The sequence below is a fragment of the Streptomyces sp. NPDC002884 genome (assembly GCF_040295245.1).
Classification (GTDB): Bacteria; Actinomycetota; Actinomycetes; order Streptomycetales; family Streptomycetaceae; genus Streptomyces.
In genome coordinates this window covers 1-57671 of the sequence record NZ_JBEOVB010000017.1, presented here as the reverse complement: position 1 = coordinate 57671, position 57671 = coordinate 1, and the positions used below count along the sequence as shown (strand labels likewise).

The 57671-nt window shown below is 71.1% G+C and carries 44 protein-coding genes, 2 tRNA genes and 2 pseudogenes; 18 read left to right on the top strand and 30 right to left on the bottom strand.

The annotated features are described in order from the left end of the window. Positions 1–52 precede the first annotated feature (52 nt). The 11 genes from ABT070_RS28835 to bldG form a co-directional block, all read right to left on the bottom strand. Positions 53–126 (bottom strand) — tRNA-Thr (locus ABT070_RS28835). A gap of 107 nt (positions 127–233) precedes the next feature. Continuing rightward, the gene (locus ABT070_RS28830; RefSeq protein ID WP_351764793.1) at positions 234–1811 is read right to left on the bottom strand and encodes an alpha/beta hydrolase; all 1578 of its coding nucleotides are present in this window, start codon (positions 1809–1811) and stop codon (positions 234–236) included. Between the two features lie 167 nt (positions 1812–1978). Continuing rightward, on the bottom strand, positions 1979–3184 hold the full coding sequence (locus ABT070_RS28825; RefSeq protein WP_351764792.1) for a DNA polymerase III subunit delta': 1206 nt from the start codon (positions 3182–3184) through the stop codon (positions 1979–1981). A 151-nt stretch (positions 3185–3335) separates the two neighbouring features. Further along, complete coding sequence (gene tmk / locus ABT070_RS28820) at positions 3336–6626, bottom strand: dTMP kinase (RefSeq protein ID WP_351764791.1); 3291 nt, start codon at positions 6624–6626, stop codon at positions 3336–3338. Between the two features lie 105 nt (positions 6627–6731). Next, entirely contained in the window at positions 6732–9572 is a 2841-nt protein-coding gene (topA, locus tag ABT070_RS28815; protein WP_351764790.1) for a type I DNA topoisomerase, read from the bottom strand. Positions 9573–9910: 338 nt separating this feature from the next. Beyond that, entirely contained in the window at positions 9911–10108 is a 198-nt protein-coding gene (locus tag ABT070_RS28810) for a hypothetical protein (RefSeq protein WP_351764789.1), read from the bottom strand. Between the two features lie 512 nt (positions 10109–10620). Then, complete coding sequence (locus tag ABT070_RS28805; RefSeq protein ID WP_451101641.1) at positions 10621–12162, bottom strand: DUF7059 domain-containing protein; 1542 nt, start codon at positions 12160–12162, stop codon at positions 10621–10623. Positions 12163–12218: 56 nt separating this feature from the next. Further along, the gene (locus ABT070_RS28800; protein ID WP_351764787.1) at positions 12219–12821 is read right to left on the bottom strand and encodes a small secreted protein; all 603 of its coding nucleotides are present in this window, start codon (positions 12819–12821) and stop codon (positions 12219–12221) included. Between the two features lie 204 nt (positions 12822–13025). Continuing rightward, positions 13026–15431, bottom strand: coding sequence for a sodium-translocating pyrophosphatase (locus ABT070_RS28795; protein WP_351764786.1), 2406 nt, complete (start codon positions 15429–15431; stop codon positions 13026–13028). Positions 15432–15752: 321 nt separating this feature from the next. Beyond that, positions 15753–16187 carry an ATP-binding protein gene (locus ABT070_RS28790; RefSeq protein WP_351764785.1) on the bottom strand — a complete coding sequence of 145 codons (435 nt, stop codon included), beginning with the start codon at positions 16185–16187 and terminating at the stop codon, positions 15753–15755. Positions 16188–16297: 110 nt separating this feature from the next. Then, complete coding sequence (gene bldG, locus ABT070_RS28785) at positions 16298–16639, bottom strand: anti-sigma factor antagonist BldG (RefSeq protein WP_009189842.1); 342 nt, start codon at positions 16637–16639, stop codon at positions 16298–16300. A gap of 81 nt (positions 16640–16720) precedes the next feature. On the opposite strand from bldG, the gene ABT070_RS28780 reads away from it, so the two are divergent. Beyond that, positions 16721–19186, top strand: coding sequence for a DEAD/DEAH box helicase (locus ABT070_RS28780; protein ID WP_351764784.1), 2466 nt, complete (start codon positions 16721–16723; stop codon positions 19184–19186). On the opposite strand, the gene ABT070_RS46290 is transcribed toward ABT070_RS28780, so the two are convergent. From ABT070_RS46290 to ssd, 7 genes and pseudogenes are all read right to left on the bottom strand, one after another. Then, positions 19177–19794 carry an Rv3654c family TadE-like protein gene (locus ABT070_RS46290; protein WP_502990185.1) on the bottom strand — a complete coding sequence of 206 codons (618 nt, stop codon included), beginning with the start codon at positions 19792–19794 and terminating at the stop codon, positions 19177–19179. The genes ABT070_RS28780 and ABT070_RS46290 overlap by 10 nt on opposite strands. Before the next feature lie 329 nt (positions 19795–20123). Continuing rightward, positions 20124–20516 (bottom strand): annotated as a pseudogene (locus ABT070_RS28770) (TadE family type IV pilus minor pilin); the annotation flags it as partial. Next, positions 20503–20712, bottom strand: a complete 210-nt coding sequence (locus tag ABT070_RS28765) for a DUF4244 domain-containing protein (RefSeq protein ID WP_307164619.1) — start codon at positions 20710–20712, stop codon at positions 20503–20505. The gene ABT070_RS28765 and the pseudogene ABT070_RS28770, both read right to left, overlap by 14 nt. Before the next feature lie 151 nt (positions 20713–20863). Continuing rightward, positions 20864–21643, bottom strand: coding sequence for a type II secretion system F family protein (locus ABT070_RS28760; protein WP_351764783.1), 780 nt, complete (start codon positions 21641–21643; stop codon positions 20864–20866). A 59-nt stretch (positions 21644–21702) separates the two neighbouring features. Continuing rightward, the gene (locus tag ABT070_RS28755) at positions 21703–22563 is read right to left on the bottom strand and encodes a type II secretion system F family protein (RefSeq protein WP_351764782.1); all 861 of its coding nucleotides are present in this window, start codon (positions 22561–22563) and stop codon (positions 21703–21705) included. Then, complete coding sequence (locus ABT070_RS28750; RefSeq protein ID WP_351764781.1) at positions 22556–23764, bottom strand: TadA family conjugal transfer-associated ATPase; 1209 nt, start codon at positions 23762–23764, stop codon at positions 22556–22558. Before ABT070_RS28750 ends, ABT070_RS28755 begins: the two co-directional genes overlap by 8 nt. Next, a complete protein-coding gene (gene ssd, locus ABT070_RS28745; RefSeq protein WP_351764780.1) occupies positions 23761–24873 on the bottom strand; it encodes a septum site-determining protein Ssd in 1113 nt (370 codons plus the stop codon). The genes ABT070_RS28750 and ssd overlap by 4 nt, the downstream gene beginning before the upstream one ends. A 572-nt stretch (positions 24874–25445) precedes the next feature. On the opposite strand from ssd, the gene ABT070_RS28740 reads away from it, so the two are divergent. Then, positions 25446–26279 carry an HAD family hydrolase gene (locus ABT070_RS28740; protein WP_351764779.1) on the top strand — a complete coding sequence of 278 codons (834 nt, stop codon included), beginning with the start codon at positions 25446–25448 and terminating at the stop codon, positions 26277–26279. A 416-nt stretch (positions 26280–26695) separates the two neighbouring features. Here ABT070_RS28740 and ABT070_RS28735 read toward each other — a convergent pair whose 3' ends face one another. Then, positions 26696–27520: a Fic family protein gene (locus tag ABT070_RS28735; protein ID WP_351764778.1), complete on the bottom strand. Its 825-nt coding sequence runs from the start codon at positions 27518–27520 to the stop codon at positions 26696–26698. Between the two features lie 101 nt (positions 27521–27621). Between ABT070_RS28735 and ABT070_RS28730 the strand changes: the two genes are divergently transcribed. After that, complete coding sequence (locus ABT070_RS28730; protein ID WP_351764777.1) at positions 27622–28602, top strand: ATP-binding protein; 981 nt, start codon at positions 27622–27624, stop codon at positions 28600–28602. A gap of 97 nt (positions 28603–28699) precedes the next feature. Here ABT070_RS28730 and ABT070_RS28725 read toward each other — a convergent pair whose 3' ends face one another. After that, positions 28700–29980: a polysaccharide deacetylase family protein gene (locus ABT070_RS28725; protein WP_351764776.1), complete on the bottom strand. Its 1281-nt coding sequence runs from the start codon at positions 29978–29980 to the stop codon at positions 28700–28702. Between the two features lie 336 nt (positions 29981–30316). Here ABT070_RS28725 and ABT070_RS28720 point away from each other — a divergent pair, with 336 nt between their 5' ends. The 6 genes from ABT070_RS28720 to ABT070_RS28695 all read left to right on the top strand — a co-directional run bounded on the left by ABT070_RS28720 (position 30317) and on the right by ABT070_RS28695 (position 38741). Beyond that, positions 30317–33049 (top strand): bifunctional SulP family inorganic anion transporter/carbonic anhydrase, encoded by a 2733-nt coding sequence (locus ABT070_RS28720; RefSeq protein WP_351764775.1) that lies wholly within the window; start codon positions 30317–30319, stop codon positions 33047–33049. Between the two features lie 272 nt (positions 33050–33321). Further along, positions 33322–35280 (top strand): acetate--CoA ligase, encoded by a 1959-nt coding sequence (gene acs, locus ABT070_RS28715; protein WP_351764774.1) that lies wholly within the window; start codon positions 33322–33324, stop codon positions 35278–35280. 170 nt (positions 35281–35450) lie between these two features. Next, a complete protein-coding gene (nhaA, locus tag ABT070_RS28710) occupies positions 35451–36896 on the top strand; it encodes a Na+/H+ antiporter NhaA (protein WP_451101650.1) in 1446 nt (481 codons plus the stop codon). A 99-nt stretch (positions 36897–36995) separates the two neighbouring features. After that, on the top strand, positions 36996–37484 hold the full coding sequence (locus ABT070_RS28705) for a phage holin family protein (protein ID WP_351764773.1): 489 nt from the start codon (positions 36996–36998) through the stop codon (positions 37482–37484). Next, positions 37481–38431, top strand: a complete 951-nt coding sequence (locus ABT070_RS28700) for an alpha/beta fold hydrolase (protein ID WP_351764772.1) — start codon at positions 37481–37483, stop codon at positions 38429–38431. Before ABT070_RS28705 ends, ABT070_RS28700 begins: the two co-directional genes overlap by 4 nt. 127 nt (positions 38432–38558) lie before the next feature. Next, on the top strand, positions 38559–38741 hold the full coding sequence (locus tag ABT070_RS28695; protein ID WP_351764771.1) for a hypothetical protein: 183 nt from the start codon (positions 38559–38561) through the stop codon (positions 38739–38741). A gap of 84 nt (positions 38742–38825) precedes the next feature. Here the strand turns inward: ABT070_RS28695 and ABT070_RS28690 are convergent, their stop codons facing one another. The 3 genes from ABT070_RS28690 to nth all read right to left on the bottom strand — a co-directional run bounded on the left by ABT070_RS28690 (position 38826) and on the right by nth (position 42090). After that, on the bottom strand, positions 38826–40025 hold the full coding sequence (locus tag ABT070_RS28690) for a MarP family serine protease (protein WP_351764770.1): 1200 nt from the start codon (positions 40023–40025) through the stop codon (positions 38826–38828). Positions 40026–40145: 120 nt separating this feature from the next. After that, a complete protein-coding gene (locus tag ABT070_RS28685) occupies positions 40146–40841 on the bottom strand; it encodes an NUDIX hydrolase (protein ID WP_351764769.1) in 696 nt (231 codons plus the stop codon). A 298-nt stretch (positions 40842–41139) separates the two neighbouring features. Beyond that, positions 41140–42090 (bottom strand): endonuclease III, encoded by a 951-nt coding sequence (nth, locus tag ABT070_RS28680; RefSeq protein ID WP_451101653.1) that lies wholly within the window; start codon positions 42088–42090, stop codon positions 41140–41142. Positions 42091–42363: 273 nt separating this feature from the next. Between nth and ABT070_RS28675 the strand changes: the two genes are divergently transcribed. Beyond that, positions 42364–43038, top strand: a complete 675-nt coding sequence (locus ABT070_RS28675; RefSeq protein ID WP_020129286.1) for a Crp/Fnr family transcriptional regulator — start codon at positions 42364–42366, stop codon at positions 43036–43038. A gap of 294 nt (positions 43039–43332) precedes the next feature. Beyond that, positions 43333–44220 carry a nucleotidyltransferase domain-containing protein gene (locus ABT070_RS28670; RefSeq protein WP_351764767.1) on the top strand — a complete coding sequence of 296 codons (888 nt, stop codon included), beginning with the start codon at positions 43333–43335 and terminating at the stop codon, positions 44218–44220. On the opposite strand, the gene ABT070_RS28665 is transcribed toward ABT070_RS28670, so the two are convergent. The 4 genes from ABT070_RS28665 to sp36 form a co-directional block, all read right to left on the bottom strand. After that, positions 44217–45059, bottom strand: coding sequence for an MBL fold metallo-hydrolase (locus ABT070_RS28665; protein WP_351764766.1), 843 nt, complete (start codon positions 45057–45059; stop codon positions 44217–44219). The two genes, ABT070_RS28670 and ABT070_RS28665, sit on opposite strands and share 4 nt — an antisense overlap. A gap of 166 nt (positions 45060–45225) precedes the next feature. After that, positions 45226–46131, bottom strand: a complete 906-nt coding sequence (locus tag ABT070_RS28660) for an NUDIX hydrolase (RefSeq protein WP_351764765.1) — start codon at positions 46129–46131, stop codon at positions 45226–45228. 199 nt (positions 46132–46330) lie between these two features. Continuing rightward, positions 46331–46795, bottom strand: a complete 465-nt coding sequence (locus ABT070_RS28655; protein WP_351764764.1) for a RidA family protein — start codon at positions 46793–46795, stop codon at positions 46331–46333. Then, positions 46792–46950: a Sp36 family protein gene (gene sp36 / locus ABT070_RS28650; RefSeq protein ID WP_073492664.1), complete on the bottom strand. Its 159-nt coding sequence runs from the start codon at positions 46948–46950 to the stop codon at positions 46792–46794. The genes ABT070_RS28655 and sp36 overlap by 4 nt, the downstream gene beginning before the upstream one ends. A gap of 120 nt (positions 46951–47070) precedes the next feature. Between sp36 and bagA the strand changes: the two genes are divergently transcribed. Together bagA and bagB are read left to right on the top strand one after the other, a co-directional pair. Then, a complete protein-coding gene (bagA, locus tag ABT070_RS28645; RefSeq protein WP_351764763.1) occupies positions 47071–48048 on the top strand; it encodes an ATPase BagA in 978 nt (325 codons plus the stop codon). Then, positions 48045–49463 carry an ATPase BagB gene (gene bagB / locus ABT070_RS28640; RefSeq protein ID WP_351764762.1) on the top strand — a complete coding sequence of 473 codons (1419 nt, stop codon included), beginning with the start codon at positions 48045–48047 and terminating at the stop codon, positions 49461–49463. Before bagA ends, bagB begins: the two co-directional genes overlap by 4 nt. A 14-nt stretch (positions 49464–49477) precedes the next feature. Here bagB and wblA read toward each other — a convergent pair whose 3' ends face one another. Then, positions 49478–49816 carry a transcriptional regulator WblA gene (wblA, locus tag ABT070_RS28635; RefSeq protein ID WP_020129278.1) on the bottom strand — a complete coding sequence of 113 codons (339 nt, stop codon included), beginning with the start codon at positions 49814–49816 and terminating at the stop codon, positions 49478–49480. A 407-nt stretch (positions 49817–50223) separates the two neighbouring features. Here wblA and ABT070_RS28630 point away from each other — a divergent pair, with 407 nt between their 5' ends. Further along, complete coding sequence (locus tag ABT070_RS28630; protein ID WP_351764761.1) at positions 50224–52500, top strand: transglycosylase domain-containing protein; 2277 nt, start codon at positions 50224–50226, stop codon at positions 52498–52500. A gap of 422 nt (positions 52501–52922) precedes the next feature. Here ABT070_RS28630 and ABT070_RS28625 read toward each other — a convergent pair whose 3' ends face one another. Then, the gene (locus ABT070_RS28625; protein ID WP_351764760.1) at positions 52923–53387 is read right to left on the bottom strand and encodes a GatB/YqeY domain-containing protein; all 465 of its coding nucleotides are present in this window, start codon (positions 53385–53387) and stop codon (positions 52923–52925) included. 94 nt (positions 53388–53481) lie between these two features. On the opposite strand from ABT070_RS28625, the gene ABT070_RS28620 reads away from it, so the two are divergent. From ABT070_RS28620 to ABT070_RS28610, 3 genes are all read left to right on the top strand, one after another. Next, the gene (locus ABT070_RS28620; protein WP_351764759.1) at positions 53482–54408 is read left to right on the top strand and encodes a metallophosphoesterase; all 927 of its coding nucleotides are present in this window, start codon (positions 53482–53484) and stop codon (positions 54406–54408) included. Between the two features lie 233 nt (positions 54409–54641). Further along, positions 54642–55427, top strand: a complete 786-nt coding sequence (locus tag ABT070_RS28615) for a Pr6Pr family membrane protein (RefSeq protein WP_351764758.1) — start codon at positions 54642–54644, stop codon at positions 55425–55427. A gap of 42 nt (positions 55428–55469) precedes the next feature. Continuing rightward, positions 55470–55543: transfer RNA gene (locus tag ABT070_RS28610), tRNA-Pro, on the top strand. A 122-nt stretch (positions 55544–55665) separates the two neighbouring features. On the opposite strand, the pseudogene ABT070_RS28605 reads toward ABT070_RS28610, so the two are convergent. Next, a pseudogene (locus ABT070_RS28605) lies at positions 55666–56595 on the bottom strand (LacI family DNA-binding transcriptional regulator); the annotation flags it as partial. A 121-nt stretch (positions 56596–56716) separates the two neighbouring features. Here ABT070_RS28605 and ABT070_RS28600 point away from each other — a divergent pair. Continuing rightward, positions 56717–57671: IS256 family transposase (locus ABT070_RS28600; RefSeq protein WP_351764878.1), on the top strand; the 955-nt coding region annotated here is incomplete at its 3' end.

Below are 57671 nucleotides of genomic sequence, written 5' to 3'. Positions count from 1 at the left end.
ATCAAAAGCAAAAGCCCCAGGTCACGGCGAGTGAGTCCTGAGGCTTCGGCAGAGCCGCCTTCGGGATTCGAACCCGAGACCTACGCATTACGAGTGCGTTGCTCTGGCCATCTGAGCTAAGGCGGCGCGCTGTCCACACCATGGTGCGATCAGCAACGTCGGTAAGTCTACACAGTTTCCAGGGGTGCTCCGAACAGGCCCCGGGAGGGCTCGTCCCGGGGCCGCACCGGCCGCTACTTGCAGCGCTTGCCGTCCGCCGGAGGGGTTCCGTGGAGCAGGTAGGTGTCGATCGCGGAGTCGATGCAGGCGCTGCCGCGGCCGTAGGCGGTGTGGCCGTCGCCCTCGTAGGTGAGGAGGCGGGCCGAGGTGAGCTGGTGGGCCAGGGACCGGGCCCAACGGTACGGGGTCGCCGGGTCGCGGGTGGTGCCGACGACGACGATCGGGGCGGCGCCCTTCGCCTCGATGAGGTGCGGCTCGCCCGTGGGCCTCACCGGCCAGTAGGCGCAGTTCAAGGAGGCCCAGGCGAGCCCCTCGCCGAAGACCGGGGACGCCTTCTCGAAGGACGGCAGCGCCTTCTCGACCTGGCCGGGAGTGGAGAAGGCCGCGGGGAGGTCGAGGCAGTTCACCGCCGCGTTGGCGGCCATCAGATTGGCGTAGCGGCCGTCGGCGTCCCGCTCGTAGTAGCTGTCGGAGAGGGCGAGCAGGCCCGCGCCGTCCTTGTCCTTGATCGCCGAGTTCAGCGCCTCGCGCAGCTGCTCCCAGGTGCTCTCGTCGTACATCGCCGCGATCACGCCGGTGGTGGCGAGGGCCTCGCCGAGCTTGCGGCCGTCCGGGTCGCCGGTGGGGATCGGGTGCGCGTCGAGCTTGCGGAAGAAGGCCTTGAGGTTCTCGCCGACCTTGGCGGGAGCCGTGCCCTTGCCGCCGAGCGGGCAGTCGGGCCGCGTGACACAGTCCTTCGCGAACGACTGGAACGCCGTCTCGAAGCCCGCCGTCTGGTCCAGGTTGAGGCGGCGGGCGGGCAGCGACGGGTCCATCGCGCCGTCCAGGACGAGCCGGCCCACCCGGTTCGGGAAGAGCCCCGCGTAGGTCGCGCCGAGGAACGTCCCGTACGACGCCCCCACGTACGTGAGCTTCCCGTCGCCCAGCACCGCGCGCAGGATGTCCATGTCACGAGCCGCCTCCACGGTGGAGACGTGCCGCAGCAGCCGTGCCGAGCGCGCGCCGCAGCCCTCCGCGAACTCCTTGTACGCGTCGACGAGTTCGCCGGTCTCCCGCTGGTCGTCGGGGGTGGTGTCCGTCTGGGTGTAGGTGTCCATCGCGCGCCCGTCGAGGCACTCCACGGGCTCACTGCGGGCCACGCCCCGCGGGTCGACGGCGACCATGTCGTAGCGGGCCCGGACCCCGGCGGGGTAGCCGATGCCGGCGTACTGCTGGAGGTAGCCGACCGCCGAGCCGCCCGGTCCGCCCGGGTTCACCAGCAGCGAGCCGAGCCGCTTGCCCGGGCCCGTCGCCTTCTTGCGGGCGACCGCGAGCCGGACGTCGCCCGCGCCCGGGTCCGCGTAGTCGAGCGGTGCTCTCAGGGTCGCGCACTCGAAGCCGGGCACACCGCAGCCGCGCCAGCTCAGCTTCTGCCCGTAGTACGGCGCGAGCGCCGACGGCGTGGCCCGCGGCAGTGCGACGAGCGCCGCCACCGCCGTGGACCCTGCGGAGCTCGTCGTCCCCGCGGCGGAACAGCCGGAGACGAGCAGCGCGGCGAGCGAGAGGAGCGTGACGCCGGTTCGGGACCTGCGGAGAGAGCGCCTGATGTGCATCCAGCGAGCGTAACTCTGCGCAATGGCACGAACGCCGTACGTACACGAAGGGACACGGACGAGTGACGCCGTCAACCCAAGATCGACGACGCGTACCGATGCCGGGCCGGGCCGACCCGCTCGCCGAGCGCCGGGCGCCGGCACGGACGCCGGGCACGGACGGCGGGTCAGCCCGCTCTGAGCGCCATGGTCATCGCCTCCACCGCGAGCAGTGGAGCCACATTCCGGTCGAGGGCCTGTCTGCACCCGGCGATGGCCTCGATACGGCGCAGGGTCGACTCCGGGCTGCTGCCGCGGGCGAGCCGCTCCAGGGCGTCCTCGGCGTCCACGTTGGCGATCGCGATGCGGGAGCCGAGCTGGAGGGCGAGGACGTCGCGGTAGAAGGCGGTCAGGTCGGTGAGCGCGAGGTCGAGGCTGTCGCGCTGCGTGCGCGTCCTGCGGCGCTTCTGCTTGTCCTCCAGGTCCTTCATCACGCCCGCCGTACCGCGCGGCATCCGGCCGCCCTGGACCGCGCCCAGCGCCGCCTTCAGTTCCTCGGTCTCCTTGCCGTCCATCTCCTCCGCGAGCTGCTTGGCGTCCTCGGTCGCCGCGTCGACCAGCTCCTGGGCAGCCCGGAGGCAGCCGCCGACGTCGTCGACCCGCAGGGGCAGCTTCAGCACGGACGCGCGGCGCTCCCGCGCGGCGGGGTCGGTGGCCAGTCGGCGGGCCCGGTCGACGTGCCCCTGGGTGGCCCGGGCGGCGGCCGCGGCGACGGCCGGCTCGATGCCCTCGCGCCGGACGAGCATGTCGGCGACGGCGTCGACGGAGGGCGTGCGCAGGTTCAGGTGCCGGCAGCGGGAGCGGATGGTGGGCAGCACGTCCTCCAGCGAGGGCGCGCAGAGCAGCCAGACCGTCCGGGGGGCGGGCTCCTCGACGGCCTTCAGCACGGCGTTGGCCGACTTCTCGTTCAGCCGCTCGGCGTCCTCGACGAGGATGATCTGCCAGCGGCCCGTGGCGGGCGAGGTGTACGACTTACGGACCGTGTCGCGCATGTCCTCGGCGAGGATCTGCGAACCGACGGCGGCGACGGTGTTGACGTCGGCGTGGGTGCCGATGAGCGCCGTATGACAGCCGTCGCAGAACCCGCAGCCCGGAACACCGCCGAGCGCCCGGTCCGGGCTCACGCACTGGAGGGCGGCGGCGAAGGCCCGCGCCACCTGGCCGCGACCGGCACCGGGCGGGCCGGTGATCAGCCAGGCGTGCGTCATCTTCGACGTCTCGGGCGGCGGAGCGGCGGAGCCGGCCGCGGTGACGAGCGCGTCGGCGTCCCGAGCGGCAGCGGCGAGCTGCTCGCTCACCTTCTCCTGCCCGACGAGGTCGTCCCACACGGTCATGCCTCACGCCGCCCTTTCGTCACGTTTCGCGTTGCGGCTTCCATTGTGCGGGGAGCCACTGACAATCGAGTCACGGGTGAGGTCGACGTCCCGCCGGCGAACGGCGGCGGGACGCCCGGCAGCGGCGATACGCCCGGTGGCGCCGGAACGCTCAGCGGCGCCGGCCCCGCCCGCGGTCCTCGCCGTTGCCTTCCTCGTCCCGGCGCGGGCCCAGCAGTTCGTCCGCCAGCGTGGGCAGATCGTCCAGCGGGGTCTCCTCGGCCCAGTCCGACCGGGGGCGCTGCCGGGGCGCGCCCTCCTCGTCGACCTGCGGCAGCTCACGTGTCCGGTCGTCGGCCCCGTCCGGCCGAGCCCCGTCCCGCTCGCCCCGTTCGTCGCGGAAGTAGCCCGGCGGCACCCGGTCCGAGGGGCCCTGGTCGCGCACGGGAGGCAGCACGGCCGTCTCGTCGGCAGAGTTCCCCTCGCGGACCGGAGGCAGTACGGCCGTCTTCTCCTCGGCGCTCTCGTCGCGCACCGGCGGCAGTACCGCGGTCTCGTCCGCGGCCCCCGGCGGAATCGAGGGCTGCGGCAGCTCGGCCGTCACCTCGGCGTCGGCCCCGCCCGCGGAACCCGCGGGCTTCCCGGAGCCGGACGCGTTCCCGGTCGGCCGGGAGGGCTGCGCGGGCTCCTTGTCCGTCCGGATCGGCGGCAGCACCGCCGTCTCGTCCACCGGCCCGCCCGACGCGTTCGTCGGAGTCACCACCGGCGTCGGCACGGTCACGGCCTCCGGCGGGACCGCCGGAGCCGCCGGAGCGGCGGTCGAGGTGGGGCGCGCCGGCTTCGGTCCGACCTGCGCCGCCGCGGTGGCCTGCTCCGCTGCGCGCCGGGCCTGCTCGGCCCGCAGCAGCGCCTCCTCGGCCTTCCGCTGCTTCTCCAGACGCCGGGCCTCGGCCTCGGCACGCAGCCGCGCCTCCTCCTCGGCCTGCCGACGGCGCCGCTCGTCCTCCGCCTTGCGGCGGGCCTCCTCCTCGGCGCGGGCCTTCTCCTCCGCGAGGAGCCTGACCCGCTCCTCCTCGGCACGCCTGCGTGCTTCCTCGGCGCGCAGCCGCGCCTCCTCGGCCTGCCGTTCGGCCTCGCGCCGCTGCGCCTCCTCCAGCTCGCGCCGCTTGCGCTCCTCCTCCTCGGCGCGCAGCTTGGCGAGCTGCTCCTGGCGCTCGCGCTCCAGGCGCTCCTCCTCGGCCTTGCGCGCGGCCTCTTCCTCGGCCTTGCGGCGGGCCTCCTCCTCGGCCTTCCTGCGCGCCTCCTCCTGGGCCTTGATCTCGGCCTCGGACAGGGGCAGCAGCTGGTCGAGCCGGTGCCGGACGGCGGCCGTGACGGCCTCGGGCTCCTGGGCCGCGTCGACCACCAGGTAGCGGCCCGGGTCGGCGGCGGCCAGCGTGAGGAAGCCGGAGCGCACGCGCGTGTGGAACTCGGCCGGCTCCGACTCCAGCCGGTCCGGTGCCTCCGTGAACCGCTCGCGGGCGGCCTCCGGGGACACGTCCAGCAGGACCGTCAGATGCGGGACCAGGCCGTTCGTCGCCCAGCGCGAGATCCGCGCGATCTCGGTCGGGGACAGGTCGCGGCCCGCGCCCTGGTAGGCCACGGACGAGTCGATGTACCGGTCGGTGATGACCACCGCGCCGCGCTCCAGGGCGGGCCGGACGACCGTGTCGACGTGCTCCGCGCGGTCCGCCGCGTACAGCAGGGCCTCCGCGCGGTGCGAGAGCCCGGCGCTGGAGACGTCCAGCAGGATCGAACGCAGCCGCTTGCCCACGGGCGTGGCCCCCGGCTCACGGGTGAGGACGACCTCGTGGCCCTTGGCCCTGATCCACTCGGCGAGCGCCTCGGCCTGCGTGGACTTGCCGGCGCCGTCGCCGCCCTCCAGGGCGATGAAGAATCCCGTCCCGACCGATGTCTGCACCGGGTCGTCGCCGCCGAGCAGCGCGTCCCGCAGGTCCTGCCGCAGGGGTACGCCGGCACGGTCGTCGACCTTGGCCAGCACCAGTGCGGCCACCGGCAGGAGCAGCGCGCCGACCAGGATCAGCGTGAACGCCGCCCCGCCGTGCGCGAACACGAACTTGCCGTTCTCCAGCCGGTGCGGTCCGATGAGCGCCGCCACCAGCGGGGCGATCACCACGCCCAGCGCCACCACGACCCGTACGAGGGCGTGCAGGTGCTCCGTCGTCCGCGCCCGGCGGTTCTCCTCGGTCTCCTGGTCGAGCAGGGCGTGCCCGGTGTTGGCGGCGACGCCCGCGCCGACGCCGGCCAGGGCCAGGATCAGCAGCACGCTGGTGACGTCCGGGACCAGCCCGGCGGCCAGCAGCGCCGCGCCGGTGAAGGCGATGGCCAGCGCGAGCAGCCGGCGCCGCGACAGCGCCGCCAGCACCTTCGGCGCCGTACGGATGCCGACGACGACCCCGCCGGTCAGCGCGAGCACGAACAGCCCGTACATGACCGGACCGCCGCCCAGGTCCTTGGCGTGCAGTACGGCGACGGCGACGGCGGCGGAGACCGCCCCGGCGACGGCCGCGCAGGCGAGGAGCAGCAACGGGATCGCGCCGGTGCGGCCCGCGTCGACGCCGGTGGCGGTCCTGGGCCGGCGCAGCCCCTCGAGCGGCGACCGCGCGCGCGGGGTGCGCAGTCCGGGCAGCTCCAGGAAGGTCACGATGGACAGGGAGCCGGCGAAGAGTCCCCCGGCGACGTACGAGGCGAGGGCCGCCTGGTGCTGGCCGAACCAGTCGATCCCGGCGCCCAGAAGATTGTTGAACAACGCCGCGACGACCAGCGTGGCCGCGCCCAGCGGGATCGTGACGAAGCTCGTGCGCAGCGACAGCCGGCGCAGGGCGTCCATGTGGTCCGGCAGCGGCCGTACGGTCGCGCCCTCCAGCGGCGGGGCGGGCAGCAGGGCCGGGGACGCGCTCTCGCGGGCCACCGTCCAGAACCGCTCGGCCACCCCGGTCACGAACGCCGTGACGAGCAGCAGAGCGAGCGCGTCGTCCGGCGTCCAGTCGATCCACAGCGGCGCGACGATCAGCAGCGCGGCGCGCACACCGTCCGCGCCGACCATGGTCCAGCGGCGGTCGAGCGGGCCGTCCGGCGAGGTCAGTGAGGTCAGTGGGCCGAGGAGGACGGCGCCGAAGAGGAGGGTGGCCAGAATGCGCACCGCGAAGACGGTCGCCACCGCGAAGGCCACACCGCGGTAGCCGCCCCCGAAGGAGCCCTCCACGATGGCCACCTGGAGGACGAGGAGAACGAACACAAGGAGTGCGAGGGCGTCTCCCACCCCGCTCACCAGCTGTGCGCTCCAGAGCCGCTTGAGCTGCGGCTCGCGCAACAGCGCGCGCACAGCGCGCTCGCGGGAGTCCGCCACCAGGGCGTCGTCCGGTGCCGGGTGGTGGGCCGTTGGCTGCTCGGCTCGCGTCATGCTTTCAGCCTATCGGCCGCGACTGACACCCTGTCGCCCCCGTCCGCACGTACGACCGCCCCGACACCAAAGTGATGCCGGGGCGTTGGTTTAGCCGGTCGTGGATCAGTCCTCGGACGAGGCCGGGGAAGCCGTCGCCTTCTTCGCGACCGTCTTCTTCGTCGTCGTCTTCGCCGCCGTGGTCTTGGCCGTCGTCTTCGCGGCGGTCTTCTTGGCGGCCGTCTTCTTGGCCGGGGCCGTCTTCTTCGCCGTCGCCTTCTTCGCGGGCGCCTTCTTGGCCGTCTTCTTGGCCGGCGCCTTGGCGCGCTTCTCGGCGAGCAGCTCGAAGCCGCGCTCCGGGGTGATCTCCTCGACGCTGTCGCCGGAGCGCAGGGTCGCGTTGGTCTCCCCGTCGGTGACGTACGGCCCGAAGCGACCGTCCTTGACGACGACCGGCTGTCCGCTGACCGGGTCCGCGCCCAGCTCCTTCAGCGGCGGCTTGGCGGCGGCCCGGCCACGCTGCTTGGGCTGGGAGTAGATCTCCAGCGCCTCTTCGAGGGTGATCGTGAAGAGCTGGTCCTCGGTCTGGAGCGACCGGGAGTCCGTGCCCTTCTTCAGGTACGGGCCGTAACGGCCGTTCTGCGCGGTGATCTCCACGCCCTCCGCGTCGGCGCCGACGACCCGCGGCAGCGACATCAGCTTGAGGGCGTCCGCCAGCGTCACCGTGTCCAGCGACATCGACTTGAACAGCGAGGCCGTACGCGGCTTCACGGCGTTCTTGCCGGTCTTCGGGGTGCCCTCGGGGAGCACCTCGGTGACGTACGGGCCGTAGCGGCCGTCCCGGGCGATGATCTGGTGGCCGCTCTCCGGGTCGGCACCGAGCTCGAAGTCGCCGCTCGGCTTGGCGAGCAGCTCCTCGGAGAGTTCGACGGACAGCTCGTCCGGGGCCAGGTCCTCGGGCACGTCCGCCCGCTGGTGGCCCTCGGAGTCCTTCTCGCCGCGCTCGATGTAGGGGCCGTAGCGCCCGACCCGCAGCACGATGTCGTTGCCCACCGGGAACGACGACACCTCGCGCGCGTCGATCGCGCCCAGGTCGGTCACCAGCTCCTTGAGGCCGCCGAGGTGGTCACCGTCGCCGTTGCCGGCCTCGGCCGCACCGCCGTGACCCACGCCTTCGCCGAAGTAGAACCGCTTCAGCCACGGCACGGCCTGCGCCTCACCGCGGGCGATGCGGTCGAGGTCGTCCTCCATCCTCGCGGTGAAGTCGTAGTCGACCAGCCGGCCGAAGTGCTTCTCCAGGAGGTTGACCACGGCGAAGGACAGGAAGGACGGCACGAGTGCCGTGCCCTTCTTGAAGACGTAGCCGCGGTCGAGGATCGTGCCGATGATCGACGCGTACGTCGAGGGGCGGCCGATCTCGCGCTCTTCGAGCTCCTTGACCAGGCTGGCCTCGGTGTAGCGGGCCGGGGGCTTGGTGGCGTGCCCGTCGACCGTGATCTCCTCGGCGGTCAGCGCGTCGCCCTCGCCGACCTGGGGCAGCCGGCGCTCGCGGTCGTCCAGCTCGGCGTTCGGGTCGTCGGCGCCTTCGACGTACGCCTTCAGGAAGCCGTGGAAGGTGATCGTCTTGCCGGAGGCGCTGAACTCGACGTCCCGGCCGTCGGCGGCGTTGCCACCGATCTTCACCGTGACGCTGTTGCCGACCGCGTCCTTCATCTGGGAGGCGACCGTCCGCTTCCAGATCAGCTCGTAGAGCTTGAACTGGTCGCCGGTCAGGCCCGTCTCGGCGGGCGTGCGGAAACGATCACCCGAGGGGCGGATCGCCTCGTGCGCCTCCTGCGCGTTCTTGACCTTGCCGGCGTACGTGCGCGGCTGGGGCGGCAGGTAGTCGGCGCCGTACAGCTGCGTGACCTGGGCGCGGGCGGCCTTGATCGCCGTCTCGCTCAGCGTCGTGGAGTCCGTACGCATGTACGTGATGTAGCCGTTCTCGTACAGCTTCTGCGCGACCTGCATGGTGGCCTTGGCGCCGAAACCGAGCTTGCGGCTGGCCTCCTGCTGCAGCGTCGTCGTACGGAACGGGGCGTACGGCGAGCGGCGGTAGGGCTTCGACTCGACGGACCGGACGGCGAACCGCGTGTTCTCCAGGGCGACGGCCAGGGAGCGGGCGTTCGTCTCGTCGAGGTGGAGGATGTTCGCGCTCTTGAGCTGTCCCAGGGAGTCGAAGTCGCGGCCCTGCGCGACCCGCCTGCCGTCGACGGTCTGGAGGCGGGCGACCAGCGACGACGGGTCCGACGCATCCCCCGCGCGGCCGGTCGAGAAGGTGCCCGTCAGGTCCCAGTACTCGGCAGAACGAAACGCGATGCGCTCGCGTTCCCGCTCCACGACGAGCCGGGTGGCGACGGACTGGACACGGCCGGCCGACAGGCGCGGCATGACCTTCTTCCACAGGACCGGCGAGACCTCGTAGCCGTAGAGACGGTCGAGGATGCGGCGGGTCTCCTGGGCGTCGACGAGCTTCTGGTTGAGCTGGCGCGGGTTGGCGACGGCGGCCCGGATCGCGTCCTTGGTGATCTCGTGGAAGACCATCCGCTTGACCGGGATCTTCGGCTTGAGGACCTCCTGGAGGTGCCAGGCGATCGCCTCGCCCTCGCGGTCCTCATCGGTGGCGAGGAAGAGCTCGTCGGATTCCTTGAGGAGCTCCTTGAGCTTCTTGACCTGCGCCCGCTTGTCGGCGTTGACCACATAGATCGGCTGGAAGTCGTGTTCGACGTCCACACCGAGGCGGCGGACCTCGCCCGTGTACTGGTCCGGCACCTCCGCGGCACCGTTGGGAAGGTCACGGATGTGCCCGACGCTGGCCTCGACGATATAGCCGGGGCCGAGGTACCCCTTGATCGTCTTCGCCTTGGCGGGCGACTCGACGATCACGAGTCGGCGGCCGCCCTTTGCGGTCTCGCTGGTCGGGGACAACTTCGCTCTTCTCTCCGGTCGACGCTGGGGCCTCCCCAGGCCTTGCTCCCGGGGTCGGGTCATGGTGACGCTGCGGAGTGTGACGGTACATCCCGCCCCCGTGTCAAACGGGAAAAGCCCGCAACGGCCACTCGAACGGTAACCCGACTACCGCCATTCCTGCCGCCCGGAGTGCCGACCGGCCCTTTTCCGTACGACCGGAACGCGTCTTCCCCTTTACCGGCGCGTCCACGGCGCGACCACGTTCACGCGGTTCGAACGGGGGTCCGGCGAGATCCGCGAAGGCGGCCTCGGCGTCGGCCTCGTAGGCGGTCCCGCGGGTCGTCCCGGAGGCGGCTTCAGAGCCGGGCGAAGCACCACACCCCGACGCCCAGCGCGACGACGGAGGCCACGGTCGCCAGAGTCGCCGATGCGACGGGGCTCACACCGTGGGCCACGGGTTCACGGTTCCGCACCCGGACCGCGGTCCACATCAACAGAGCGCCCCCGAACAGGGCGAACACCGTTCCCGTGAAGATCGTCGGCCCGCTCTCCATGATCGTCCCCGCCCCTTTTGCTCGGCCCGCGTCTGCCCCGGCCACGGGAGGCTGTCACGCGCGGGCGGCGCCCCGGCGAACCCGAGGTGAACGCCGGGGCTACGAGTGGGGGCGGACGACCGGGTGAGCCGTCGGCCGGGGTGCCGTCGGGACCGGCCCGCGGACCACCGGGGCACGGCCCCCGAGCCGGCCCCGGGCGCGGTGGAGCACGCCGCACCGGGTGCGGGCCTTTCCGGCCGACTTCGCCGTCGCCCGCGTTGTCGATCGGCTCACACTGCATACGATCTTGGCGAATCGGCGGCGAGCGCGAAGAAGACATGGAGAAGAGGGAGAGCGGGGAGGACGGACCGGAACGGGCCGGAGCAAGCCGGAGCGGGCCGCGCTCCAGGAAACGTTCCGGAAGATGTTCCGGAAGATCTCCCGGGGGCGCTCCGGATGCCGTCCGGCCGGTCTTCCCGACGGTGTCCGGCAGCCCCCTCCGAGGATCCGGGTCCTTCCGGACCCGGATCGGTTCACTCCGCCGGTTCGAGGAAACCCTGCTCCACCAGAAGACGGATCTGGGCCGGAGTGCGGTCCCGCAGCAACACCGGATCCTCGCCGACCAGTTGGGCGATGGCGTCGAGAATGCGGCCGGCGCTCAGCGAGCCGTCGCACACGCCCGCGAAGCCCGCGCCGACCGTGTCCACCTTGGTGGCCCGGCGCATGCCGCGGTGCTGGCGCAGCACGACGTGCTCCGGATCCTCGGCGCCGGGCAGCCCGACCTGCTCCTGGACGACCTCAGTGACCAGCCGGAATCGCCCGGCGAGCAGGGCCGCGTCGTCATGGGCACGCAGATAGTCCAGCCGTCCGAAGTGCGCCAGGACGGCGTCGCCCAGCGGCTGTTCCACCGGGTGCGGCCACTCCTCCACCGTGATCACGGGCTCCGCGGCCGTCGTCCTGCGCAGCGTGATCCAGCCGAAGCCGACGGCCTTCACCTTGCGTGCCTCGAACTCGTCCAGCCATGTGTCGTAGTGCGCCTGGTACTGGGCCTGGTCGCCCCGGTGGTCACCGGCGTCCCTCAGCCAGAGCTCCGCGTACTGCGTGACGTCCTGCACCTCGCGCTGGACGATCCACGCGTCGCACCCGCGCGGCACCCACGACCTGAGCCTGTCCTGCCAGTTCTCCCCTTCCACGTGCTGCCAGTTGGCGAGGAACTGCGCGAACCCGCCCTCGCTCAGCCGTTCCCCCGCCCCCTGAACGAGCGAGCGGCACAGATCGTCCCCGCCCATCCCGCCGTCCCGGTAGGTCAGCCGGGCGCCCGGTGAGATCACGAACGGCGGATTCGACACGATCAGGGCGTACGTCTCGTCGTCCCGGACCGGTTCGAACAGCGAGCCCTCGCGCAGGTCCGCCGCCGGAGCCCCGGACAGCGCGAGCGTGAGCGCGGTGATGTGCAGCGCGCGCGGGTTGAGGTCGGTCGCCGTCACGCGCGTGGCGTGCTGGGCGGCGTGCAGCGCCTGGATGCCGGAGCCGGTGCCGAGGTCGAGAGCGGCGGAGACGGGCGTGCGCACGGTGATACCGGCGAGGGTCGTCGACGCGCCGCCGACACCGAGGACGACGGCCGTGTCCGCCTGCCGGCCTTCGCTCCCGCTGCCGCCCGCGCCGCCGACGGCGCACCCGAGGTCGGAGATGATGAACCAGTCCTCGCCGCCCGGCCCGCCGTACGGCCGTACGTCCACGGTGGCGGCGATCTCGTCCTCCCCCGTGGGGACCAGCCAGCCGCTCTCCACGCACGCCTGCACGGGCAGGAACTCCTCCAGGCGCGCCTGCGGCACCGGCTGCTGGAGCAGGAAGAGGCGGACGAGTGTCTCCAGCGGCGTGTCCCCGCGGGTCGCGCGCAGCGCGGGCACGATCTCGCTGCGGGCCAGGGCCGCGTAGGCGGGCGCGCCGAGCAGCTCGAGGAGGCCGTCCGCGGTGAAGGAGGCCGCGAGCAGCGCCTCGCGCAGCCGGGCGGCCACGTCGGGACGGTCGACGGAGGGCAGGGGGAAGAGGGTGGCGTTACTCACGCCCCCCATTGTCTCCCGTCACCACTCGGGGCGCGTTCCCCCGGATCGCCGCCGGCCGCGCGGCCTCAGCCGGTCGTCGCGCGGGCCGAGGCGGAGGTGGCCACCTTCTTGCAGCTGGCCTGGTTGGCCATGGCGTTCTTCACGTCGCCCTGCTCGAGGTTCTTCAGCGCGGTGTTGCCGCTCTTGCTGAGCTCGCCGAGGTCGGTGGCGATGTTCTGGAGACCGTCGGCGAACTTCGCCTGGTCCTTCGTGTCCAGCGCGTCGACCTGCTTCTTCAGGCCCGCGTAGGAGGTCGAGAGAGTGGTGAGCGCCGAGACGGCGTCCTTCTGCTTCTTCTCGCCGTCGTCGACGCCGGGCGGTGTCCCGGCCTTCTGAACGGCCTGGGCGAGCGCGCCGTAGGCGTCGGACATGTCCTGGAAGGCCTGCGAGTCGGTCTTCTGGACGTTCGCCGGGGCGTTGTTGTCCGTGGCGGCCTGCTTGATCGCGGCGTTGGCCGCGTCGACCTTCGCGTCCTGGGCAGGCAGCGCGTCGCAGACCTGCTTGGCCCAGGCGTCGAGCTCCTTGTTGCCGTCGTCGTCACTGCTGCATCCGGACAGCGCCAGTACCAGTACCGCACCGCCGGACACCACGGCCGCGAGCTTCTTGTTCACCGGGTTGGTCCCTTCCATGGCTCTCGGCCCCGGAACATACACGGCAACCGGGCGAGAACCCCAGAACGAATGTCCGCTATGCAGGTAATTACAGCCATTTGCACCAGGAGAGAGAAGGCTCACGGCTCGGACACATACTCAACACAACGGGCGGGCGACGCGACAACGCGCGTCGCCCGCCCGCCCTTTGAGCTGGGCACCCGTGGGCCGGTGCGGGCTGGTCTACGAAATCACCGCCGGATCGGCGGACTTGGCCGAGGAATCGGCGTTGTCTTCGTCACCCACGGCGATCCCGCGCCGCTTGGAGACGTACACCGCGACCACGATGACCGAGAGCGCCAGGACGGCGATCAGGATCCGCATGCCGATGCTCTTGTCCTCCCCGTAGCTGAACTTGATCACGGCGGGCGCGATGAGCAGCGCCACCAGGTTCATGACCTTCAGCAGCGGGTTGATCGCCGGACCCGCGGTGTCCTTGAACGGGTCGCCGACCGTGTCCCCGATCACCGTGGCCGCATGGGCCTCGCTGCCCTTGCCGCCGTGGTGGCCGTCCTCGACGAGTTTCTTGGCGTTGTCCCACGCGCCGCCGGAGTTGGCGAGGAAGACGGCCATCAGCGTGCCGGAGCCGATCGCGCCCGCGAGGAACGCGCCGAGTGCTCCGACCCCGAGGGTGAACCCGATGAAGATGGGCGCCAGCACGGCGAGCAGCCCGGGGGTGGCCAGCTCGCGCAGGGCGTCCCGGGTACAGATGTCGACGACCTTGCCGTACTCCGGCTCCTCGGTGTAGTCCATGATCCCGGGGTGCTCGCGGAACTGCCGCCGCACCTCGAACACCACGGAACCCGCCGACCGGGACACCGCGTTGATCGCCAGCCCCGAGAAGAGGAAGACGACCGCCGCGCCCGCGATGAGACCGACGAGGTTGTTGGGCTGCGAGATGTCCATCATCAAACTCATCGGCGCGCCTGCCCCGGAGAGCTTCTCCCCGACGTCCTGCGCACCCGTCGTGATGGCGTCCCGGTACGACCCGAAGAGCGCCGACGCCGCCAGGACGGCGGTGGCGATGGCGATGCCCTTGGTGATGGCCTTGGTCGTGTTGCCGACGGCGTCGAGGTTGGTGAGCACCTGCGCGCCCGCGCCCTGGACGTCACCGGACATCTCGGCGATGCCCTGCGCGTTGTCGGAGACCGGCCCGAAGGTGTCCATGGCGACGATCACGCCGACCGTGGTGAGCAGACCGGTGCCGGCCAGCGCCACCGCGAACAGCGCCAGCATGATCGACGTACCGCCGAGCAGGAACGCCCCGTACACACCCAGGCCGATCAACAAGGCGGTGTAGACAGCCGATTCGAGACCGACGGAGATACCGGCGAGGACGACGGTGGCGGGACCCGTCAGCGACGACTTGCCGATGTCGCGCACGGGTCGGCGACTGGTCTCGGTGAAGTAGCCCGTCAACTGCTGGATGACCGCGGCCAGGAGGATGCCGATCGCCACCGCGACGAGCGCGAGGACGCGCGGGTCGCCGCTCTTGCCCTGGATCGCCGCGTCGGTGACGCCGTCGAGGTCGGCGTACTTGCCGGGGAGATAGAGGAAGACGGCCACCGCGACCAGCACGAGCGAGATCGCCGCGGAGATGAAGAAGCCCCGGTTGATCGCGGTCATGCCGCTGCGGTCGGTGCGACGCGGGGCGACCGCGAAGATGCCGACCATGGCCGTGAGCACGCCGATGGCGGGAACGAGCAGCGGGAAGGCGAGTCCGGCGTCGCCGAAGGCCGCCTTGCCGAGGATCAGCGCGGCGACCAGGGTCACGGCGTACGACTCGAACAGGTCGGCCGCCATGCCCGCGCAGTCGCCGACGTTGTCGCCCACGTTGTCGGCGATGGTCGCGGCATTGCGCGGATCGTCCTCCGGGATGCCCTGCTCGACCTTGCCGACCAGGTCGGCGCCGACGTCGGCGGCCTTGGTGAAGATGCCGCCGCCCACCCTCATGAACATGGCGATGAGGGCCGCGCCGAGTCCGAATCCCTCCAGCACCTTCGGCGCGTCGGCCGCGTACACCAGCACCACGCAGGCGGCGCCGAGCAGACCCAGCCCCACCGTGAACATGCCGACGACGCCGCCCGTGCGAAATGCGATCTTCATTGCCTTGTGCGAAACGGCGGTGAGATCCTTTTCCGGCTCGCCTTCCGCCGGAGTCGCTTCCCGGGCCGCCGCGGCGACACGAACATTGGTGCGCACGGCCAGCCACATGCCGATATAACCGGTGGCCGCGGAGAATCCGGCACCGATCAAGAAGAAGATCGATCTTCCGGCGCGCTGTTTCCAGTCGTCCGCGGGCAGCAGGAAGAGCAGGAAGAACACGACGACGGCGAATACGCCGAGCGTGCGCAACTGTCGGGACAGATACGCGTTGGCGCCTTCCTGTACCGCCGCCGCGATCTTCTTCATGCTGTCGGTGCCCTCGCCGGCCGCGAGCACCTGGCGGAGCAGTACGCCCGCAACCACGAGCGCGGCCAGTGCCACGACCGCGATGACCACCACGAGCAGGCGGTTGCCGTCGGTCAGCACTGCGGCTGCGAAGGTTGTGGGTTGGTCCAACCGATGAGGGGTAGAAAGCCCCGCCATTCGTCCTCCTTGACGCTTGGGCTGAGCTCAAGATGTGGACGGATTGTAGGTACCGGAACCTGATCAAAACAGGGTGCGGCAAGCGGAATTCGCCTTCGCACGCAAAACCCGCACGATCTCGCTCGGTAATGCCTTCAAGGCATTGAGGTTCGTGAATTGCTTCACGATATTCGCGGCAAGATTCACTTCGCCAAGATTCACTTCACCGAGATTCCAAGATTCATTTCACGGAACCACTGTAAGCGCGGTCGCCGAGGTCCGCACATGCCGAAGGGCCCTACGAGGTAGGGCCCTTCGGGTGAGTGAATCGCGAGGTTCGGGTCAGGACAGCGTCGCGGACACCGGCGTGGTCGGCCAGGTCATGCGGATCAGCCCGCCGTGCTCGCCCGCGGAGACCTCGACGTCGTCGACGAGGCCGCTGATGACGGCCAGGCCCATCTCGTCCTCCTCGGCCTCCACGTCGACGCCTGCGCCCGATCCGGGCGCCCGGTCACCGGGCGCCGAGCGCGGCGCCTCGTCGCCGACCTCGATGGAGAACTGCTTCTCCTCCTCGATCAGCGACACCTTCACCGGCGCGGTGATGCCGCCGGTCTGATGCAGTCCGACGGCACGGGTACAGGCCTCGCCGACGGCGAGCCTGACCTCGTCGAGGACGGCCTCGTCCACTCCGGCCCTGCGCGCCACCGCTGCCGCCACCAGTCGGGCGGTCCTGACGTGCTCGGGCAGCGCGCTGAAGCGGAGTTCAACGGTGGCCATGCGTCCCCCTCGGAACTACGGGCGTGCTGTCGGGGGGCCGGGCCACCAAGCCCGGACCCCCTCTTTGTTCGACCAGCCGTGCCGGGCCACGCGGGCCCGGGACGGGGTGGTCAGTCGGTGGCAGCGACCGCTTCGTCGACCGAGGTGTGGATCGGGAACACCTTGGTCAGACCGGTAATGCGGAAGATCTTCAAAATACGCTCCTGGTTGCAGACCAGACGGAGCGAGCCCTCATGGGCACGCACCCGCTTCAGTCCGCCGACCAGCACGCCGAGCCCGGTGGAGTCGAGGAAGTCCACGCCCTCCATGTCCACGACGAGGTGGAAATTCCCGTCGTTCACCAGCTCGACCAGCTGCTCGCGCAACTTGGGCGCGGTATATACGTCGATTTCGCCACCGACCTCGACGACCGTACGATCGCCGACGGTACGGGTCGACAGAGACAGGTCCACGGATCCTCCAGCACCTTGCTATCGAGCGGTCGCCCCTCGGAACACCTGGGCAGGAGTCCCCGGGACGGTACGCCAGCCGCCATGGCATTCAATCACTTACCGGCAGGCGTGCACGACGCCTTGGCCCCATTGTCCGTCACGCCGGTGACACACTCGGTGCCGATGGCCAAGAATCACCGATCCGATCGACCCTCGCCCGAGGCCGTGCCCCGCCTGTCTCCGGGCGAGGTTCTGGCCCGGCTCGCCCCGGGACCTGGCCGGGCGTCGCGCATCACTCATACGGAGCACTTGCCCCCGCGGGAGGGCCGCCATGCCGTCTGGCCGGACCGGATTCGCCCCGAGGTGATCGCGGCCGTGCAGGCCTGCGGCATCGAACACCCCTGGGCCCACCAGGCCCGGGCCGCCGAGCACGCCCTGGACGGCGAGTCGGTGGTCGTCGCCACCGGCACCGCCTCCGGCAAGTCCCTGGCCTACCTCGTACCGGTCCTCTCGGCCCTCCTGGACGGCTCCGAGGCCCCCAACGGCCGCGGGGCCACCACCCTCTACCTGGCCCCCACCAAGGCCCTGGCGGCCGACCAGTGCCGCTCGGTGAAGGAACTTTCACAACCTCTCGGCAACGCCGTCCGGCCGGCCGTGTACGACGGCGACACCCCGTTCGAGGAACGGGAGTGGATCCGCCAGTACGCCAACTACGTCCTCACCAACCCGGACATGCTGCACCGGGGCATCCTCCCGTCCCACCCCCGCTGGTCCTCCTTCCTGAAGTCCCTGAAGTACGTCGTCATCGACGAGTGCCACACCTACCGCGGCGTGTTCGGCTCCCACGTCGCCCATGTGCTGCGCCGCCTTCGCCGCCTGTGCGCCCGCTACGGCGCCTCCCCGGTCTTCCTGCTGGCCTCCGCGACGGCCGCCGAACCCTCGGTCGCCGCCGGGCGCCTCACCGGCCTGCCGGTCGTCGAGGTCGCCGACGACGCCTCGCCCCGCGGTGAACTGGTGTTCGCCCTGTGGGAGCCCCCGCTCACCGAGATGGTGGGCGAGAAGGGCGCACCCGTCCGGCGTACCGCCACCGCCGAGACCGCCGACCTCCTGACCGACCTCGCCGTCCAGGGCGTGCGCACCGTCGCCTTCGTCCGCTCGCGGCGGGGCGCCGAGCTGATCGCGGTGATCGCCCAGGAACGCCTCGCCGAGGTCGACCGCTCACTCGCCCGGCGTGTCGCGGCCTACCGCGGCGGTTACCTCCCCGAGGAACGACGCGCCCTGGAGCAGGCCCTGCACTCGGGCGAGCTCCTCGGTCTCGCCGCGACCACCGCCCTGGAGCTCGGCATCGACGTCTCCGGACTCGACGCCGTCCTGATCGCCGGCTACCCGGGCACACGCGCGTCCCTGTGGCAGCAGGCCGGCCGTGCGGGGCGGTCCGGGCAGGGCGCACTGGCGGTACTCATCGCCCGGGACGATCCCCTGGACACCTTCCTGGTCCATCACCCGGAGGCACTGTTCGACCGCCCGGTGGAGTCGACCGTCCTCGACCCCGACAACCCCTACGTCCTGGCCCCGCACCTGTGCGCGGCGGCCGCGGAACTCCCGCTGACCGACGAGGATCTGCCCCTGTTCGGACCCGAGGCCGAGGGCCTGCTGCCGCAGCTGGAGGCCGCGAAGCTGCTGCGCCGCCGGACCAAGGCCTGGCACTGGACCCGCCGGGAACGCGCCGCCGACCTCGCGGACATCCGCGGCGAGGGCGGCCGTCCCGTCCAGGTCGTCGAGGCCGGCACCGGCCGACTCCTCGGCACGGTCGACGCGGGCTCCTCCCACACCGCCGTCCACGAGGGCGCCGTCCACCTCCATCAGGGCCGCACGTATCTCGTGCGCTCTCTGGACCTGGAGGACTCCGTCGCCCTGGTCGAGGAGGCCAACCCCCCTTATTCGACGGTGGCCCGTGACACGACGTCGATCTCCGTCCTGGAGACGGACGTCGAAATCCCCTGGGGCCAGGGCCGGTTGTGCTACGGCTCCGTCGAAGTGACCAACCAGGTCGTCTCCTTCCTGCGTCGACGTGTCATCACCGGTGAAGTCCTGGGCGAGTCGAAGCTCGACCTCCCTCCTCGTACGCTGCGCACGCGTGCCGTGTGGTGGACGGTGACCGAGGACCAACTGGACGCGGCCCGGATCAACCCCGAGATCCTCGGCGGTGCCCTGCACGCCGCCGAACACGCCTCGATCGGCATGCTGCCCCTCTTCGCGACCTGCGACCGCTGGGACATCGGCGGCGTCTCGGTCCCCCTCCACCCCGACACCCTGCTGCCGACGGTCTTCGTCTACGACGGCCACCCCGGCGGCGCCGGCTTCGCGGAGCGGGCCTTCCACACGGCACGCTCCTGGCTGACGGCCACCCGCCAGGCCATCGCCTCCTGCGAGTGCGACGCGGGCTGCCCGTCCTGCATCCAGTCCCCCAAGTGCGGCAACGGCAACGACCCCCTGCACAAGAGGGGAGCCGTGCGGCTGCTCACGGAACTGCTGCGGGAGGCTCCCGAGGAGAAGTCTCAGGAGTGAAAGCCTCCGGCAGGGCTGGAAAAAAGCCCAGGAGGGGGAGCCTGCGGCAGAGCTGGAGAAGTCGCCGCAGGAGAGGCCTGGGGCGGGCCTGAAGAAGGGCCTTGGAAAGGGCCTTGGGAAGGGCCTGGGGAAGGGCCAAGGGAGGGACCCGGGTGCGGCGGCGGGCTGTGTTGCGGAGGCCGTTGCGGGGCCTGCACCGCATCCGCAGGGCCCGCCCGCGCCCTGATCTCGGCCGCGAACAGCCCCCGTCCCGATGCCGCCGTCACGTCCGAGATCTCGCCGACGACCACGCACCGCACCAGTCGCGCGCCCTGCGCCCGGGCCACCCGGTCGGCCCGGGCGCAGGCCCGCGCGACGCCGTCCGTCCAGTGGTCGGCGGCCGCGAGCGCCGCGAGGTCGGCACCGCCCGCGGCACGGTGCCGGGACGCCACGGCCTGCCCGAGGGCCAGCACGATCCCGAACACCACGCACAGCACGGCGATCGCACCCACACTCCAGACGGTGGCGGAGCCACGGTCCCCGCCCCTGTGACGCCCTGCGAGACCCCGGGCCCACGCAGCCCGGCCTCCGCGCCCCGCGACCCCGCCGCCACACCGCGCGCCGCTCACGGCACGCCTCCCACCGACCACCGGGCGTCTCCTGACGCACCCCGGGGCTCGCCTGACCCGCCGGCGTCTGTCTCCGCGCCTCGGATGCCATCCGGCGCGCGGGCGGCGCGGGCGGCACCCTGCGCGTCCCTGGGGCCGCCTGACGCGCCCCTGGGGCGAACGGCCGCGCCCCTGAGGGCGCCTGGCGCGTCACGGGAGCCGCCTGACACACCGGCACCATCCGGCGCCCCCCGAGCCTTCTCAGCCGCCCCCACGGCCTTCTCCGCCGTCCCCACGGCTCCTTGCGCCGTACCCACGGCCTCCTCCGTCGCCCCCAGGGCCCCCCGCGCCGTCCCCACCGCCTCTTCCGCTGCCGCCACGGCCTCCTCCCGCACTTCGAAGGGCAGGCCGCGCAGCGCCGGTGGCCTGGCCACGACCACCACGCGGACCTGGTCGCCCTCCCTGCTGATCGTCACCTCCGCCCCGCGCGGCGCCGTCGCGCGGGTCACCTCGAGCACCGCGTCGGCCGGATCCTGCCGGGCCGCTGCCCTGGCACCGGTCCTTGCCGCGTCCACGCACTGGATCTGGGCAGCCATGACCAGCAGCCCCCACACCAGCGCCGTCGCGAACACCACCAGCACCGGCAGCACCACGGCCGACTCCGCCGTCACGAACCCCCGGTCCCCGGCGCACACCCGCCGGCACGCGCGCCGAGGCTCTCGTCCGCGCTCACGCCCCCGCACTGAGCGCCCGCTTCACGATGGCCTGCAGCTGAGCCGCGACCACCTCGCTCGTCACCACCTGATAGAGGAGCACCGCGAAGCCCACGGCCGCCACGATCCCCATCGCGTACTCGGACGTCACCATCCCCGCGTCACCGCGCGCCGCACGCATCCTGCACACCAAGGCGCTCAGCCGCGCCCATACCGCCTTGTACATCTCAACCCCCGTGAGGTTCCGTCGCCTTGATCTCTGATGTGGTTCGGTTACTTCGCCTTCGGCCAATTCACCGCTCGGCCGCTCCTTGGCCGGCGGCCGGCTCTTCGGCCACCCGAGCCGTCGCTCCTCGGCGTTCACGTCGTGCGCGCCGTCACCGATCACCCCCTCCCAGCACCCCGCCCGCGAGCCCGATGACGATGGGCAGCACACCGACCGCGATGAAGGCGGGCAGGAAACAGAGCCCCACCGGCACGGTGACCATGACGGCCGCCCGCCGGGCGCGGGCCGTCGCGCCGCGCGCCCAGTCGGCGCGGGTGTCGGCGGCGAGCCGGGCGACCGGTCCGGCCGCGGGCAGCCCCGAGACGTCGGCCCGCTCCAGCAAGCGGGCCAGGGCAGCGGCACCCGGTGTCGAGGCCAACCTCCGCCATGCGGTGGCTGGTTCACCGCCCAGCCGCACCTCGGCAGCGCCCCGCGCCAGCCCTTCCCCCACAGGGCCGCCGAGCGCCTCGCCCACGGCCTGCGCCGCGATCACCGGCCCGGCGCCGGCCGCGATGCACGCGGACAGCAGATCGGCGGCGAGCGGGAGTTGGCGTGCGGCGAGCCGGGCGTCGGCCTCGCTCACTCCGTCCGCTGCCTGTTGTCGACGGCGCCACCGCCCCAGCCCCACCGCGCCGATCAGCCCCAGCACAAGGCCGACGACGCCACCGACCACCACCCAGCCGGCACCGACCACCAATGCCTCGGGAAGCCAGCGCCGTACGGCATCCCGCAGCCCGGCTCCCCTGACGGTCGCCGCCCTCCCCGGGGCGAGCAGTTCGGCCAGGCGCCGCCGTGCCCTGCGTTCGCGTCGCTCGGTCTCCCACCACCTCGTCAGCCACCAGAAGGCCACCACGATCCCCACGGTCGCCCCCAGCCTGTGGACAACTTCCACGCTCGCGCCTCCTCCGTCCACGTCACCCACCTCCCTCTCGCCGCCTCCCTCTCGCCGCCTCACCTCGCCTCCGCGTGGCGGACGATCCGCAGTGCCCACCACATCCCCACCCCCTCCAGCACGCCGCCGACGAGCAGGCAGCCCAGCCCCGCTCCGGTGTGCAGCAGGACGTGCAGCGGGTCCGCTCCGAGCGCGGCGCCCAGCAGGAGGCCCAGGACCGGCAGGCCGGCGAGCATCACCACCGTGGCGCGCGGCCCGGCCAACTGGGCGCGCAGGTCCGCACGTTGTTCTCGCTCCGCGCGCAACGCCGCTTCCAGTCGGTCGAGTCCGGCAGCGAGGCCGGCGCCCTGATCCACGGCCACCCGCCAGCACGCGGCGAGACCCAGCAGTCCGTCGGCCCCCGGTTGCCGTGCGGCGACCGCGAGTGCCGTGGGCACATCCCCGCCGAACCGTGCCGCCGCCAGCACCGCGGGCTGCGCCGCACCGAGCCCTCCGGAGTCCTGCGCGGCCCGCCGCAGCGCTTCCCCCGGCTGCCGGCCGGCGAGCACCTCCCCGGCCAGCGCCGCGCACAGCGCGATCACCGCGTCCCCTCGTCGCTCCCCCACCCGCCGGATCTCGGCGGCCCGCCGCACCCGGCGCAGCAGCGGCACCCCGACCGCCCCCGCGACGACCGGCAGCACCGAACCACCCAGCAGCGCCAGGACCAGTCCGGCGACCGGTGCCCACCATTCGGGTCGCCAGCGTGCCCGGAGTCCCCGCAGCTCGCCGGTGAGCCGCCGCCATGGAGGCGGCCCGCTGCCGACCACGCCGCCTCCGGCCAGGAGCAGCTGTGCCCGTCTGGCCCCCGAGTACGGTCCGCCCAACAACCAGGCCACCGCTCCGGCACAGGCCACGGCCGCAGCCATCGGCACCTCACTCATCCCGCCCGTCCCTCCCTTCGCTCTCCTCGCCCCTCAGCAGCTCCCGCAGCCGCTCCCATCCCCGCTCGTGGGCGAAGGCGTCCGCCCGCCACCGCAGTGCCGGGACGGTCCGCACCAGCCCGCAGGGGTCCCGCTCCAGCACATGCACCTCGGCGATCCGTCGCCGCCCTGCCGGGTCGCGCACGAGGTGCAGGACCACCGACAGAGCCGCCGCCAACTGGCTGTGCAGAGCGGCCCGATCGAGCCCGGCCGCCGTGCCGAGCGCCTCGAGCCGGGCGGGGACGTCCGCGGCGGCGTTGGCGTGGACGGTCCCGCAACCGCCCTCGTGACCCGTGTTGAGCGCGGCCAGCAGATCGACGACCTCCGGCCCGCGTACCTCGCCCACGACCATCCGGTCGGGCCGCATCCGCAGGGCCTGCCGCACCAGGTCCTCGAGCGTGACGAGCCCCGCTCCCTCCTGGTTGGCGGGTCTGGTCTCCAGGCGGACGACGTGCGGGTGGTCCGGTCGCAGCTCCGCGGAGTCCTCGGCGAGCACGATCCGCTCCCCCGGCCCGACCAGGCCCAACAGCGCGCTCAGCAGGGTCGTCTTGCCACTGCCGGTGCCACCGCTGACCAGGAAGGACAGCCGCGCCCGCATCAGGGCCCGCAGCACCTTGTCGCCGCCCGGTGGCACCGTTCCCGCGGCGACCAGTTCACCGAGCGTGAAGGCCCGGGGCCGTACGACACGCAGTGACAGACAGGTGCAGCCGACGGCGACCGGGGGCAGTACCGCGTGCAGTCGTGTCCCGTCGGGCAGCCGGGCGTCGGTCCAGGGCCGGGCGTCGTCCAGGCGCCGACCGGCGACGGCGGCGAGACGCTGCGCGAGGCGCCGTACGGCCGCCGCGTCCGGGAAGGAGACGCCGGTCAGTTCGAGACCGCCGCCCCGGTCGACCCAGACCCGGTCCGGGGCGGACACCAGTACGTCCGTCACCCTGGGGTCGGTGAGCAGTGGCTCCAGAGGTCCGCTGCCGATCAGCTCGGACCGCAGGTGCTCGGCGGCGCCGAGCACCTCCGCGTCCCCGAGGACCCGCCCCTGTTCGCGCAGCGCCTGCGCCACGCGCGCGGGCGTCGGTTCGGATCCGCTGTCCGCGAGCCACTGCCGTACGCCGTCGAGCAGTGTCCCGGTACCTCTCACCTGTTCGAGCCCGGGCCGCGTGCTCATGCGCCACCCGCCTCGGTGAGCGCGCGCTCCCAGAACTCCTTGCAGAAGCGGGCGAGCGGCCCGCGCGCGGTCGCGCCGGGCGGCGCCTTGCCACCGTCCGGGCGCAGCAGCCCCGACTCGACGGGCACCTCGCCGGCCAGCGGCAGGCCGAGCAGTCGGGCCACTTCGCTGTCGTCGAGTCCGGGCGCGTAGGGGCCGCGCACCGCCACCCGCAGGTCGCGCAGGACCATGCCGACGGCGGAGGCCACGCGCTTGCCGGCCGCGACGGCGCGCAGTTCGGCGGGGACCACGAGGAGTCCGAGGTCGAGCTGGGCGAGGATCTCGGCGACGCCGTCGTCGAGGCGGCGCGGGAGGTCGACGACGACCGTGCCGCCCCGGCGCCGGGCGGCAGCCAGCACCGCGCGTACGGCTTGGGGCGCGATGGTTACGCAGTCGCCCCGGTCCCAGCTGAGCACCCGCAGTGAGTGCAGTCGGGGCAGCGACTCCTCCAGGGCGCTGCCGCCGACCCTCCCGCGCGAGGCGGCGAACGCGGGCCAGCGCAGGCCTTCCGCGCTCTCGCCGCCGAGGAGGACGTCGAGTCCGCCGCCCAGGGGATCGGCGTCGACCAGCAGGGTGCGCAGCCCTTCTCGCGCGGAGGTGACGGCGAGGGCACACGCGAGCGTGGACGCTCCGGCGCCGCCGCGTCCGCCGATGACGCCGACGGTGAGGGCGGGCCGTCCGACGCCCTCGGCGACGTCGGCGATGCGGTCGACCAGCCACTGTTCGCCGTCGGGCAGCATCAGGACGTGGTCGGCGCCGATCTCCACGGCGCGCTGCCACACCCCGGAGTCGTCCTGGTCGCGGCCGACGAGGACCACTCCGCGCCTGCGGGCGGCCCCGCGGACACGGCGTGCCGCGTCGTCGCCGACCAGGACGAGCGGCGCGGACTCCCAGCTGCCCCGGCGCTCCGGCACCGAGTGGTGCACCTCCGGTGTGGCGCCGGCGGCGGCGCACAGGCGCAGCAGATCGTCGAGGAGTTCCGTGTCCTCCGTGACGATCAGTGGCTTGCCCGGTCCGCCTCCGGCGGTGGGCGGCGGGTCGTGTGTGACGGCTCCGGTCACGATTTCCATCCCCCTTCACTGCGGGGCGCGCAGTCGCTGCGGTCCCGCGATTCCCGAACGTGTGAAGAACCGGCAGCCGGTCTCCATATGAACGGCCGACGGAATCCGGCCGAACGCCCCCGGCAAACGGAACCGGCCATGTGAAGCCGGCCCGAGCGGACGCGTCGGAATCACGGTGCAGCGAACCCGGAAAGCGTGTGGATCTTGGTGAAAAACTGTGGACGAGCGGGTGGTTGTGAATATCGCCGTCACCCATACCGGTGAGCCCCGCACCATCTGCTGTGCGACTTCCGCAGAGCAGTCCGACGACTACGCTCAGTGACAGCGGATGGGCAAACAAAAGAGGCGGCCGCAGCCGCCTCGGTGCGGCACAGCGGCCGCGTACAGAACTGGAAAACCCGCCCGGACATGCGACGACCCCCGCCGGGGGGGAGAGCGGGGGTCGCCTTCACGGCCGACTCGGGGGGGGAGGAGTCGGACCGCGTTAGCACGGTCGCGAACGATCCGTGACTTCCATGGTGTACCCGAGAGCCTTCTCAGGCAAACCCACGCGCCCACCTTACGCCGAATGGGCTGCCCCTATGCTCTTGGTTGTGGAAAACCACTCCTTGCCCCGCACAGCGGCCTTCTTTGACCTGGACAAGACGGTCATTGCGAAGTCGAGCACGCTCACCTTCAGCAAGTCCTTCTACCAAGGCGGTCTGATCAACCGCAGGGCGGCCCTGCGGACCGCCTACGCCCAGTTCGTCTTCCTCGTGGGCGGTATGGACCACGACCAGATGGAGCGGACCCGCGAGTACCTGTCCGCCCTCGTGCGCGGCTGGAACGTCCAACAGGTGAAGGAGATCGTGGCCGAGACCCTTCACGACCTGATCGACCCGCTGATCTACGACGAGGCGGCCTCGTTGATCGAGGAGCACCACACGGCCGGCCGTGACGTCGTGATCGTGTCCACGTCGGGCGCCGAGGTGGTCGAGCCGATCGGCGAGCTGCTCGGCGCGGACCGCGTGGTCGCCACCCGCATGGTCGTGGGCGAGGACGGCTGCTTCACCGGCGAGGTGGAGTACTACGCCTACGGCCCGACGAAGGCGGAGGCGGTCAAGGAACTGGCCGAGTCCGAGGGGTACGACCTCGCGCGCTGTTATGCGTACAGCGACTCGGCGACCGACCTGCCGATGCTGAAGGCGGTGGGGCACCCGCACGCCGTGAACCCGGACCGGGCCCTGCGGCGCGAAGCCGTCGCGCGCGGGTGGCCGATTCTCGACTTCCACCGGCCGGTGCGCCTCAAGCAGCGGATTCCCTCGTTCTCCGTACCGCCCCGCCCCGCGCTCGTGGCGGCAGCGGCGATAGGAGCGGCGGCGGCCACCGCGGGCCTCGTCTGGTACGCGAGCCGACGCCGGGCGGCGGCCGTCTGAAAAGGGCGCCCCGCGCGCGGGGCGGCCCGTCACTCTTCAGGGCCGTCCGTTTAAAACCCGTTTGGGAGCAAAAGCAAAGAACTGGTGCCAGCACTTCCGCTTGTCCGGGTCCAGGAGTACAAAGGACTTAACGGCCCGCGAGACCAAGGACATCCGAGAGGATCACCTTAATAACGCATTTGGCCCCACGGACCGCGCATGACCACTGGGCACCCACGCGACGTCGACCCGTCGATTACGGGCCAGCCGCACCAGGTCACGGGCAAAGTTCCCGGCCTGATGGGCAATATTTCGAGGACGCTTGGTAACCGGGTGAGCATGCCAGCGGCGGTACGAGGACTCGTACCGCCGCAACCCTTTGTGAGGCCCCCGCGAGGGGGCCTCTCCCGTGCCCGGACCTCACGCGCGCGTGAGGCTCACGCAGCCCCGCGCTGAAGCGCCTCGCACACCGCCGTCGACTCGCGGGCACCCAGCTCGACCGCCCTGCCGCAGTGCGCGATCCAGGCGGCCATGCCGTCCGGGGTGCCGGAGACATAGCCGTCCAGGGCCGCCAGATAGGCCGCCCTCCCCAGCTCGGCATGCCCCACCTCGGCCGGGCAGACCGACTTGGGGTCGAGACCACTGCCGATCAGGACGATGCGCTCGGCGGCCCGTGCGACCAGGCCGTTGTGGGAAGTGAACGGACGCAGGGCCAGCAGCTCGCCGTGGACGACGGAGGCCGTCACCAGGGCGGGCGCGGAGCCTCCCGCGATGATCAGCTCGGACAACCCCTCAAGACGGCCGGCCACCTCGGCTGCGTCCGGCAGCGGCAGCTCGATCAGCGGCTCGTCGACCGCCTCACCGGCCTGCCGCGGACGTCCGACCTCGTCGTCGCCGGTCGCCGCGGCCACCAGATGCAGCCGCGCCAGCACCCGCAGCGGCGACTGCCGCCAGATGGACAGCAGCTGCCCCGCCTCGGCGGACAGCCGCAGAGCCGCACCCATGAGGCGCGCCTCGTCGTCGACGCCGAAGTCGGTGCGTCGACGCACCTCTTCCAGCGCCCAGTCCGCGCCGGACAGGGCCGCCGAGCCGCGGGCGCCGCGCAGGGCGGCCTCGGAGGTGATCTCGGTGCTGCGGCGGCGCATGACACGGTGCCCGTAGACCCGGTCCACGGCCTTGCGCATGGTCTCCACGGACTCGGCCACACCGGGCAGGGAGCCCAGGGCCGCGAGCGGATCGGCGGACGCGCCTGTCGTACTCATGAGTACGACCCTACGCAACCGGCACGCGCACCCCACGAAGGAGTGGTCTTCTTCACGCACGCCTGCCACGCACAGCCATCGCCCGACTACCCTTGGTGAACATGAAAATTGCTTTCGTCGGGAAGGGCGGCAGCGGCAAGACCACCCTGTCCTCCCTCTTCATCCGCCACCTCGTCGCCGAGGGCGGACCTGTGATCGCGGTCGACGCGGACATCAACCAGCACCTGGGGCCCGCTCTCGGCCTCGACGAGGCGGAGGCCGCCGGGCTGCCGGCGATGGGTGACCGACTGCCGTTGATCAAGGACTACCTGCGCGGCTCCAACCCCCGTGTCACCTCCGCCGAGACGATGATCAAGACGACACCGCCCGGCGAGGGCTCCCGGTTGCTGCGGGTGCGCGAGAACAACACGGTGTACGACGCCTGCGCCCGGCCGGTGGAACTCGACGGCGGCGCCGTCCGTTTGATGGTCACGGGCCCCTTCACGGACGCCGACCTGGGGGTCTCCTGCTACCACTCCAAGACCGGAGCGGTGGAACTGTGCCTGAACCACCTGGTGGACGGCGCCGACGAGTACGTCGTGGTCGACATGACCGCGGGCTCGGACTCCTTCGCCTCCGGCATGTTCACCCGCTTCGACATCACGTTCCTCGTCGCCGAGCCGACCCGGAAGGGAGTCTCCGTCTATCGCCAGTACAAGGAGTACGCCCGCGACTTCGGCGTCGAGCTGAAGGTCGTCGGCAACAAGGTGCAGGGACAGGACGACGTCGACTTCCTGCGCGCCGAGGTCGGGGACGACCTGCTCGTGACGGTCGGCCACTCGGACTGGGTGCGCGCCATGGAGAAGGGCCGCCCGCCCCGGTTCGAACACCTGGAGGACACCAACCGCCAGGCCCTGCGTCTGCTCCGGACGACCGTCGACTCGGCGTACGAAAGGCGCGACTGGGAGCGCTACACACGGCAGATGGTGCACTTCCATCTGAAGAACGCCGAGTCCTGGGGCAATGAACGGACCGGGGTCGACCTGGCCGCGCAGGTCGACCCCGGGTTCGTCCTCGGCGAAAGCCTCACGGCCTCCGTGTGACGGTGACAGTTCCTGTTTGACGGCTGCGACCGTTCGTGTCGGTGACGGTTCCCGTCGGCGGCACCCCTGGCTGTGGCGCCGCCGGCCGGCGCCGCGGCTACTGCCTGACCGCCGGAGCCCCGGGCACGCCCTTCGGGGCCGGGGCGGGGCCGCCGGACAGGAAGGACGCCCAGCCGTGCTTCGGGGACTCGCCGACCTCCAGCGTGCGCATCTTGGCCAGGGCCTGCGGGTCCTGGGCGTCCAGCCAGTCGGCGAGCTGCCGGAAGGACACGCAGCGCACGTCCGGCTTGTTGCAGACGTTCTCGACGACCTCCTCGACGGCGCGCATGTACGTGCCGCCGTTCCAGGACTCGAAGTGGTTGCCGATGATCAGCGGTGCGCGGTTGCCGTAGTAGGCCCGGTCGAAGCCCTTGAGCAGGCCGTCACGCATCTGGTGGCCCCAGAACTCGCGCTTGTCGGGGTCGCCCTGGGTGCTGGTGCCTGACTGGTTGACCATGAAGTTGTAGTCCATGGTGAGCTGTTCGTAGGAGTGGCCGGGGAAGGGCACCAGCTGCATCGACAGGTCCCACAGGCCCTGCTTCTTGCCGGGCCACACCTGGTTGTTGACGCCGCTGGTGTCGTAGCGGAAGCCCAGCTCGCGGGCGGCCTTCATGAAGTTCTTCTGGCCCTCGAGGCAGGGGGTGCGGGCGCCGATGAGTTCCTTGTCGTAGTCGAAGGGCAGCGGAGCCGCGTTCTTCATGCCCGTGTTGGTCTTCCAGGTCGTCACGAACCGCTTGGCCTGGTCGATCTCGTCCTTCCACTCCTCGACCGACCACTCGCCGACGCCACCGTTCTTCCCGCAGAAGTGGCCGTTGAAATGGGTACCGATCTCGTTGCCCTCCAGCCACGCCAGGCGCAGCTGCTTCACGGTTTCGGCGATGCCCTGCTCGTCGTTGAAGCCGATGTCGGAACGGCCCGGCGAGTGCTGCGGCGGCCTGTACAGATCGGCCTTCTCCTCCGGCAGCATGTACACGCCGCTGAGGAAGTACGTCATCGTCGCGTTGTTGGCCTTGGACACCTGACGGAAGTGGGAGAACAGCTTCTGGCTGTCCTCGCCTGCGCCGTCCCAGGAGAAGACCACGAACTGCGGCGGCTTCTGGCCCGGCTTCAGCCGTTCGGGGCGAGGCAGGTGGGGCTGCGCCCCGGTGTACGCGGTGGAGCCGTCGCCGATCAGGCGGACGACACTCTTGGGGGCCGGAACCGGCTTGACCTTCTGCGGGCCCGGCACTCCCTCCTCGGAACCGTGGGAACCCCCGGTTCCCGTCGCACAACCGGCGAGCGACGCGGCGACAGCGGCGGCGACCACTGCGCCCGCGGTGATCCTCTGGGTGGCGGCCATCTTCCGCCCACCTTCTTCCTTCTCTCGGCCAACGCCGACGAGGGCGTTCTCTGGTGACGCGCCGGGACGAGCCGGCAGCGCCGTCAAGGTCGCACGGAGTCGAGAAGGAATTAATACGACAAGCCGATAAAAAGGCCACTTCACTCTCGGGGGTGATTACCTGCCCCATTTGCCCCAAAAATCCAGGCTTGACCTTTACTCTGCATTACGATCTGTTTACCGAGCGTTGATTTTCATCCCGCCGCTGCACGCCGTGACCCACGGCCGCGACCGCCCCCGCTCCAACCGGGGGACCACATGTTCCGCGACCGCGCTGCCCCGGAGGAGACGGGAACCATGTCCGCCTGCGCCCCCACCCGCACCGACCACTCGACGCGCACCGAGCGCAACCACCCACCCCACAGCCCCCCACCGGCCCCGCACCGCCGCTTCCGCATCGCGGGCGCCGACGTGTCCGCCTCGATCGCGGTCTTCCTGATCGCCCTGCCCCTGTCCCTCGGCATCGCCCTCGCCACCGGCGCGCCCCTCCAGGCAGGCCTCGTCGCCGCCGCTGTGGGCGGAATCGTCGCCGGATGGATCGGCGGTGCGCCGCTCCAGGTCAGCGGCCCCGCGGCCGGCCTGACCGTGGTCACCGCCGACCTCATCCAGCGGTACGGCTGGCGGACGACATGCGCCATCACCGTCCTGGCCGGACTCGCCCAGCTGGGCCTCGGCTGTCTGCGCGTGGCGCGCACCGCCCTCGCCGTCAGCCCCGCCATCGTGCACGGCATGCTCGCCGGCATCGGCGTCACCATCGCCGTCGCCCAACTGCACGTCGTCCTCGGCGGCACCCCCCAGAGTTCGGTCCTCGACAATCTCCGCGCCCTGCCCGCCCAGTTGGCCGCACTGCAGCCGGCGGCCGTGGCCATGAGCGCGCTGACCCTGACCCTGCTGCTGCTCTGGCCGCGTATCCCCGGCCGGGTGGGCCGCCTGGTACAGAAAGTCCCCGCCCCCCTCATCGCCGTCACCGGCGCCACCGCCACCGCCGCACTCGCGGGCCTCACCCTGCCCAAGGTGGACCTGCCTTCCTGGAGCAGCCACGCGCTGGCCGGGCTGCCCGAGGGGCCGGTGCTCGGGGTCATGGCCGCCGTCCTCACCACCACTCTGGTGTGCAGCGTGCAGTCCCTGCTCGGCGCGGTCGCCGTGGACAAGCTGATCGCCTCACGCCCTGGCCTGCTCAGCGACCGCTCCACCCGTGTCGGCCGCTCCGACCTGGACCGCGAGCTGCTGGGTCAGGGCGCGGCCAACATCGTCTCCGGGGCACTCGGCGGGCTGCCGGTGGCGGGCGTGGCCGTGCGCAGTTCGGCAAATGTCCGAGCCGGTGCCGTGAGCCGGAACTCCACGATGCTGCACGGCGTTCTCGTAGTAGTCGCCGCGTTGCTGATGGTCCCGATCCTGGATCTCATCCCGCTCGCCTCACTCGCCGCCCTGGTGATGGCCGTCGGCATCCAGATGGTGTCCCTGCACCACATTCGCACGGTGACCCGCCACCGCGAGGTGCTGGTGTACGCCGTCACCACCCTCGGCGTGGTGGTCCTCGGCGTCCTGGAGGGCGTGACGCTCGGCATCGCCGTGGCCGTGGCCGTCGCCCTGCACCGCCTCGCCCGCACCCGTATCACGCACCACGAGAAGGAAGGAGTCCATCACGTACACGTAAGAGGCCAGTTGACGTTCCTCGCCGTGCCGCGCCTGAGTCGCATCCTGCATCTCGTACCCCAGGCCACCCATGCCGTCGTCGAGTTGGACGGCTCCTTCATGGACCACGCGGCGTACGAGGCCCTGCAGGACTGGCAGAAGACCCACACCGCCCAGGGCGGCTCCGCCGAGCTGACCGGCCGCCGCCGGTCCGGCACGGGGCTCGACACCGGAACCGACCTCGACGCGGACGCTGAGGCAGGCGTCGGCCCCCGCAGCGGGATCAGCACCGGCAGCGCCGCCGGGGACGGCGACTCGACCGCTCCCGCAACCCTCGATCCCGCTCGCGCCGGCGAGGTCCCGATCGCCGACTGCCGCTGCCGTCCCTGGACGCCGTGGCGCAACCACCAGTGCGAAGTACCCCGGGAAACGACACAGACATCACAGGCGCCACAGAACCCAACGACACCGACACCGACACCGACATCAACGCCAACACCGACACCACTGGCAGCACAGTCGGCAGCGGCGACCGGCGCGACGGGCCCGGCGGAGGCGGCAGGAGCGCCCAGGACAGCCGAAGGGAGGGAGACGACAGAGTCCACGGAGTCAGCGAAGCCCAGAGAGCCGGGGCAGGCGAGGCCGTCAGGACAGGCAGCGCAGGCTGAGCAGGAAGGGCAGGCTGAGCAGGAAGGGCGGCCAGAGGAGTTCGTCGAGCCGAGCGGGCATCAACTGGTGCGTGGTATCAGCGCGTTCCAGCGCAACACCGCACCGCTGGTGCGCGGCGAGCTGGCGCGACTGGCGCGTGAGGGTCAGCAGCCCACCCAGCTCTTCCTCACCTGCGCCGACTCCCGGCTGGTCACCTCGATGATCACCTCCAGTGGTCCGGGCGACCTGTTCGTGGTGCGCAACGTCGGCAACCTCGTACCGCCGCCCGGTGAGGAGAGCGGGGACGACTCGGTGGCGGCCGCGATCGAGTACGCGGTGGACGTGCTGAAGGTGCGGTCCATCACGGTGTGCGGGCACTCCGGCTGCGGCGCCATGCAGGCCCTGCTCGACACCGAACCGGGCGGTGCGCGGACCCCGTTGCAGCGGTGGCTGCGACACGGTGTGCCGAGCCTGGAGCGGATGGCCGACGACGAGCGCCCCCACGCCCGACTTGCCGGGCGGGCGCCGGTGGACGCGGTCGAGCAGCTCTGTCTGACCAACGTGGTCCAGCAGTTGGAGCACCTGCGGGCCCACGAGTCGGTGGTCCGGTCCCTGCAGAGCGGGGCGCTGGAGCTGCACGGGCTGTACTTCCACGTGGGCGAGGCGCAGACGTATCTGCTCTCCGAGGCGGCCGGGGGCGACGGCGAGTTGTTCGGTCACGTGGGAGAGGTCGACCTGCCGGCCTGAACCGGCGCGCGCCTCCCCGTCGTCCCGCGGCGCGGGGCGGGGATGTGAAAGGCGTTACACCGGCTGAACTCCTTCTGCCTCGTGTCCGTGGGTACGGATGACCCCTGGGCCGGTCCAGGGGATGACCTCTGGTCACCGGAAACAGGGTCGAGAAGCGGCGACCCCTACAGGTCTAAACCAATTTTTGGTCGGCCCTTGTCACCGCGCCCTGGGTCTGATGAGCTGTGGCCTGGGACACAACGGACACGGACACCCTTCGAGAGGGAGATGTCGTGAGCAACGAATCCTTGGCCAACCTGCTGCGTGAAGAGCGCAGGTTCGCGCCGCCCGCCGATCTGGCGGCCGACGCCAACGTCACGGCGGAGGCGTACGAGCAGGCCAAGGCTGACAGGCTCGGCTTCTGGGCCGAGCAGGCCCGTCGGCTGGCCTGGGCCAAGGAGCCGACCGAGACGCTGGACTGGTCGAACCCACCGTTCGCCAAGTGGTTCAAGGACGGCGAACTCAACGTCGCCTACAACTGCGTCGACCGGCATGTGGAGGCCGGCAACGGCGACCGGGTCGCCATCCACTTCGAGGGCGAGCCCGGGGACAGCCGCGCCATCACCTACGCCGAGCTCAAGGACGAGGTGTCGAAGGCCGCCAACGCCCTGCTGGAGCTGGGAGTCCGAAAGGGCGACCGGGTCGCCGTCTACATGCCGATGATCCCCGAGACGGCGGTCGCGATGCTGGCCTGTGCCCGGATCGGCGCAGCGCACTCGGTCGTCTTCGGCGGCTTCTCGGCGGACGCGCTGGCCACCCGCATCCAGGACGCGGACGCCAAGGTCGTCATCACGTCCGACGGCGGCTACCGGCGCGGCAAGCCGTCCGCGCTGAAGCCGGCCGTCGACGATGCGGCCGACCGCGCCGGCAACGTCGAGCATGTGCTCGTCGTCCGGCGCACGGGCCAGGACGTCGCCTGGAACGGCGAGCGTGACGTGTGGTGGCACGAGATCGTCGAGCGTCAGTCGGCCGAGCACACGCCCGAGGCGTTCGAGGCCGAGCACCCGCTGTTCATCCTCTACACCTCCGGCACCACGGGTAAGCCCAAGGGCATCCTGCACACCTCCGGCGGCTACCTCACGCAGACCGCGTACACGCACCACGCGGTCTTCGACCTCAAGCCGGAGACCGACGTCTACTGGTGCACGGCCGACGTCGGCTGGGTCACCGGGCACTCGTACATCGTCTACGGGCCGCTGGCGAACGGCGCGACGCAGGTCATGTACGAGGGCACGCCCGACACCCCCCACCAGGGCCGCTTCTGGGAGATCGTGCAGAAGTACGGGGTGACGATCCTGTACACGGCGCCGACCGCCATCCGTACGTTCATGAAGTGGGGCGACGACATCCCCGCGAAGTTCGATCTCGGCAGCCTGCGGGTGCTCGGCTCGGTCGGTGAGCCGATCAACCCCGAGGCCTGGATCTGGTACCGCAAGCACATCGGCGGCGACCGGACGCCCATCGTCGACACCTGGTGGCAGACCGAGACCGGCGCGATGATGATCTCGCCGCTGCCGGGCGTCACCGAGACCAAGCCCGGTTCGGCACAGCGCCCGCTGCCCGGCATCTCCGCCACCGTCGTCGACGACGAGGCGAACGAGGTACCCGACGGCGGCGGCGGCTACCTGGTCCTCACCGAGCCGTGGCCGTCGATGCTGCGCACGATCTGGGGCGACGACCAGCGGTTCCTCGACACGTACTGGGCGCGCTTCGAGGGCAGGTACTTCGCCGGTGACGGGGCGAAGAAGGACGACGACGGCGACATCTGGCTCCTCGGGCGCGTCGACGACGTGATGCTCGTGTCGGGCCACAACATCTCCACCACGGAGGTCGAGTCGGCGCTCGTGTCCCACCCGGCCGTCGCCGAGGCGGCCGTCGTCGGCGCCGCGGACGAGACCACCGGGCAGGCCATCGTCGCCTTCGTCATCCTGCGGGGCACGGCGAACGCCGAGGACGAGCAGCTCGTCTCCGACCTGCGCAACCATGTCGGCACCACGCTCGGCCCGATCGCCAAGCCGAAGCAGATCCACCCGGTCACGGAACTGCCCAAGACCCGCTCCGGCAAGATCATGCGCCGCCTGCTGCGGGACATCGCCGAGAAGCGGGAACTCGGAGACGTCACGACCCTGACCGACTCCTCGGTCATGGATCTCATCCAGGCGAAGCTGCCGGCCGCGCCCAGCGAGGACTGAGCAGGTCGGGAAGGGCACTCGGCGACGACCGCGCCGGGTGCCCTTTTCGCGCCTAACGTAGGGATCGCCCGATTCCTCCTCGCGCACTTTGGGTAGGCTGAAGAGAAAGGTGCGCCGGGAAGTCTGGTCGGCATGTGTTCCGTGCTGCCCACCGACCGGAGGCCCCCACCGTGTCCGCGCCCCGCAACTCCGCCCCCCGCAAGGCCTTCGGACGTCTGTCCCTGCCCGAGCGGAACTTCGTCGCGGAGGCGCTGCGCACCGAGACCGTCGGCGGTGTGCTCCTGCTCGTCGCCGCCGTGGCCGCGCTGGTCTGGGCGAACGCGCCCGGGCTGCACGACAGCTACGAGAGCGTCAGCCACTTCCACCTCGGCCCCGAGGCCCTCGGGCTGAACCTCTCCGTCGCGCACTGGGCGGCCGACGGCCTGCTCGCGATCTTCTTCTTCGTCGCCGGAATCGAACTCAAGCGAGAACTCGTCGCCGGTGACCTCAAGGACCCCAGGGCCGCCGCGCTCCCCGTGGCGGCCGCGCTGTGCGGGATGGCCGTACCCGCGCTCGTCTACACGCTCACCAACCTCGGCGGCGGCGGCTCGCTGAGCGGTTGGGCGGTCCCCACGGCCACCGACATCGCGTTCGCGCTCGCCGTGCTCGCCGTCATCGGCACGTCCCTGCCGAGCGCGCTGCGCGCCTTCCTGCTCACCCTCGCGGTCGTCGACGACCTGTTCGCCATCCTGATCATCGCGGTCTTCTTCACGAGCACCATCGACCTCGTGACGCTGGGCGGCGCCGCCGTCGGCCTCCTCGTGTTCTGGCTGCTGCTGCGCAAGGGCGTGACCGGCTGGTACGTCTACGTCCCCCTCGCCCTCGTCATCTGGGCGTTGATGTACAACAGCGGCGTGCACGCCACGATCGCCGGGGTCGCGATGGGCCTGATGCTGCGCTGCACGACGCGCGAGGGCGAGGACCACTCCCCCGGCGAGCGGATCGAGCACCTCGTCCGGCCCCTCTCCGCCGGCCTCGCGGTGCCACTGTTCGCCCTGTTCAGCGCGGGTGTGGCCATCTCGGGCAACGCGCTCGCGGATGTGTTCGGCAAGCCGGAGACCCTGGGCGTCGTCCTCGGTCTCGTCGTCGGCAAGACGATCGGCATCTTCGGCGGGACCTGGCTGACCGCCCGCTTCACCCGCGCCTCGCTGAGCGATGACCTCGCCTGGGCGGACGTCTTCGCCGTCGCGTCCCTCGCCGGCATCGGCTTCACCGTGTCGCTGCTGATCGGGGAGCTCGCCTTCGAGGGCGACCCGGCGCTGACCGACGAGGTCAAGGCCGCCGTCCTGCTGGGCTCGCTGATCGCGGCGGCCCTCGCGACGGTCCTGCTGAAGCTGCGCAACGCCGAGTACCGCCGGATGTGGGAGGCCGAGGAGCGCGACGACGACCTCGACGGCATTCCGGACGTGTACGAGGAGAACGACCCGGCCCATCACCTGCGGATGGCGGAGATCTACGACGGCAAGGCCGCCGAGCACCGCCGCCGAGCCGAGGAGATCGCCCGCGAGAGCCGCCGGGAGGAGGCTCGGAGGGAGGCCGGCGAGGGGCCGACACGCGCCACGGGCCTGCCGAAGTGACGGGCGGGGCAGGCGAGGAGGGCAACCGTCCGGCATGATCTGACGGGACGGTACAAAAGAAGCCAGAAGCAGCACAGCAGAAGGAAGAGGGAGAACGCGATGAGCGCACCCGACGGCAGCCCGGTCGGTGCCGAACGCAGCATCGGCCAGCTGTTCGCCTCGGCGACGACCGAATTGTCGGCGCTGGTGCACGACGAGATCGCGCTGGCGAAGGCGCAGCTGAAGCAGGACGTCAAGCGCGGAGCGATGAGCGGTGGGGCGTTCTCGGTGGCCGGGGCGGTCCTGGTGTTCTCCCTTCCGATGCTCAACTTCGCTCTGGCGTACGGCATCCGGACCTGGAGCGACTGGAATCTCGCGATCTGCTTCCTGCTCTCCTTCGCGGCGAACGTGCTCGTCGCGCTCGTCCTCGCCCTGATCGGCGTGGTCTTCGCGAAGAAGGCGCAGAAGGGCAAGGGCCCGCAGAAGGTCGCCGCGTCCATGAAGGAGTCGGCGGGCGTCCTCCAGAACGCCAAGCCGCACCCGCGGCCCGAGCTCCCGCAGGACCGGGTCCCGGAGGCCATCGAGGCTGTGGCACGCTCGTCGTCATGACGGACCCCGCCACTCCTCCGGCCCAGCCCGCTTCGGTCGTACGGCCGGACGCCGTCTGCGGCGTGCAGGTCACCCATCGCGAGGTCGCCGCGAACGGTGCCCGCTTCCACATCGCCGAGGTCGGCGACGGTCCGCTGGTCATGCTCGTCCACGGTTTCCCGCAGTTCTGGTGGACGTGGCGGCACCAGCTGGTCGCGCTGGCCGACGCGGGCTTCCGCGCCGTCGCGATGGACCTGCGGGGCGTGGGCGGCAGCGACCGTACGCCGCGCGGCTACGACCCGGCCAACCTCGCCCTCGACATCACCGGTGTGATCCGCTCCCTGGGCGAGCCGGACGCCGCGCTGGTCGGCCACGACCTGGGCGGCTACCTGGCGTGGACGGCGGCCGTGATGCGCCCCAAGCTCGTCCGGAGGCTCGTCGTCGCCTCGATGCCGCATCCCCGGCGCTGGCGCTCGGCGATGCTCGCCGACGTCCGGCAGACGACCGCGAGCTCCCACATCTGGGGGTTCCAGCGGCCGTGGATCCCCGAGCGGCAGCTCGTCGCCGACGACGGCGAACTGGTGGGCCGGCTGATCCGGGACTGGTCCGGGCCGCGGCTGCCGGAGGACGAGGCGGTGGAGGTCTACCAGCGCGCCATGTGCATCCCTTCCACCGCGCACTGCGCCGTCGAGCCGTACCGGTGGCTGGTGCGCTCGATGGGCCGGCCGGACGGCGTCCAGTTCTACCGGCGCATGAAGCGGCCCGTGCGCGTGCCCACGCTGCATCTGCACGGTTCCCTCGATCCGGTGATGCGCACCCGCAGCGCGGCCGGTTCCGGGGAGTACGTCGAAGCGCCGTACCGCTGGCGGCTGTTCGACGGACTCGGCCACTTCCCGCACGAGGAGGACCCGGTCGCCTTCTCCACCGAACTGGTCAACTGGCTGAAGGATCCCGAGCCCGATCGGTGATCGCGCCGTCGCGCCCGGCACCCGGTCCTGAACGTCTGTGCGACGAACAGCCAAATGCCCGGCGCATAGGCCAATTGGCCGCTCCGAGCGCGGTTATCGACCTTGGGGCAGGGGCAGACGTCGGTGTATGGGCTGGACGCACGACTACAGTGATGCAGCACGCAACCGCCGCTCGGCCAGTGGCCTGAGCCTCCACCGACGAGGTGCCGACCCGCAACTGCCGGGCTCCGACCTCCGAGTGGGCATTCCGCGCATCCTGCGCCGCCGGGCCCGATGGGTCTCGGTCCGCCTGCGTCACCCTCGAGGCTGACCCGGCGAAGGATCTCCGAGGGGCCCTTGGCGGGGCCCCTCTGCGGACCCCTCAGAGGGATCTTCCGGATCTCCGCGGGGCTTCTCAAAGGGCGCAGCTGTCGCTGTCCACCTGCTGGCCCGCGGTACGCCCCTGCGTGATGTCCTGCTCGATCTCGTCCGCGGTGAGGGCGTAGCCGGTTTCGGCGTCGTCGAGGGACTTCGCGAAGACCACGCCGTACACCTTGCCGTCGGTGGTGAGCAGCGGGCCTCCGGAGTTCCCCTGACGGACCGTCGTGAACAGCGAGTACACGTCGCGGCGCACGGTGGTGCGGTGGTAGATGTCGGGGCCGTTGGCCGTGATGCGGCCACGCACACGCGCGGCACGGACGTCGTACGACCCGTTCTCCGGGAACCCGGCGATGATCGCGTCGTCGCTGCTCACCGCGTCCTTGGTGGTGAACTCCAGCACGGGCGCGTCGAGATCCGGCACGTCCAGGACGGCGATGTCGCGCTTCCAGTCGTACAGGACGACCGTGGCGTCGTACTTGCGGCCCTCGCCGCCTATCTGGACGGTGGGTTCGTCGACGCCGCCCACGACATGGGCGTTGGTCATGACGCGACGCTCGCCGAAGACGAACCCGGTGCCCTCCAGGACCTTGCCGCAGCTCTCCGCGGTACCCATGACCTTGACGATGGAGCGCTGCGCGCGCTTGGCCACCGCACTGTTCGCCAGGGCCGGGTCGGGCGGCTGGACGTCGGTGATCGGCTCGTTGGAGAACGGGCTGAAGACCTGCGGGAAGCCGTTCTGCGCGAGGACGGAGGAGAAGTCGGCGAACCAGGTGTCGGCCTGGTCGGGCAGCGCGTCGGACACACCGTGCAGCACCTTGGAGCTACGGACCTCCTTGCCCAGCGTGGGCAGGGTGGTGCCGGCGAGGGCGGAGCCGATCAGCCAGGCCACCAGCAGCATCGCCACGACGTTGACCAGCGCGCCGCCGGTCGCGTCCAGGGCGCGGGCCGGGGACCAGGTGATGTACCGGCGCAGCTTGTTGCCGAGGTGGGTGGTGAGGGCCTGGCCGATCGAGGCGCAGACGATCACGACGATGACCGCGACGACGGCGGCCGTGGTGCTCACCTCGGAGTTGTCGGTCAGCGCGTCCCAGATCACGGGCAGCAGGTAGACGGCGACGAGGCCGCCCCCCAGGAAACCGATCACCGACAGGATGCCGACGACGAAGCCCTGGCGGTAGCCGACGACAGCGAACCAGACGGCCGCGACCAACAACAGGATGTCCAGCACGTTCACCGCTTCGCGCCTCGCCTCATCTTTTCGCGGTCACCACAGGTCGGCCGGGTGTCCGGCCCGCCGCGAAGCGACGAGGGGACACAGCTTCCCCCGGGCGGACACAGCTCGGTGGACACCCTGTCATGACCGCCAGTCGAGCGGGACCTGCTTCTCGCGGTCCCAGGGGTGCTCCCAGCCCGCGAAGTGCAGCAAGCGGTCGATCACACCGGCCGTGAAGCCCCATACAAGGGCGGATTCGACCAGAAATGCCGGGCCGCGGTGACCACTGGGGTGCACGGTCATGGCGCGGTTCTCCGCATCCGTGAGATCCGCCACGGGAACGGTGAAGACGCGCGCCGTCTCCGCGGGATCGACGACGCCGACCGGGCTCGGCTCGCGCCACCAGCCCAGTACCGGGGTGACGACGAAGCCGCTGACCGGGATGTACAGCTTGGGCAGCACGCCGAAGAGCTGGACGCCGGCCGGGTCGAGCCCGGTCTCCTCCTCGGCCTCGCGCAGGGCGGCCCGCAGCGGACCGTCACCGTGCGGGTCGCCGTCCTGCGGGTCGAGGGCGCCGCCCGGGAAGGAGGGCTGGCCGGCGTGGGAGCGCAGGGAGCTGGCGCGCTCCATGAGCAGCAGCTCGGGGCCGCGCTCGCCCTCGCCGAAGAGGATCAGGACGGCCGACTGGCGCCCCGCGCCGTTCTCCGGCGGCAGGAAGCGGCTGAGCTGGAGCGGCTGGACCGTCTCCACGGCGTGCACCACGGGGTCCAGCCAGGCGGGCAGGCCCTCCTTGCTGAGTGTCACCGCACCGCCCTGCGTGTTGCTCGCGCGTGTCATCGCCACACCACCCCCCGTTCTGCCCTGTCCAACGCCCGGGAACCGACAGATCGTTCCGCGGGACGTCCCCCGATCGTGCGTGTCCTGCGGGTCGTTCGCATGCGGGTCTCGCGTGTCGTGCGGGTCGCACGTGACGCCGCACGTGTCGTACGGGTCGCGGATATACGTACGGCGGGCTGCCCCGCGCCGGCCGTGCGTCCCGCGGCCGTGCGTCCGCCGGCCGTGCGTCCCGCGTCGGCCGCCCGTCCTGCCTCGGCCCGGACCGCCCGTTCGGCCCGGGCCGCCGTCAGCCCTGGCGTCATCCGGCCCCCAGCGGCGGGGCCGGCCTGCCGCCCGCGTCCAGATAGGACTGGGGCGGGTTCAGGCGCTGCCCGGGGAAGCCGCCCTTCTCGTACTTCAGGAGCTTCTTCGCCTTCTCCGGGTCCGTCTCGCCCTCGCCGTACGCCGGGCAGAGCGGGGCGATGGGGCAGGCGCCGCAGGCCGGCTTGCGGGCGTGGCAGATACGGCGGCCGTGGAAGATCACGTGGTGCGAGAGCATCGTCCAGTCGCTCTTGGGGAAGAGCCCGCCTACGGCTGCCTCGATCTTGTCGGGCTCGGTCGCCTCGGTCCACCGCCAGCGCCGTACGAGCCGCTGGAAGTGCGTGTCCACGGTGATCCCGGGCCGGCCGAACGCGTTCCCCAGCACCACGAAGGCGGTCTTGCGGCCGACGCCGGGCAGTTTGACCAGGTCCTCGAGCCGGCCGGGGACCTCCCCGCCGAACTCCTCCACGAGGGCCTTGGAGAGACCCATCACCGACTTGGTCTTGGCCCGGAAGAAGCCGGTGGGGCGGAGGATCTCCTCGACCTCCTCCGGGTCGGCGGCGGCCAGATCCTCGGGGGTGGGGTACTTGGCGAAGAGGGCGGGGGTCGTCTGGTTCACCCGGAGGTCGGTGGTCTGGGCGGACAGGACCGTGGCGACCACCAGCTGGAAGGGGTTCTCGAAGTCCAGCTCGGGGTGGGCATAGGGGTAGATCTCGGCGAGCTCGCGGTTGATGCGGCGGGCACGGCGGACCAGCGCGGTGCGGGACTCCGGCTTCCTGGCGGCCGCACCCTTGCGCACGGGTTCCTTGGCCGCGGGTTCCTTGGCCGCACCGCGCCCGGCCGCGGCCTTCTCGACGGCCGCTTTCCCGCTGTCGGCCGCTTTCTTCGCAGGCATCTCGTTTGTCACCTTTGCCGTTTTGCTACCACCGCCGGAGTCCTGTTCGCCCACAGCGGAAACGCGACGTACAACCACCCGCCCAGCCCCCTTGGCCTGTGCTCTCACCGGCGATTTGGACACTCGGCCAGCCTAAAGCCCGGCACCGACATCCGCCCCGGACCCTGAAGATCGGCCCCCAATTGGACCCCTGCCGCTTACCTCGGGACACGTGTGCGGCATCCTTGTGACAGATCACACTGTTTGGACCGTCCAGCAAAACGGGGAACACGGTCCCCTGGTAGCGGGGGAGCAAGATCCCCTGAGCAGGTCGACAAGGAGAAACTCGTGGACGACGTTCTGCGGCGCAACCCGCTCTTCGCGGCACTCGACGACGAGCAGGCCGCGGAACTGCGCGCCTCCATGAGCGAGGTGACCCTGGCCCGTGGCGACTCCCTCTTCCACGAGGGCGACCCGGGCGACCGGCTCTATGTCGTCACCGAAGGCAAGGTCAAGCTTCACCGCACATCCCCGGACGGCCGGGAGAACATGCTCGCGGTGGTGGGTCCCAGCGAGCTCATCGGAGAGCTGTCGCTCTTCGACCCGGGCCCGCGCACGGCGACGGCCACCGCCCTCACCGAGGTCAAGCTCCTCGGCCTCGGTCACGGCGACCTCCAGCCCTGGCTGAACGCCCGGCCCGAGGTGGCCACCGCGCTGCTGCGCGCCGTCGCCCGGCGCCTGCGCAAGACCAACGACGCCATGTCCGACCTGGTCTTCTCGGACGTCCCCGGCCGCGTGGCCCGCGCCCTGCTGGACCTCTCGCGCCGCTTCGGCGTGCAGTCCGAAGAGGGCATCCACGTCGTCCACGACCTGACGCAGGAGGAGCTGGCCCAGCTCGTCGGCGCGTCGCGCGAGACCGTGAACAAGGCGCTGGCGGACTTCGCCCAGCGCGGGTGGCTGCGCCTGGAGGCACGGGCGGTCATCCTGCTGGACGTGGAGCGCCTGGCCAAGCGGTCGCGCTAGCCGCCGACCGCTGTCTGCCGGCCGACCGCTGTCCACCGGCCGGCGACTGCCGGCTGCAGCCCGAGGGGGACGTCGGTCGGTGTGACCGTCCCTGGGGGCCACCGCCCCCAGGCCCCCGCCGTCGGTCCTGACGGACCCCGTAGTCAACGCCGGACGGGCTGTTCTGCCCGCCCGCGCCCCTGCGTGCCGCGCCCTGCGCCCTGCGCCCTGCGCCCTGCGCCCTGCGCCCTGCGCCCTGCGCCCTGCGCCCGAAAATGGTCCGCCGGACCGCTCTCGGGGCAGCACAGTGGCCCCATGGCAGAAGCGCTTCCCTCCCAAGGTCTCGACTCCCGAGGTCTCGACTCCCGAGCCCTTGCCTCCCGAACTGTTGCCTCCCGAGGTCTCGACTCCGGAGGACACATCGCCCGCGAAGGCTCCCTCGCGCGCGTGTCGGATGCTTTCCGGCCCGTCGTCGAGGCGGCTCGGGACCGGATCCCGGGCGTCTTCGGAGCCCGGCTGCACAGCGCGTACCTCTACGGGTCGATTCCGCGCGGCACCGCGCGCGTGGGCCGCAGCGATCTGGACCTCCTGGTGGTCCTGCGCGAGGAGCCGACCGACGCGGACCGGGCCGACGGCCGTGCGCTCGACGAGGCCCTCGACGAGGAGTTCCCGCAGATCGACGGCGGCGGCACTCTGCTGGTCGGCCACGCGCGCGTGCTGAGCGACCTGGAGAGGCACGACCTGGGGTGGTTCCTGGCGTGCCTGTGCACGCCGCTGCTCGGCGAGGACCTCGCCGGGCGCCTCCCCCGCTACCGCCCGGACTCCCTGCTCGCGCGCGAGACCAACGGCGACCTCGCCCTGCTCCTGCCGCGCTGGCGCGGTCGCATAGCCTCGGCGGACGACTCCGAGGAGGCCCGGCGGCCCCTCGTCCGGTTCATGTCCCGTCGCCTCGTACGCACCGCGTTCACGCTCGTCATGCCCCGCTGGAACGGCTGGACGAGCGACCTGCACGAGATGGCGGAGGCCTTCGGCGCCTACTACCCGCAGCGCGCGGAGCAGCTACGGGCGGCGGCCGTCCTCGGATACGAGCCGAGCGGCGACCGTGCCGTCCTGTCGTCCTACGTCGACGATCTCGGCCCCTGGCTCGCCGAGGAGTACGCGCGCGTGCACGGCGTGAAGACCGACAGGCCGCAGGAGCCCTAGACCGAACCCTGGATGAGCCCGTGCTCCTTCAGGTACTCCAGCTGCGCCCGCACGGACAGCTCCGCCGCCGGCCACAGGGAGCGGTCGACGTCCCCGTACACATGGGCGACGACCTCGGCGGGGGTGCGGTAGCCGTCCTCCACGGCCGTCTCGACCTGGGCGAGGCGGTGTGCGCGATGGGCGAGGTAGAACTCCACGACGCCCTGTGCGTCCTCCAGGACCGGTCCGTGGCCCGGCAGGACGGTGTGGACGCCGTCGTCGACCGTGAGGGACCTGAGCCGCCGCAGGGAGTCCAGGTAGTCGCCCAGGCGGCCGTCGGGATGCGCGACGACGGTCGTGCCACGGCCGAGGACCGTGTCGCCGGTCAGCACGGCCCGGTCGGCCGGGAGGTGGAAGCAGAGGGAGTCGGCGGTGTGGCCGGGCGTCGGGACGACCCGCAGTTCCAGCCCGCCCACCGTGATCACGTTCCCGGCGGCCAGGCCCTCCTCGCCGAGCCGCAGCGCCGGGTCCAGGGCCCGCACCTTCGTGCCGGTCAGGCCCGCGAAGCGGACGGCGCCCTCGGCGTGGTCGGGGTGGCCGTGCGTCAGCAGGGTCAGGGCGACGCGCTTGCCGGCCCGCTCGGCCGTGTCGACGACCGCGCGCAGATGCCCTTCGTCCAGCGGGCCCGGGTCGATCACGACCGCCAGGTCGGAATCGGGCTCGGAGACGATCCAGGTGTTCGTGCCGTCCAGGGTCATCGCGGACGCGTTCGGCGCGAGGACGTTGACCGCGCGCGGGGTGGCCGGGCCGGAGAGGACTCCGCCTCGCGGCTGGCCGGGGAGAGCGGCTGCGTCGGTCATGCGAAGGGGCCTTCCATAGGGCTGGGCGGAACGTCACCTCGGCGGCCGACGGACCGCACGGCGCATCGAGGTGCCACAGGGGGCGCGAAGGACCCGGAGCGGAGCCGCCCTCCGCCGCGCGGCCGGCTTCGAAGTCCGCCCGCGCGTGTCCGTCCACGGATGTCCGTCATGCGGGGCCCCCGCGCGCCGCGTCAGGCGCGCCGGTCACGCCGGTCGCCTCGATCGGGATGTGCTTGGTGAACTCGTCGTGTCCCGGCCACGACAGCACGACCTGGTCCTCCTCCAGCCGGGCCTTTGCCAGGACGGGCGTCAGGTCGAGGTCGGGAGCCGCGGCGAGCGCCTCGGCCGCCGTGCCGTACGGGACGAGCCGGCGCAGGGTCGCGATGGTGGGCGGCATCATCAGCAGCTCGCCCTTGTCGTACGAGGCCGCCGCGTCCGCCGGACGGATCCACACCGTGCGGTCGGCCTCGGTGGAGGCGTTGCGGGTGCGCTGGCCCTCGGGGAGCGCGGCCACGAAGAACCAGGTGTCGTAGCGACGGGACTCGAACTCCGGGGTGATCCAACGCGTCCAGGCGCCGAGGAGGTCGGAACGCAGGACCAGACCGCGGCGGTCGAGGAACTCGGCGAAGGACAGCTCGCGGGCGGCCACCGCGGCCCGGTCGGCCTCCCAGTCGGCGCCCGTGGTGTCACCGACGACGGAGTCGGGCGTCGGGCCCGCGAGCAGGACGCCGGCCTCCTCGTAGGTCTCCCGTACGGCCGCGCAGACGATCGCCTGGGCCGCCGTCTCGTCGACGCCGAGCCGCGCGGCCCACCACGCGCGCGTGGGGCCCGCCCAGCGGACGTGGAGGTCGTCGTCGCGTGGGTCGACGCCACCGCCGGGATAGGCGTACGCGCCCCCGGCGAAGGCCATGGAGGCGCGTCTGCGCAGCATGTGGACGACAGGGCCGCCGTCGGTGTCCTTCAGGAGCATGACGGTGGCCGCGCGCTTCGGGACGACCGGAATGAGGGTGCCGTCCGCGAGCGCGCGGATGCGTTCCGGCCAGTCCTGGGGGAACCACTGCCCATTCGCCATGGGCGCGAGGCTATCCCGTGGTGCGCGAATGTTCGAGAGGCCCCCGAGGTGGGAGCGGGTCCGCGGGGCGCCCGCGGGGCACCTCGGGGACGCCGGCCCGGCACCCGGGAAAGGCGTCCGGAGGGCATCCGCAAGGTCGTCCGCAGGGGCGTCCGCAGGGCGCCTACAGGGCGAAGGCGCCTGCGGGGGCGGAGACCGCCTACGGGACGAGTTCCACCTGGATCTCGACCTCCACGGGCGCGTCCAGCGGCAGCACCGCGACGCCCACCGCGCTGCGCGCGTGCACGCCCTTGTCACCGAGGACCTCGCCCAGCAGCTCGCTCGCGCCGTTGAGGACTGCGGGCTGGCCGGTGAAGTCCGAGGCCGACGCCACAAAGCCGACGACCTTCACCACGCGCGCGATGCGGTCCAGATCGCCCGCGACCGACTTGACGGCGGCCAGGGCGTTCAGCGCGCAGGTGCGGGCCAGCTCCTTGGCCTCCTCGGGAGTGACCTCGGCGCCGACCTTGCCGGTGATCGGCAGTTTGCCGTCCACCATGGGCAGCTGGCCGGCCGTGTACACGTACGGGCCGGACTGCACGGCCGGCTGGTAGGCCGCGAGGGGCGGCACGACCGCCGGCAGGGTCAGCCCCAGCTCGGCGAGCCTCGCCTCGACCGCGCTCACGCCCTCTCCCGCTTCAGGTAGGCGACGAGCTGCTCCGGGTTGTTCGGCCCGGGCACGACCTGGACGAGCTCCCAGCCGTCCTCGCCCCAGGTGTCCAGAATCTGCTTCGTTGCGTGGACGAGCAGCGGCACGGTTGCGTATTCCCACTTGGTCATGGGGCCGACTGTATCCGCTGTCGCGCGAGGGCCCGTTCCCCAGGCCATGTGGCCGATATCGACCCCTCTTGTCCACAGCCTCCCGATTGCCTCGGGCGCCGAATGGTTACGCTCGAAGACGTGAGCAGGCTCCAGGTCGTCAGCGGAAAGGGCGGGACCGGCAAGACGACGGTCGCCGCGGCCCTCGCGCTGGCCCTCGCCACGGCAGGGAAGCGGACGCTTCTCGTCGAGGTGGAGGGTCGGCAGGGCATCGCACAGCTCTTCGAGACACAGGCGTTGCCCTATGAGGAACGCAAGATCGCCGTCGCCTCGGGGGGCGGTGAGGTGTACGCACTGGCCATCGATCCCGAACTGGCCCTTCTGGACTACCTCCAGATGTTCTACAAACTGGGAGGCGCCGGACGGGCCCTGAAGAAGCTCGGCGCCATCGACTTCGCCACCACCATCGCGCCCGGCCTGAGGGACGTGCTCCTCACCGGCAAGGCGTGCGAGGCGGTACGGCGCAAGGACAAGAACGGGCGGTTCGTGTACGACTACGTCGTCATGGACGCCCCGCCCACGGGACGCGTCACCCGCTTCCTGAACGTCAACGACGAGGTCGCCGGGCTCGCCAGGATCGGCCCGATACACAATCAGGCACAGGCCGTGATGCGGGTGCTGAAGTCCTCGGAGACGGCCGTGCACCTGGTGACGCTGCTCGAGGAGATGCCCGTCCAGGAGACGGCCGACGGAATCGCCGAGCTGCGGGCGGCCAAGCTGCCGGTGGGGCGGGTCATCGTCAACATGGTGCGGCCCGAGGTACTGGACGAGGACGGGCTGGAACTCGTACGCACCGTGACTCGTTCTTCTGTCGCCCGGTCGTTGTCCGCCGCCGGGCTCGGCGGGGCGCGGCGCGGGGGCCATGCCGAGCGGCTGGTGGATCCGCTCCTTCAGCAGGCCGAGGAGTACGCCGAGCGGTACGCGCTGGAGCACGAGCAGCGCGCGGTCCTCGGCGAGCTCGATCTGCCTTTGCACGAACTGCCGTTGCTCGCCGAGGGCATGGACCTCGCGGGCCTGTACCAGCTCGCCAACGAACTGCGGAAGCAGGGGATCGCATGAGTCCGGACCAGACTCACGACCAGGGAAGCACCCAGCGCCGTCTCTCCCCGGCGCCCGTGCTGGACCTCGATCCGCTGCTCGACGACCCGGCGACCCGCATCGTGGTGTGCTGCGGCTCCGGCGGCGTCGGCAAGACGACCACGGCGGCGGCACTGGGGCTCAGGGCGGCCGAGCGGGGCCGCAAGGTGGTGGTCCTCACCATCGACCCGGCCCGCCGGCTCGCCCAGTCCATGGGCATCGACTCGCTGGACAACACCCCGCGCCGCGTCAAAGGCGTCGACGGGGACGGCGAACTGCACGCCATGATGCTCGACATGAAGCGCACCTTCGACGAGATCGTCGAGGCGCACGCGGACGGCGACCGGGCGGCCGCGATCCTGGGCAACCCGTTCTACCAGTCGCTCTCGGCGGGCTTCGCGGGCACGCAGGAGTACATGGCGATGGAGAAGCTGGGGCAGCTGCGCGCGCGGGACGAGTGGGACCTGATCATCGTCGACACACCGCCGTCCCGCTCGGCGCTGGACTTCCTCGACGCACCGAAGCGGCTCGGGTCGTTCCTGGACGGCAAGCTGATCCGCGTCCTGCTCGCGCCCGCCAAGGTCGGCGGCCGCGCGGGGATGAAGTTCCTGAACGTCGGGATGTCGATGATGACCGGCGCGCTCGGCAAGCTGCTCGGCGGGCAGCTGCTGAAGGACGTACAGACCTTCGTCGCGGCGATGGATTCGATGTTCGGCGGCTTCCGTACGCGCGCGGACGCCACGTACAAGCTGCTCCAGGCGCCCGGCACGGCGTTCCTGGTGGTGGCGGCTCCCGAGCGGGACGCGCTGCGGGAGGCCGCGTACTTCGTGGAGCGGCTGGCCGCCGAGGACATGCCGTTGGCCGGCCTGGTGCTGAACCGCGTGCACGGCAGCGGCGCCGCCCAGCTGTCCGCCGAGCGGGCGCTCGCCGCTGCGGAGAACCTCGACCTCGTCCATGCCCGCGCCGCGGAAAATCTTGAAGAGTCCCGCATTGTGGATCAGGACGGCGGGAAAGCTGGTCTTCGTAACTCTCCCGACACGTACGGCAGTTCAGAATCTCCCGCAACCGATCCGGAGCGCGACGCCCCCACCGGCGCGAACCGGCCCACGGCCACCGACACGGACCGGACAGCGAGCACCGACACGAACATCGACGCGGACGCGGACCGGACCGTGGACGACCTCACCGCAGGCCTGTTGAGGCTGCATGCGGAACGGATGCACCTGCTCTCCCGCGAGCAGCGCACGCGTGACCGCTTCACCGCACTGCACCCCGAGGTGGCGGTGTCCGAAGTGGCCGCGCTGCCCGGCGATGTGCATGACCTCACGGGACTGCGGGACATCGGGAACCGGCTCGCGGCCAACCGGCCGGAGCTGCCCGAGGCTGCCGACGCCTGAGCCGAGGGTTCTCCTCAGCCCACCGCCGCGTAGTTCTCGTAGATCTCGTCGTCGTCGAGCGGCAGGATGCCGGCCCCACGCTCGTACTCCGAACGCGCCGTCTCCAGGAGACGGCGCCAGGAGGTCACGGTCGGACGCCTGCGCAGCAGTGCGCGGCGCTCGCGCTCGGTCATGCCTCCCCACACGCCGAACTCGACGCGGTTGTCGAGCGCGTCGGCCAGGCATTCGGTGCGTACCGGACATCCGGTGCACACCGCCTTGGCCCTGTTCTGCGCTGCTCCCTGAACGAACAGTTCATCCGGATCGGTAGTGCGGCAGGCGGCCTGCGCACTCCAGTCGGTTACCCAGCCCATACCGGCGCCGTCCTCTCCCGAATCGAGGCTCCCCCACGGCGGCAGCGGCATATTCACCGCCGCCAGTTGAGGACGTTACGGAAGGTGGGCACAGCGCAACACCCCCTTCGGGCCCAATCTTGAATGGCCCGAACGGACTATGCGTAAGCGGCAGATCACCCGGGGGAGTGAGCCCGCGACATATGCGACTTTCCCGGCAACCGGGACAGTTCAGTTGAGTCACAACGGACGCCGGGTGACACACAAGGCGGATTCGGACACGTCCCCACCAAAAAAACCGGGGAACATCCGGAACGATTCGGGGTCGCCGGACGTATTGATACGTAGCCCTGCTGCTGTGACAGTTGAGAGCAGCTTAGGCCAAGGCATTGACGCGTGTCCGGCGAATGAGAACGTAGGCTGCCCTCATGCCAAAGAAGCGCTCGGGCGGTGGTCTGTCGCCAACGCAGCAGGCCGCCAAGTTCCTCGGTGTCAGTGTGCTCGCGGGAGCCGTGCTGGCCGGTATCGCCCTGCCCGCCTTCGGCGCGCTGGGCCTCGCCGCCAAGGGGTCGGTGGAGTCGTTCGACGAACTCCCGGCCAACCTCAAGACGCCCCCGCTGAGCCAGCGCACCACGATCCTCGACGCCGACGGCGGCCAGATCGCCACGGTCTACTCGCGGGACCGCACCGTGGTCGACCTCAAGAGCATCTCGCCGTACATGCAGAAGGCGATCGTCGCGATCGAGGACTCGCGCTTCTACGAGCACGGGGCGATCGACCTGAAGGGCGTCCTGCGCGCCCTCAACAAGAACGTGCAGAGCAGCGGGGTCTCCCAGGGCGCCTCGACGCTCACCCAGCAGTACGTGAAGAACGTCTTCGTGGAGGAGGCAGGCGACGACCCGACGAAGGTCGCGCAGGCCACCCAGCAGACCATCGGCCGCAAGATCAAGGAGCTGAAGTACGCGATCCAGGTGGAGGAGGAGCTCGGCAAGAAGAAGATCCTCGAGAACTACCTGAACATCACGTTCTTCGGTGAGCAGGCCTACGGCGTCGAGGCGGCCGCGCAGCGCTACTTCTCCACGCACGCCAAGGACCTCACCCTCCCCCAGGCGGCGATGCTGGCCGGCATCGTCCAGTCCCCGTCCCTCTACGACCCGGTCAAGGACGACGTCACGGCCACCAACCGCCGTAACGTCGTGCTGAAGCGCATGGCCGAGGTCGGCGACATCACCGAGGCGGAGGCCGCCAAGGCGCAGAAGTCCCCGCTGGGCCTGAAGGTCAAGCAGCCGAAGAACGGCTGCATCACCGCCGTGAAGGGCGCCAGCTTCTTCTGCAAGTACGTGGAGCGCGTCTTCCTCAGCGACCCCGTCTTCGGCAAGACCAAGGAAGTGCGGGCGAAGCTCTGGAACCAGGGCGGCCTGACGATCCGGACGACGCTCGAACCGCAGTCCCAGAAGTCCGTGCAGGACTCGCTCAAGGACCACGTCTACAAGTCGGACAAGGTCGCCGCGGCCGCCACGCTCGTCGAGCCCGGCACCGGCAAGATCCTCGGCATGGGCCAGTCGAAGCCGTACGGCTACGGCAAGAACGAGACCGAGTACAACTACTCCGTCAACGCCTCCATGGGCGGCTCCAACTACGGCTTCCCGACCGGCTCGACCTTCAAGCCGTTCGTGGCCGCGGCCGCGCTGGAGGAGGGCCGCCCGGCGAACCAGAGCTACCCGGCGCCCTACGAGATGCCGTACCCGGACACGGTCCAGACGTGCAGCAGCAAGCCGTGGACCAACCAGGGCAACGACAAGCTGGAGAACGAGAGCGAGTCCGAGAAGGGCCCGTACCAGCTGAAGAAGGCCATGGAGCTGTCGGTCAACACCTACTTCGTGCAGATGCTCGCCGACATCGGCATGTGCCCCGTGGTGAAGATGACCGACAAGCTGGGCGTGGTCCAGGGCAACGGCGACAAGGTCCCCGAGGTGCCCTCGTCGATGACCCTCGGCTCCACCGGCCTCTCCCCCCTGACGATGGCGACCGCGTACGCGGCCTTCGCCAGCCGGGGCATGTACTGCACCCCGGTCGCGATCGAGTCGATCACCCAGACCGTGGGCGGCACGAAGAAGTCGCTGGAGGTGCCGAAGTCGACCTGCTCGCGCGCGATGAGCGAGAAGACCGCGGACACCGTCAACACGCTGCTGAGCGGTGTGACCGACTCCGGTACCGGCAAGCAGGCCGGTCTGTCCGGCCGCGCCAACGCCGGTAAGACGGGTACGACGGACTCCCGCAAGAACGCCTGGTTCGTCGGCTACACCCCGAACCTCGCGGGCGCCGTCTGGGTGGGCAGCGCCACCCAGAAGGTCGAGATGACCAACATCACCATCGGTGGCGTCTACCACTCCCAGGTCTACGGCGGTGACACCCCGGGCCCGATCTGGCGCGACGCCATGACCGGAGCGCTCGAGGGCAAGGAAGCCCCGCCCTTCAACCTCGTCAACATCCCGAACCCGCCCGACAAGGACCGCGGCGACGAGGACGACGACGACAACGGGGACAACAACGGCGACACCGCCGGCGACGAGGACGACGGCTTCCTCACCGGGCTGCTCACCAACGGCACGACGAACGGCGGCAACTCGACCGGCGGCACCGACGGAGGCACCTTCTTCCAGGGCCAGAGCAACGGAAACGGCAACGGCGGCGGGCGCGGCTGAGACCGGTCGACGACGGTCGCCAGGTCGGCCGGTCTCCCGGCCGACCAACCAGCCGACCAGCTGACCCGCCGACCAGCCGGGCCACCCGGCCAGGAACACAGCGAACGGCCCCTGCTTCTCGTACGGGAATTCTTCTCGTACGGAGAGGCGGGGGCCGTTCGTCGTGCGGGGCGGTGCATCGTGCGGGGCAGTGCGTCGTGCGCGGCCGGGCCGGGGGCCGGGCCGGTCGTCGTGCGGGCCGGTCTCGTGCGAGGCCGGTGGCGCTCGGTGAGACCGGTGGCGCTCGGCGGCGGCTGATGCTCCGCGGCGGCTGATGCTCGGCGGAAGGCGATCCTCCGCGGAGGTCCGTGGCCGTCGTATGACCCCGTATGGCCGTCGTATGGCCGTCGTGTGGCCGTCGTGTGGCCGTCGTGTGGCCGGGGTCAGCCCGCGAGCAGCTTCTTGACGACCGCGGCGACGCGGCCGCCCTCGGCCAGTCCGGCCACCTTCGGGTTCACGATCTTCATGACGGCGCCCATCGCCCGCGGCCCCTCGGCACCGTCCGCCTTCGCCTCCGCGACGGCCTGGGCGACGATGTCGTTCAGCTCCTCTTCGCCGAGCTGCTTGGGCAGGTACGTGGCGAGCAGCTCGCCCTCCGCCTTCTCCCGCTCGGCCGACTCGGTCCGGCCACCCTGTGCGAAGGCGTCCGCGGCCTCACGGCGCTTCTTCGCCTCCTTGGTGATCACCTTGAGGACCTCGTCGTCGGAGAGCTCGCGCTTCTCCTTGCCCGCGACCTCCTCCTTGGTGATCGCGGTGAGCGTGAGCCGGAGCGTCGAGGAGCGGAGCTCGTCGCGCCCCTTGATCGCGGCGTTGAGGTCTTCCTGAAGCTTCGACTTGAGCGTGGTCATGGGTTTGATTGTCGCAGGTGTCGGTGGCCGCACGCCCGCCGATTTAAGGGGCGGCAGGGCAAAGGCGGTTGGCGGCGTCTGACACGATGGACGTATGCGCGCGCGATACGCAGTACCTCTGTCCATTGCGGCGGCCGGCGCCGCCGGTCTGGTGTACTCGGCGGGCTTCGAAGCCCGCTCCTTCCGCCTACGACGGGTGACGGTGCCCGTCCTCCCCGCCGGGATGCGCCCCCTGCGCGTGTTGCAGGTCTCCGACATCCACATGGTCGGCGGCCAGCGCAAGAAGCAGCGCTGGCTGCGTTCCCTGGCCGGTCTGCGCCCCGACTTCGTGATCAACACCGGCGACAACCTGTCCGACCCGGACGGTGTGCCCGAGGTCCTGGACGCCCTCGGCCCGCTGATGGAGTTCCCGGGCGCGTACGTCTTCGGCTCGAACGACTACTACGGCCCGACGCTGCGCAACCCCGCCCGCTATCTCTTCGAGAAGGCCCAGGGACGCCACGGCCTGAACGGCAACGCGCCCGCCGTCGACGTGGTCCACAACCCGTGGGAGGACCTGCGTGACGGCTTCGACACCGCGGGCTGGCTGAACCTGACGAACACCCGGGGCGTGCTGAAGGTCGAGGGCGCGTCGATCGAGCTGACCGGCCTGGACGACCCGCACATCAAGCGCGACCGGTACGCGCGGGTCGCCGGCGGCCCGTCGGCGTCGTCCGACTTCTCGATGGGCGTGGTGCACGCGCCGTACCTGCGCGCCCTGGACGCCTACACGGCGGACGGCTACCCCCTGATCCTGGCCGGCCACACCCACGGCGGCCAGCTCTGCATCCCCTTCTACGGCGCCCTGGTCACCAACTGCGACCTGGACACGGAGCGGGTGAAGGGCCTGTCGACGCACACGGCGGAGGGACACACGTCCTACCTGCACGTGTCGGCGGGATGCGGAACGGGCCGCTACACGCCGGTGCGGTTCGCGTGCCCGCCGGAGGTGACGTTGCTGACGTTGGTCGAGAAGGAGTAGGGCGAGAAGCCCGAAGAGGTGGGGAAGGTCAAGACAGAAGGCGTGAAGCGGAGGGCGTGAGGAAGAGGGAGAGGCCGTGAGGCGGAGGGGGAGGGGAAGGGTGAACGCGGGACGGAGCCGGGGATAGCAGCAGGGGCGAGGCGAGGCGGAGACAGCCCGGGAAAGGTGCCGGCGACTCCCCCGAACGGCCCTCCCGTATCGCCCCTTTTGTCACGCTTGCCTAGCGTGAGGGTATGACCGCGCCGATACCCAGGGACATCCCGGATCTGCCCGCGATCCCGCGGACCCACGCGCTACTGCTCTCCTCCGTCCCCGCCTCGGCGGTGGTGACCCCCTTACGCCGTCCACTCGCCGCCGTCCTGCGTCTGCTGCTGGCCGGAACGGCGGCCGCGGGCGTGACGCTCGCCCTGCTGCTCGGCAGCCCCGTGCGGGTCCTGAGCCACTTCGCGATCCAGAGCAACATCCTGCTGGCCCTGGTCGCGCTGTTGTCCGCCCGCCGCGCATGGACGGCCCGCCGGCCCCTCCCCGGTGCCCTGACGGGCGCCGCACTGCTCTACGTCACGATCACCGGCCTGGTCTACCACCTGCTCCTGGCAGACGGGGCGACCCCCTTCTCGGTGACCGGCACGACGACCGCCCCCACGGGCTGGCACCTCGTCGCCGGACACCTCATCCACACGGTGACACCCACAGCCGCCGTCCTGGACTGGCTGCTGCTGACACCCCCGGGCCGACTCCGCCTGCGCCGGGCCGCCACCTGGATGATCTACCCCGTGGCCTACCTGGCGCTCTCCCTCACCCGCGCCCAGCTGATCCCCGTCGGCAGGCCGGGCCGCTACCTCTACCCCTTCTTCGACGTCGAGGCCCACGGCTACCGACACGCCCTCGCCAACGCCCTCCTCCTCGGCCTCTCCTTCTACGCCCTCGCGGTCCTCCTCGTGGCCCTCGACCACGTCCGCCCGAACCCGATCAGCCACCGCCTCAAAACCGGATTTCGTCTCGGGCCACCGGTGGGCTAAAGTAAACGACGTCGCCGCGACAAGCAGGACAAGCAGCGACATCGGGGTGTAGCGCAGCTTGGCAGCGCGCTTCGTTCGGGACGAAGAGGTCGTGGGTTCAAATCCCGCCACCCCGACAGTGAAACACCAGGTCAGGCCCGGTGCTGAGAAATCAGCACCGGGCCTGCCTCGTTCTCCAGGAGCTCTCTGGGGAAATCCTGGAGAAGATCTTGAAATCTGTCTCCAGATCAGCGCGCTGCTAGCGAGCTTTCAGCAGCACATCCAGAGCGGTCACGGGCGAGCCGAGACTCATGGTCCGGCGCGCGTCCAGCGCTTCCTCCCACATCCCGGTGAGCGCGGTCATGAGCGCCTGCCGCATGCCTGGCGTGATGTGGTCATAGCGCGACTGGACGGAGCCGTCCTCGTGGCCCATGCGTTCGTCCATGAGCTTTGGCGGGGTCCCCACTTCCCTCATCAGGGTCTTGTGAGTGTGGCGCAAGCCGTGCGGAGTAAGCCCCGGGGCGATCGGCATCCAGCACGTCTCAGCCCGCTTGGAGGCTCCTCGCCCGCGTGCCGGGATGCCAGGCCACGGCTCGGCAACCACAGGCACTGGCCGCTCTTCCTGACTGCCTCGCCCGGGATACCGCCCTGTCGCGGCCGGTCGAAAGAGCCACGTGGCGAAACCGGAGCGCCGCCAGTGAGCAGCCAACTCCTCCGATGCTGCGTTGCGGATGTACCCGAGATCACTGATGGCTCTCAACACCTCCAGGCGGGTCGGCTCCGCCACAGCATCCGGGCGGTTGAGGACGTTGGAGACGGTGCCGGTCGATACGCCAGAGCGGCGCGCAACGTCGACTAGCTTCGCTCCGGGGCGGCTTACAGACCCGTTGGCGGTTCCATGGCCGCGGAAGACGTAGGCCAGTCCGTGGCACTCGCACGGCCTCGGTCTCGTCCGGGCGATGTGGCCGGCCAGCAGTGAGGCGAGGAAGTCCGGCGTGTCGATGTCGCGGTAGGAGTCGTCCTTGGGCGGGCAGCGGTGCAGTTCGCCTGTGTCGAGTTCGTAGAGCTGCCACTCCACGCGGATGCTCTTCGGTCGGACGAACTCGGGCTCAAGACCCACGATCTCGCCCCAGCGCATGCCGGTGTAGCCCTTGACGATGCCGGCAACAAACTCGTCGTCGCGGCCGGAGGGAGTGTAAATCTAACGGCGGATCCGACGATCATGGGAGAGACGTCAAGTGACTGATATCGCCGTGGAGTTGGGGACCGTGGAGCCTGTCAAGCAGGACTTGTCCGGGCCGCCCGTGCCCATGCCAGACGAGCAGTTGGTGGCGATGCTGGTGGAGCGGGCCCGGTCAGAGGGACTGCAGCTGACTGGGCAGGGCGGGCTGCTGCAGCAGCTGACCAAGCGGGTCCTGGAGTCCGCCCTGGAAGGTGAGATCGCTGATCACCTCGGCTACGAGAAGCACGACTCAGCCGGCCGGGGCAGTGGCAACTCCCGCAACGGAGGCCGGGCCAAGACCGTGCTGACCGACGTCGGACCGGTCGAGATCAAGGTTCCGCGTGACGTGTCGGGCACGTTCGAACCGCAGATCATCAAGAAGCGGCAGCGCCGGCTGACCGGGGTCGACGAGATGGTTCTGTCGTTGTCCGCGAAGGGGCTCACGCACGGCGAGATCGCCGCCCACCTGGCCGAGGTCTACGGGGCCGAGGTCTCCAAGCAGACCATCTCCACCATCACCGACAAGGTGATGGAGGGCATGACCGAGTGGCAGAACCAGCCGCTCGACCGCGTTTACCCCGTTTTGTTCGTCGATGCGATCAACGTCAAGATCAGAGACGGGAAGGTCGCGAACCGTCCGATCTACGTGGTGATGGCCGTGACCGTGGACGGCACCCGCGACATCCTCGGCATCTGGGCCGGCGACGGCGGCGAGGGAGCAAAGTACTGGCTGCACGTGTTCACCGAGCTCAAGAACCGTGGCCTGGACGACGTGCTGATGCTGGTCTGTGACGGGCTCAAGGGTCTGCCCGAAGCCGTGGAAGCCGTCTGGCCTCGCACGATCGTCCAGACGTGTGTCGTGCATCTGCTGCGGAACTCGTTCCGATACGCCGCCCGTCAGGACTGGGACAAGGTCGCCAAGGCCCTCAAGCCCGTCTACACCGCACTCGGCGAGGACGCAGCCACGGAACGCTTCCTGGAGTTCCAGGAGGCATGGGGCCGGAAGTATCCGGCGATCGTGAAGCTGTGGTCCGACGCCTGGG

Bases quoted from the DNA above. Each gene is read 5' to 3' on its own strand.
- ABT070_RS28830 (WP_351764793.1), bottom strand. From the start codon at position 1,811: ATGCACATCAGGCGCTCTCTCCGCAGGTCCCGAACCGGCGTCACGCTC.
- ABT070_RS28825 (WP_351764792.1), bottom strand. From the start codon at position 3,184: ATGACCGTGTGGGACGACCTCGTCGGGCAGGAGAAGGTGAGCGAGCAG.
- tmk (WP_351764791.1), bottom strand. From the start codon at position 6,626: ATGACGCGAGCCGAGCAGCCAACGGCCCACCACCCGGCACCGGACGAC.
- ABT070_RS28810 (WP_351764789.1), bottom strand. From the start codon at position 10,108: ATGGAGAGCGGGCCGACGATCTTCACGGGAACGGTGTTCGCCCTGTTC.
- ABT070_RS28805 (WP_451101641.1), bottom strand. From the start codon at position 12,162: ATGGGGGGCGTGAGTAACGCCACCCTCTTCCCCCTGCCCTCCGTCGAC.
- ABT070_RS28800 (WP_351764787.1), bottom strand. From the start codon at position 12,821: ATGGAAGGGACCAACCCGGTGAACAAGAAGCTCGCGGCCGTGGTGTCC.
- ABT070_RS28795 (WP_351764786.1), bottom strand. From the start codon at position 15,431: ATGGCGGGGCTTTCTACCCCTCATCGGTTGGACCAACCCACAACCTTC.
- ABT070_RS28790 (WP_351764785.1), bottom strand. From the start codon at position 16,187: ATGGCCACCGTTGAACTCCGCTTCAGCGCGCTGCCCGAGCACGTCAGG.
- ABT070_RS28780 (WP_351764784.1), top strand. From the start codon at position 16,721: ATGGCATTCAATCACTTACCGGCAGGCGTGCACGACGCCTTGGCCCCA.
- ABT070_RS28765 (WP_307164619.1), bottom strand. From the start codon at position 20,712: ATGTACAAGGCGGTATGGGCGCGGCTGAGCGCCTTGGTGTGCAGGATG.
- ABT070_RS28755 (WP_351764782.1), bottom strand. From the start codon at position 22,563: ATGAGTGAGGTGCCGATGGCTGCGGCCGTGGCCTGTGCCGGAGCGGTG.
- ABT070_RS28750 (WP_351764781.1), bottom strand. From the start codon at position 23,764: ATGAGCACGCGGCCCGGGCTCGAACAGGTGAGAGGTACCGGGACACTG.
- ssd (WP_351764780.1), bottom strand. From the start codon at position 24,873: ATGGAAATCGTGACCGGAGCCGTCACACACGACCCGCCGCCCACCGCC.
- ABT070_RS28740 (WP_351764779.1), top strand. From the start codon at position 25,446: ATGCTCTTGGTTGTGGAAAACCACTCCTTGCCCCGCACAGCGGCCTTC.
- ABT070_RS28735 (WP_351764778.1), bottom strand. From the start codon at position 27,520: ATGAGTACGACAGGCGCGTCCGCCGATCCGCTCGCGGCCCTGGGCTCC.
- ABT070_RS28730 (WP_351764777.1), top strand. From the start codon at position 27,622: ATGAAAATTGCTTTCGTCGGGAAGGGCGGCAGCGGCAAGACCACCCTG.
- ABT070_RS28725 (WP_351764776.1), bottom strand. From the start codon at position 29,980: ATGGCCGCCACCCAGAGGATCACCGCGGGCGCAGTGGTCGCCGCCGCT.
- ABT070_RS28720 (WP_351764775.1), top strand. From the start codon at position 30,317: ATGTCCGCCTGCGCCCCCACCCGCACCGACCACTCGACGCGCACCGAG.
- ABT070_RS28705 (WP_351764773.1), top strand. From the start codon at position 36,996: ATGAGCGCACCCGACGGCAGCCCGGTCGGTGCCGAACGCAGCATCGGC.
- ABT070_RS28700 (WP_351764772.1), top strand. From the start codon at position 37,481: ATGACGGACCCCGCCACTCCTCCGGCCCAGCCCGCTTCGGTCGTACGG.
- ABT070_RS28695 (WP_351764771.1), top strand. From the start codon at position 38,559: ATGGGCTGGACGCACGACTACAGTGATGCAGCACGCAACCGCCGCTCG.
- ABT070_RS28685 (WP_351764769.1), bottom strand. From the start codon at position 40,841: ATGACACGCGCGAGCAACACGCAGGGCGGTGCGGTGACACTCAGCAAG.
- ABT070_RS28670 (WP_351764767.1), top strand. From the start codon at position 43,333: ATGGCAGAAGCGCTTCCCTCCCAAGGTCTCGACTCCCGAGGTCTCGAC.
- ABT070_RS28665 (WP_351764766.1), bottom strand. From the start codon at position 45,059: ATGACCGACGCAGCCGCTCTCCCCGGCCAGCCGCGAGGCGGAGTCCTC.
- ABT070_RS28660 (WP_351764765.1), bottom strand. From the start codon at position 46,131: ATGGCGAATGGGCAGTGGTTCCCCCAGGACTGGCCGGAACGCATCCGC.
- sp36 (WP_073492664.1), bottom strand. From the start codon at position 46,950: ATGACCAAGTGGGAATACGCAACCGTGCCGCTGCTCGTCCACGCAACG.
- bagB (WP_351764762.1), top strand. From the start codon at position 48,045: ATGAGTCCGGACCAGACTCACGACCAGGGAAGCACCCAGCGCCGTCTC.
- wblA (WP_020129278.1), bottom strand. From the start codon at position 49,816: ATGGGCTGGGTAACCGACTGGAGTGCGCAGGCCGCCTGCCGCACTACC.
- ABT070_RS28630 (WP_351764761.1), top strand. From the start codon at position 50,224: ATGCCAAAGAAGCGCTCGGGCGGTGGTCTGTCGCCAACGCAGCAGGCC.
- ABT070_RS28625 (WP_351764760.1), bottom strand. From the start codon at position 53,387: ATGACCACGCTCAAGTCGAAGCTTCAGGAAGACCTCAACGCCGCGATC.
- ABT070_RS28620 (WP_351764759.1), top strand. From the start codon at position 53,482: ATGCGCGCGCGATACGCAGTACCTCTGTCCATTGCGGCGGCCGGCGCC.
- ABT070_RS28615 (WP_351764758.1), top strand. From the start codon at position 54,642: ATGACCGCGCCGATACCCAGGGACATCCCGGATCTGCCCGCGATCCCG.